Genomic DNA, 57671 nt, shown 5'->3' on the forward strand with positions numbered 1-57671 from the left:
GCCCTTGATAAAACCTACTGGAATCTTCAAGGGCTCAAAAGTCTACAAGCTCGTTATGAATACTTGCGTCAATTATCTTAATTGAACCGCCGTATACGGAACCGTACGTACAGTGGTGTGAGAGGTCGGGGGTTAATCACCCCCTCCTACTCGATTCCCTCTTTTTATAACAGGAAGTTTGTTTCTGCTCTTTTGTTTTATGTGAAGACCGAGATTTATTTGTTTATAAGGCAAGTCCCTATAGGAACACGAAGGTTTTATATTTTTTTGTTTGGTCACTTTTTGGGACTGTTCGCTATATATTTATAATACCTTTTTCATGGATTCCTTTTAGAACATAGACGTTGGAGGTTGAGATGGGAGAAACAGTTACGTTAAAAGATTTATTACTGATTTTAAAGAAACGATTTTGGATTATCTTTAGCCTTACATTGCTTTCTATTATATGTTGCGGAATAGTTACTTTTTTTATTTTAAAGCCGGTTTATCAAAGCTCTACACAGCTATTGGTGAATCAAACTAGAAACCAAGAAATTCAGTTTAATTACAGCGACATTCAAACCAATCTGCAATTAATCAATACATATAACGTCATTATAAAAAGCCCAGCTATCCTCGATTTAGTGAGAGAAGAATTGCAGCTCAAGATTTCAACTGAAGAGCTAAATGAAAAAATCACAGTAGAAAGTGAACAAAACTCTCAAGTAGTAACAATCTTTGTAAAAGACAATGATCCTGCATTGGCAGTTAATATAGCCAACAAAACAGCAGAGGTTTTCCAAAGGGAGATCTCAGCGATCATGAACGTAGATAATGTAACGATTTTAGCAAAAGCCTTTTTAAAAGATACACCAGTTCCAATACAGCCTCAGCCAAAACTATATTTTTCATTAGCAGTTATTGTTGGGATTATGTTAGGAGTCGCCGCTTCATTATTGATTGAGTTTTTTGATAATACGGCAAAAACGGAACAAGATGTGGAGAAACATTTGGATATCCCTATATTAGGTGTAGTTGCATCAATAGGGAAGTCCGAAGTGAAACAGCGGCAAAAGAGTGTGGAAAATCAAGTGAAACTAAGGACGGGACTTTAAATGAGCAAAAAGAATACTTTAATAACACAAAAAAGAAAATTAATAACGAGTCTTCCTGCTAAATCACTTATCTCCGAACAGTACCGTACCATTCGAACCAATATACAGTTCTCCACTCCGGATCTCAATGTTCATTCAATATTGGTTACTTCTTCACTTCCTGGAGAAGGGAAATCAACAACGGCAGCTAATATAGCGATTGTTTTTGCTCAACAAGGAAAAAAAGTTCTATTGATTGATACAGATTTAAGAAAGCCGACTGTCCATTATACATTTAATTTTATGAACGTAATAGGTCTAACCAATATCTTAATAAAAAGCTCTCCAATAAACGAAGCAGTCAAATCGACGGATATTGATAATTTAGATGTGTTGACGAGCGGACCAATTCCCCCGAACCCGTCAGAATTACTAGCTTCTGAAGCGATGAAACAATTAATGAAGGAACTATATTACGAATACGACATTTTAATCTTTGATACTCCTCCAATTTTGACTGTTACCGATGCTCAAATATTAGCGAATATATGCGATGCATCTATAATAGTCATATCAAGCGGCAAAACGGAAATTAATGATTTAAAGAAGGCTACGAATTTGCTTCAAAATGCTTCGGGGAAATTTTTGGGCGCGGTTTTGAATAATAAAAAAATGAAAAAGCATCATTCCTATTATGCATATTAATTAAGTTTAAGTACTTACGGGGAGGCTTCCTTGTCCGTTATCCATGGAGCACTCGGTCATGCTGTGGGAATGTATTCCTTAGACACGTTTGTTGTCGCTGGTATGATGTGAGGGCAGGTTAGATGCCTAATTATGAAATGAAGATATCATTGTAACTGGGAGGGAAAAAGAGAATTCGGAATGAATATAAACCAATAAAAAAATGCTGGTCTATTTAGATTGGAGGCGCATTTTTGAAGTCGATTATAGAAAACCACTATGTGCACAATATTTTACTATCTAAGGTAGAGCTTAAAACCAACAAGAAATATGTGGTGGCAAAAAGAACAATCGATATTATTGGTTCTTTAGCAGGTATGATTATTTTGTTCCCATTATTTTTGTTAATAGCAATCTGTATTAAATTAGAATCTTTGAAAGATCCGGTTATTTTCAGTCAATTACGAGTCGGAAAAAACGGAAAGTGCTTTAAAATATATAAATTCCGGTCCATGGTGGTAGATGCTGAGGATAGGTTAACAGAACTGTTGCATAAAAATGAAGTAAAAGGAGCGATGTTCAAAATAAAAGAAGATCCGCGAATTACAAAGGTAGGGAAGTTTATTAGAAGAACCAGCATTGATGAACTGCCTCAGCTCATTAATATCCTTCTGGGACACATGAGTTTTGTTGGACCAAGGCCGCCATTGCCTAGGGAAGTTGAAAAATATACAGAATATGAAAAGCAGAGGCTATTGATTATTCCGGGATGTACCGGCTTATGGCAAATCAGCGGAAGAAGTAATCTGGACTTTGACCAAATGCTGGAGCTTGATCTTAAATATATCAGTACTCGAACCCTTTGGCTTGATATAAAAATAATCATTAAAACTATTTTTGTGTTACTTAATACAAAGGGCGCTTATTAATTTATTCGTTTATGCAAGAAGGTGAAACCCATAACTAACGAAAACTTTCTTAAAGCAGATAGATTTTTACTCACTCCATTTTATTTCTTCTGGATTATAGCAATTCTCCCCAAAATTCTGCAACTATTCTTTTTAATAGCCATACTTCTTCTATTCATTCATAAAAAAATCAATCAAACAAACATTATTTCATCTTTGATATTAGCTTATATAATCATTTATGCCATTTCGTTTATGGTTAACGCCTTTAGTACTGTTCACGATTCGGATAGATTGCTTGCCAGTTTGAACACATTGCTGACATGGATCGTTGCTTTTCTTTATTTCCAAGTATTTCTGAATAATCCGTTATGCTTAGTAAAGATCAGGAAGATTGTCTTTTATAACATTCTAGTTTTATTTGGCTTATATGCCTTTATGCAGATGCTGCAATTGATTGGAATGAAAGAATTTATGTTTTTTGGCAATTTTTTATTTTTCAACTCATGGTTTAGCGGCGGTGAACAACATAGATTTCAAGCATTTTTAGAATATCCCAACTTAATTCCGCTCTTGTTTATGATTTTCCTCCCATTTACAATGAACAACTTTAAGAACAATCGAGTAAGAATAATGGGTTTTATAGGATTAATCCTTATTGTTGTATATGCTTCCTTATCCCGAAGCGGACTATTGGCCATCTTAGCGGGCATTTTTTTATTTTTATTAATTCGTTTTGCTGCGTCAAAAGCTAAATTATTTATCGGACTGTTAGCTTTAACCTCCATATGTTTGATTACCATCAACTATTTAGACAGCTATTTAATTGATATGTTTGGCCAATATGCATCTGCCAGGGAAGGAAGTAATGCGACAAGAGGAAATATTTATAGCACGAGCATTAAAAAAGCCTTCGCAGAATCACCTTTAATTGGAATGGGCATTAAAGATTTATCTCCATATGATTTAATACCATTTGGATCCCATTCTACATACGTAGGTTTTTTTTATAAGACTGGCATAATAGGTTTTATAATCGGCACAGCGCTAGTTCTATGCTTGAATTATAAAATCTATAAACAAAGTAAATCTATTCAAAGTGATCGTCTTACTCTTTTTTCGTGTATGTTCCTTGCTATGACGTTCATGCTTATTTTTGAAGATTTAGACGGAAGCAATTGGTTGTTGGTGTTTTATTTCAGTGTAGCGGGCGTTGTATTGAATAAACGGAATTGGAGCCATTCAAATGAAAATATGCTTTCCGACATCTAGCGGCGGCCATTTAACGCATTTACTTTTATTAAGAAGCTGGTATGAAAAGCATGATCGATTTTGGGTAACATTTGAAAAGGAAGATGCGATTTCAAGTTTAGCATCCGAACGGACTTATTGGTGCTATTACCCGACAAATAGAAATATCGTCAATCTTATCCGCAACTCCTTTTTGGCGATTAAACTTTTATTAAAAGAAAAGCCTGATGTTATTGTTTCTACAGGAGCAGCGGTCGCTATTCCTTTTTTTATACTTGGCAAATTAATGAGGAAAAAAACTGTCTATATCGAAGTGTATGATCGAATAAACAGACCGACGATAACCGGAAAAGTCGTTTATTATTTCACTGATTTATTTGTCATTCAGTGGGAAGAACAAAGAAAATATTATAAGAAATCAAAACTGCTGGGAGAGATCATTTAAGTGATGATTTTTGTAACGGTCGGTACACATGAGCAGCCTTTTGATCGCTTATTGGGAGCAATCAATCATTATGCGGCAGAAAAGCAATTGGCTAAGGAGCAAATTGTTGTACAAAAAGGTTTTTCAAAACTAGATTTAGAAAACGTAACTTCAGAAGCAATGTATTCTGCCAGTCAAATGAACTCTTTTTATAACGAGGCAGAGGTAATAATCAGTCATGGCGGTCCGGGCAGTATGTTTCCTGCCTGGCTATTAGGAAAACAAGTCATTGCAGTGCCAAGACAGAATCGGTATAAAGAACATGTCGATGACCATCAAGTCGAATTTTGTAAGTTTGTCGAAAAAAGCGGGAAGGTCATATGTGTCGATGACATAAGTGATTTGCCGCTTGCTATTGAGACTGTAATGGCTAATTCAACGAAAATCGACCATCAATCTAAAACATCCGCTTTTGTACAAAGGTTTGAAAAAGAATTGTTATTAATAAGTCATCAATAACTTGGGGAGGTTTGTCGAAACTGTTAGTCAGCATAGTTTGTATCACATATAACCACGAGAACTATATCGCACAGGCAATCGAAAGTTTTCTGATGCAAAAGACGAATTTTGGCTTTGAAATAATAATTGGTGAGGACTGTAGCACAGATGGAACTCGAAAAATCATTGAAGAATATCAATTAGTATCCGATAAGATTAAACTCATTACTTCTGAAAAAAATGTCGGGATGATGAATAACTTATTTCGAACATTGAATCAAGCACAAGGGAAATATATTGCTATATGTGAAGGAGATGATTATTGGATTGATCCATATAAGCTGCAGAAACAGCTAGATTATATGGAAGCGAATGAAAATTGTGCTCTTTATGCTCATACAGCATCCATCATTAGGGAGAGTAAAAATTCAGGTAAGTATGTAAGACCTGCCACACAAGATCAAATCTTTTCAATAGAAGATGTTTTACGGAACAGCGGGGGATTTTTAGCAACCCCTTCTTTTTTGTTTCCGAAAAGACTGTTAGACGATTTACCGGAATTCTTTTTGAACTCGTCGGTTGGGGATTATCCGCTAACGATGATTTTGGCTCATAAAGGTTATATTTATTTTAAAGATGAACCGATGGCAGTTTATAGGACCGGGACACAAGGTTCTTGGACAGAGAACTTATGGCGAGGAAGTAATTATAGGCAAAAAATCATTGAGAATATCAAAAGGGATATATCAATATTAAATGGATTTGATTACTATTCCGATTATCAATATACAACACTTATTCAAGAGGCCATCGATTATAAAAAAGCTTACCAGTCTTTGATGAAAAAAGATTTTACTATTTTAAACAGTTATTTTGCTGATAAACCTCTATTCACAAAACTCATTTTATTAGCTTACGGTTTATTCCCTAAAATATATAAGAATGCAAGAGAACTGCCGTTCATTGAGAGATGGAAATTTCAATTCGTCTATAAACAAAAAAGGAATAGACTACGTAGGCAAAATTGATCGAGAGGGATGAAATGGATGAGGTAAAGGATCTAAAGCAGAAAACGATCAATGGGATGTTATGGAGCTTTATCGATTTGTTTTCTGGCAGAGGCATTCAATTTTTGACAACAGTCATTTTAGCACGGCTTTTGTTACCGGAAGATTTCGGTTTAATCGCGATCGCTTTATTGCTGGTCGCTGTTTCTAATGCTTTGATTGATGGAGGTTTTTCCCAAGCATTAATTCGTCAGAGATTTTAATCATTTCTACTCCAAAGGATATTGCATTATTTGAAGATTTATTGCAAGATGGCACTCATTTAGGATTAAACATTGATTATGCGATACAAGAAGAGCCAAAAGGTGTCGCTGATGCATTCGTAATAGGAGAAGAATTTATCGGAAATTCATCGGTTGCTCTTGTTTTAGGAGATAACATCTTTTACGGATCAGATTTTGGCAACCGGGTACAAAATGCAGCTAAATTACAATCAGGAGGAATAGTTTTTGCTTGTTATGTCAAAGACCCAAGCGCATACGGCGTTATTGAGATCGATGACGAGCGAAGACCAATTTCCATTGAAGAAAAACCGAAATATCCAAAATCAGACCTTGCAGTACCAGGACTATATTTCTTCGATAATAAAGTCATCAACATCGCAAAATCAGTTAAGCCATCGGGGCGCGGCGAAGTTGAAATCACATCAATTATTGAGCACTATCTACAAGCGGGAGAATTAAAAGTTGAATTATTAGGCAGAGGCTTAGCATGGCTAGATACCGGGACTCATGAATCGTTGCTTGATGCTTGTAATTTCGTAGAAGCTATTCAAAAACGACAAGGACTTTATGTCGCATGTATCGAAGAAATCGCCTATCGAAGAGGTTACATTTCAAGCGAACAATTATTAGACTTAGCACGGCCTTTTATGAAAACAGATTACGGAAAATACTTAATCGACGTTATTAAACAACCGCAATTGTCATTAGCATCAATTTAACATTTTAGAAAGCGGTGAGGAAAGTTGAGCAAAAAAGTCATCATATTCGGCACTAATCAAACTGGGCAATTAGCACACTATTACTTTACAAATGACTCGGAGTTTGAGGTAGTCGGTTTTACAGTAGACTCAGCTTATAAAACGAGCGAGCAGTTTTGCGGATTATCTGTACATGACTTTGAAGAAATAGAGAACTATCATTCACCAGACGAAGTATACATGTTTGCTGCGCTAAGCTATGCAAAAATGAATGAAATTAGAGCGGCTAAGATAAAGGAAATAAAAGATAAAGGATACAAATTAGCAAGCTACATCAGCTCAAAAGCGACTATTTTCGGTAACGTAAAAGTCGGAGAACATAATTTCATACTCGAAGACAACACGATCCAGCCATTTGTGGAAATCGGTGATAATAACACATTGTGGAGCGGCAATCATATCGGCCATCATTCCAAAATAGGAAACAACAACTTCATCACATCACATGTTGTAGTAAGCGGGAACGTCGTTATAGGAGACAATTGTTTTATCGGGGTAAACGCCACGTTAAGAGACGGAATTGAAATCGCAGATCAAACGTTAATTGGTGCAAATGCATTCATAAATAGAAGTACAAAGCGGGAGGAAATCTATAAAGGAATAAACGCCCAATTATCCAATAAGAAAAGTAATCAAACAGCAATCTCTACTTATAAAGTTACAGTGGCTGATTAGTAAGTATTGACAATGAACAGTGGGGAAGGAGGGAGGCTCTCTTTTTTTGTATAAAAACCAAACATTTGTTCTATGTTAATAAAAAACATCATTATGAATGTAATGTAAATTTCAAGAAAATACTTTAATAAAACAGTTTAGAATAGATGAATTTATATGTCTTTTTAGAAATAAAAACGAACAAATTAACAAATATTATAATTATCGTTCGTTATTTAAGAGGTAAAATGAACTTTCTCCACCGACGGAATACACATTGATTTCTTAATAACACGAACAATAGCAAGAATTGAAGAAAAACATAAATTTTGATTATTACCAGTAAGTTAATTTGATAATATTGAATGAATTTATCAGAATCGCCTAGGAATTAACAGTAATTATAAAGATATATTTGTGTATATCAGGATTATTAGGAATAATGCTATGAGACAAATAATCAAGGTTAATTAGCTAAAATTAAGATACACAAGCTGGCAAAAGCCATTCAGATATCTTTAAGATTTCAGCAGATAATTGAAACTAATCAATAGCTGAGATTACAAAATGATTAATTGAAAATTTATTGCTGTAGATTGAAATCCAAATTAAGTGTTAAGCACGCAGTAAATTTAAACTAAGTGATTTGTCAGGATTCTTATAATTTTTTCGATTCCGTCTCACTATCTATAGTATACTTTGAGATTGAGACTGGAAAATCCCTCCGATTAATTGCTTCCTATAATATATATTATGTAAACTAGGATTATTTTTCGTCAGTACTGGTGGTACTCCCTAAAGTGCCTATAATATCTATACTTAGGAACATTCTATTTCCAGCTTCTTTATAATTTTGGGTCGTTTTTAATAAAAAAGTCTTAATTCCCCGTAAAAGCTGAAGAATTAAGACTTTTTGTACTATCCATTTACAGTTTACTTTGGAGATCACTAGAAAGCTTAAAGATAATCACCCGTTCTCCAGTTTGTGTACTCAAATCGGTGTGAAAACTAACTATTTCATCTCCTGTTATGGAGCGGATAATTTCTTTTAATTCATCTAAACCAGATTCAACTAAAGTGTTTCGATGTTCTTTTACGGATAACAATCCATCTTTATCCTGACATACCGCATATTCTGCAGCAGTTAGTATACCTTGGAGATTAACGATAATCATATCCCGTAAAATATCCGATTTAACAGACACTGAGCCTCGTCCTAGGTAACTTTTTTCCCAATGTGTTAAGGCTTTACTAATTTCTGCTTCAAGTGTTCCTTTTGTTTTATCCATACCGATTCCTTTTCCTTTTTTTATGTTACATTCATAATTGGCCTTTTTTAGTCTGAAATTTTCATTATTGAAAATTCAACTTCTATTCGTTAAGACCAACTCACCCAGCTTCCTTCTGTGTCAATTGATGCTAGCCGGATCCAACCATTTTTCACTTTTTGATTAAATACTTGATTTTGGTCCAGCACCCGTTTGACATAACTCGTTGGTGCTTGGATGACCACTAACAAACGTAGTGGCTCATGATATGCCTCTACATCTGATTTCATCACAGATTGGAAAGGAAGTCCAGTTAATAAATCACTGGCATTCCCTTGCATGATTCCATGGCCTGCTGTTATTGTTTGAGTGGTTTTATTCCCACTGCCATAATAATGAGGAGCAACAGTAGATGCATAATATTGCAGGTTAATCCATTGTGTTACCGTTGCTGGGCCAGCAATAATGTTAGCTAGAATCGCACCATCCTTATCCTTTGTCCAGTTATAATTGTTAAGAAAAACTCGTCCATCCAAATTACAATCCTGAGTCAGATGACGTCCTCCAATGATAAATGCTGCATTACGAGCTAACCCCCATTCAGGACGCACCTCACTCCAATCTTCTGCAAGACGCTGTGCTTCAACTTTTGTATTTTTAATATGCTTTTTAAAATTTGGTAACTGCGGAATTCGTTCATCATTGACTTCTTCACTCACTTTTGGCAACACTTCTTGAACCTGGTTAAATGCTTCCTTCGCTTTCTCTGATAGTTCCGGAACATAAAGCCAACTCAATTCATTCAGTGTGGTAATATGTTCAGCAGCTACAAAAACGGTATCTTTCGGAATTACAAACCCTTCAGCTTCGAGGTGCTCCCTTACATTCGGAAGATTACATAAAGTCGCAAGCACCCGCGCATTGAATCCACTCGATTTCCCCCCACATGCACCACAATCGAGTGCAGAATTGTATGGATTGTTCGAGCTATGACTTCCGTGTCCACAGATGACCACTAGTGGTGCAAATTGATTTGTCAGTCCCATCATTTTAAGTGCCTGACGTGCATAGTGGACTTTTTCTTCTATAGTAAAACCGATTGGTAAATCTTCATCGGATAAACGTTCCTGATCAAGTGAAAGTTCTGTAGCTGGTTTTTGACTCCACGTTTCGAGCATTTTACTTAATGTTCTGCTTGCACTTCGAGGCATAAAGCTTCGAGCCAGAGTTTGTAAACTAAGCCATGGTCCACTAATTTCAGGAAGCACTAAGCTAGAAAATAAATTATGTTTCATCGATTTAAATGTAGAACCAATCGAATTGACGACCTGATTTCGTTGCTCAAAAGAATTAGATTCATGTGAAATCTCATTTATTTTGTATTGTGGTTTAAACATTACCGGTAAAGAATTATGCGTGTGGTTACTACCAAGTTCACAAGTTTCAATCGGCAGACCGAAAAATCCAGCTGTTCCAAAGGTTTCAAAATGTCCCGCTTTTTCGAGCTTGCGACGAAAAGGTTCTGAACGTACATCTATACAAAACACAAATTGAGCAAGGGTTGGATTTATATTTTGTACAGATACTTTTTGTTGTTGAGAGATAATGATTTTCTTCAGTTCATCTTCATATGTTTTTTCCCATGCTTCAAGCAATAGCCGTTTGCGTAAAATAGTGTCAAAACGATAGGCAAGATCCATACGCATTTTCATTTCTGTGGAAGATAGCTTTAACCAAGCATTGATAGGAAAATCCCCCCATTCTGCCCAAGCTGCAATAATAGGTTCCAAATTCATATTTTCATTTCTATTTTCATGCAATGGAAGATAAGATCTTACTAGAGCACATTCCATTGAAATACGCACAGCTAAATAGTCAAGAAGTAGGTTTGCTTCTTCTGTTGAACGTTGTGATCTCCAAAGCATCATTCCCGCCCAGCCAGGTAAGCAAAGGAGATGTGCTTCTAGATAGTCTTGAATCTTAGGGAAAGAAATCCCTAGTTCAATTAAAGCTTCCTTTAAGGCACCCTCAGCATCAATAGGTAAATTACTTAATGTTTTACGCTTTTTACGACTAAGTGTTGGGTCATGCTGTACAAGTTTTCTCCAAGCTTGATAAAAACCTTCTTCTCGAATTGGCATTGACCAAACCGCTTGAGACTTATCCAAAAACAATTTACACCACTTAATCATATGATTATTTAATTGTTGGGCTACATTTATAACTTCCTGTCGTTCCAAACGTTGACTATAGGTTTTTGTCGAGTGTGTTTTTGGCGTTAGTGTTGTATACTTGTTTAGTTGTTTTGCCACATTTTTCAACTCAAGTTGTTCTATATTGTGCGGATAGTCATGATCTTTAAAAATAGCAACCCGGCAGAATTGCTCTACGATTTCACGTGGTAACTCAAATGATTGTGAATTTAACCACTCTTGAATTCCCTGTTCTATAAAGTCCTGACGAATATCCCCTCGATCTAAAGCAGTCTGAAATATGGAATGATTAGGATAAATATCTACTTCACAAGTATTTTTAAGTTTTCGTGCCGTTTCTTCAAAGGATTTTTCCTCCAAGCCTACCCATGGATTAAGTGCAGCAAATGTATCAACTGGTCCAAGTGGTACAATGATATTACTAGCACATTTGACTAAATCATGAATATCCACCTCAAGGATATCTGTTTTCTTCTCTATAGGCAATGTTCTTTCGTGTAGCATTTTCATCGTAAATGACCTCCTCTAACAAATTGATTCGTTAAATATTTAGGATGACTTTCAACCAAATTATTTTGGGGCTCGCCTAATCTTACAAGCCATAAATAAAGACGAACATAGATTGATGAAGAACGATGACGGGCCAGCCATATGACTATAACACTTCCACCTAATAGGATGATTAGTATTAATGCGGCAGCTAGTCCCGGTGTTTGACCTTCTTTTGGGATTATCTCTTGTAACATATGATAAAATGCATCATGTACGAAGTGGTATATGATTGAAGCTCCCAAAAACAATACAATTCCTGCTATGCGACCAATACGTCCATTACCTAAAACAACTAATTGTGTCCAGGCAATTGAAACTGACCACCCTAAGATAAGAGCGCTAATCAATTGATAACCTTCTAGATTTGAAGACATCCACAGGCTAATTACTACTAGGAGACCGAGAATTCCACCCGTAATGGACCATATATTCGACGTTGACTTATTTTTCTTAGAAGCTTTCTCAACGGAATGATGTAATACAGATCCGGACTGTAAGAAAAGCGTTGATTTAAAAAGTCCATGTAAGATTGCATGAATGATGGCTGCTAAATAAGCACCTAATGCACATTGAATGAGCATGAACCCCATTTGAGCAATTGTTGATCCGACAAGCTGTCTTTTATAATCAACATGGACTAGCATAATTCCAGTACCAATCATTACGGATACACTAGCAAATAGAAGTAAAATAATTTGAGCAATATCCCCACTGAAAATTGGTGAAAAACGAGTTAAGATAATACCTCCTGCATTTACTAACCCCGCATGCATTACTGCAGAAATAGGAGTTGGAGCCACTACTGAATTTAATAGCCATCGTTGGAATGGCCATTGTGCCGCTGGAATGATGACAGCTAAAATGAGCAGAAGATTAATACATGTCTTCTCCCATGAATCTAACTGTGCTAGGCTACTTTCAGTTAAAACAGTTGATAACTGCCAATGTCCTGTCGATTGGGTTAACCAGATCAAAGCTCCCAACAGGAAAAGCCAACCAAGAGCAAAGAGGCGACCAGATTGCTTGGCAGCTTTTCTAGCAACCACCCACCCTTTGTTCAATCTTAATAGTAAGGTTAACCCCAATAGAGTTAATCCCCAGCAAGCAAGAAGAAGACGAAGATCATTACTCAACCAAACACATGCATCTGCAGAAGTCGTGATGGTCAGTAAAGCAAAATATTTTCGATAAGAATGATTACCCAGTAAGTAACGAACAGAATAACGCTGTACGATAAATCCAATTGTTAGAACAAATAGAGCAAGTAGCCATGATAAGGAATCAAATCGCCATGGACCAAAGATGATTATCTCATTGTTCGTAACAAGGGCAACTAGAGCAACAATCGGTGCAAGTAATGTGACACCAACGTGAAATTGAATGAATGACAGTGAAACTTTTGAATATAACAAAAGCAGACTACTAAATACAGATAGGAATAGTAATCCCAAAAATATTACTGGTAAAAAAGTTAACATGTTCCTTCCTCCCAATGTTGTTTAGTAGTAATCGCGATTTTAACTAGATAACTTTGAACCATTTCCTTCATTTCGCTCCATTCCTTTCTGTTTTAATCCAATAAAAAAACCGACAACTTTTAAGCATAATGGTTGTTTCCATTAAACTTAGAAAATTGTCGGTTTACTTTTAACTTGCCAATCTTGGCCTTTTAACTGTCTACCAATATATGTAATTTTTCTTCCTGAATAAGAAAGAGTAACATTATTATCTTTGTAATAGATTTACTTTTTCATTTAGCCAATCAATAGCTATTAACCTTATGCTAAAGTATTCTATTTTTAGAGAATTAAATGTAATGAATAATTGATTACGATTTTACTATTTATAAAAGATTCTGTCAAATTAATATTTGACTTCGAGCAATCAAACTACTAAAAAACTAGTTTGTCTTTGCTAAAAACGGATTCTGAATAATTTATTGGTAAGGTGCTTACATTATTGGTACAGCTTCAAAGGCCTCCCCCTTTGCTTTATAATAATTTAAATATCTCATATTCCGTCACATAGAACGAGTGTTCTTTTTATGATCAATAATATAATATAATTTACTATAATTATATTATGTCTACTATTTATTATAACCAGCCGCTTCTTACAATAACTCATAGATATATGTTAATGCGTAATAGGATGTTTCTCCTTGATTAGCCGCTTTAAAAAGCTATCCTTATAGGCTTTATTCTCTAAGCTTATAACGACCACATAACACGTGTTCTGGGTCTTAAAAAGCTAACTTACCCGCTTTTTAAATAAAATTCCGATAAGACTCATAATGTCTATGTAGAAATTCAATGAAAATAGAAGTCTTGTTATCCCTTTTCGCGGTATTAATTTCATTTAAATAAACAAAAAAACACCAGTAAAACTGATGTTTATCATATATCGTATTAAATAATACAGCAGGAACAGGCATTTCGAAATATATCCATTTTAATGAGTTTTATAAAGTTTCTAAAGAAATATGCCTATCTTCTAGCTTATTAGAAATCAATCTTTGCACCTTTCTCTAACCGTTGAATTTGCTGTTCTCCTGTCTCGGCTAATTCTTTAAACTGCTCAATAGTTTGGCGCATTTTTGGCAGTGCTTCCTGCTTATAGCTGCTGATCGAGTCTAAGGCGGATAAGACATCTGTGAAAGCTTCTTTTAACGTATCTACAGAAATTGTCGTTTCCATCGCTTGTTTTTGGATAGCTACACCTTGCTCTTTTAGCATTTTCGATGTGCCGGCTATAATCGCATTTGTCGTTTTGTTTAAAGCTTCAATCTTTTCTAAGACGATTTTCTGGTTATAAAGGGCACTCGCGACTGTTACCGCAATTTTTAAGGCTGAGATCGTTACTGTTTTAGCCCGGTCGACACCTCTGATTAATTCCTTATTGTTTCGGATAACTACTTCAAAAGCCATGATGCCTTGTTGATTGACGACAAGCATTTGCTGCAAATCCATTACTCTTTGCCGCAGGGGAAATAAAATTTCTTCTGTAATGAAACGGATTTTCTCAGGATCTTCATTATTTGCTTTCGCATGATTTATTTGAGACTCGATTGTTTCATCCATTAAAGTTCCTAGTTTTATTTCCTTTTCTAGCGTTTTCGTAAGTAAGCGAAGTGCTTGTTGTTCAATTTCAAGCGTTGTATTGTCGTTCTTTAAAGTGGCTTTCCCTTTATCAAGTGAAGCGACAATATCCGATATGACTTCATCCGCTTTCTCATATTTTTGAAAGTAGCTGCGTATCGGGTTGAATAATTTGCCGAGAAAGCCCTTCTTAGCAAAGTCTATCGCACTTGGATCCAAATCTTTTAATGTCAATTGAAGCTCGCCCAAATCTTTCGCTACTTGACCGCCTTCATCTCCTGTTTTAGATAAGTTGCCGACAGTAACTTGAAGCAAGCTATTTTTTTGCGAAGAAGTTTTTAATGTTTGCATACCAAATGACTCAATCGATTGTAAAATTTCTTTTCTTTCTCCTAGTGAATCAGCATTTAACGACATAATTTTTGCGACATTGTTATCTGCAGTTTCTTTAAGCTTAGCAATCTCCGCTGGAACTGGTTTTATTTCCTCTTCTATCGCAGCCTTTACTTCTTCTTCATTGACTACTTGCATCGAAAAAGTCATCGTATTCCTCCTCATTTACATTTGAACATTGAATAAGCTTTTAATCTTATAGATTACATCATCTGTGTCAGCGTTAATGTTTGCCGCTTCATTTATACTTGAAATGCTTTCTAAAGCCTCTATATTTGCGTTATAGCCGATTGTGTAAATTGGTATTTTATATGTTTCAATTAACCCTCTTATATCCTTTAAAGAGTGTCCTTTGTTTGTTTCGCCGTCACTTAGAACAAATATTAGCGGCCGTATATCCGGATTCTCTTCTAATTCATCCATAAGCATCTTCATAGCGACTGTAATGCCGTCATAAGTAGCTGTTCCTCCATTAGCTTGAAGACTTTCTACGGCGCCAACAAATAATGATTGCTGGTTTGTATCATATTTATCGATTGGCAAATTAATAGTCACATCGTCTGAATAAGTTACCAGTCCAATGCTGTTCTCTGTGCCTAGATATTTTTGCCCTTTAATTAATGATTCCTTCAGACGGGAAATTGGTTCACCATCCATGCTTCCTGATACATCTGCTACGAAAACAGCAGCAATCGGCTTGCCGCCGCTTTTCTTTTCTTTCCAAAGCTTTTGAGCCGCTGATAAAGTGCTTCCGTTAATCATTTCAATTTCAGATGTATAGTTTTCCAGATTGTTAAAGCCGTATTTTTTCCCGAGTGTTTGGTACTTTTCTTCGCTCACAAATTCGGCAAACCGCTTCAAAATATTGACTTTTTCAGCAGGTAAGTCTCCGAGCGCATATAAAGGACTGTCGTGGCGAAAGCCAAACGGCGTAAATACATAGCTGTCTTTTAAATCTGGTGAATTGACGTAGGTCTGGTATTCCAATACAAAGCCATCCAATCTGCCAGATTTAGCTGCTTCACGCATTTGGATTGTTGTCGAGGCCAGAAATGGCACATTGCTTTGGAAGCTTTCAAATCCTTTAATAGCTTGCTCGCTTAATAGATCGGAGCTGTCGAAGGTGTAAAGAGAGGTAATTAGGAAATTAAGCCCTGTTGAACTTGCAAATGGATCTGTATAGCCCATTGCCAACTCATTATTTGTCATCGCTTCAATGACTGTTTTTGCGTTAACGGAACCGTATTGCTCTACAAGCTCATTATGTTTTGCTCTCGTCAATACGATGCCTGGAACATTCCCGACAAGCCGCTCAGTAATCAGTTCAACATCGACTCCGCTGTCCCTGACCATTTCGCCCCAAAATTCATTTGAAGGTGTAAAAGCTTCTGGTATATACTTTCCTGATTTAATAAAATCTGTTGCCGTTCCTGAAGCGATATTGCGAATCTGCACGGAGGCTGTTTTTCCGTCTACCGTTATTTTGGCTTTATTAAATTCTTCAGCAACTTCATTAAGCCACCCTTCCGTATCTTTGCCTGCTTTTTCAATAGAAGAGAATATCTCTACATAAGAATCAGTTGTATGGTCAACTGATATTTCAAATTTTGATATATCCGGCAACTCTTCTGAAATGTCTACAGGATCAAGGTCAATTTGCCCCTTCATCGGTTCCGCAGTCCTTACCTTAACTTTTGAATACAACTTGGTCAGACGATCACCCGCTTCTTCCGCTGTAATTTCTATGTCTGATTTTCCGATGTTCTCCGTCAAAGAAATGCCTAAATATACAAGTACAAACACTGCTATGATGATGGAACATGAGACAAGCAAAAACTTATTTTTCTTCTTCATATTTCTCTCCTTTACTGTTTATATAGTTTAGTATTCAAAATTAAATTCTCAATTTCTTTCATGCAGGGCATATTGTCGATATCGTCTATTTCAAAACTGTTCAATTTCGTTATTTCTAACAGCAGCTTATCTAAATCTAACAAGATTTCTTCGTTCATATTTAAGGCGTTATTGATGAAATTCGTATATTCATTATATAGTTCCGCTTTTTCAGAAAGGATTTTTTCGCTAAATCTCGATGTATCTCTTTCTATAACCCTTTTATACTCGATTTCATCAAATACATGGACCTTGTTTAAAATATTGCTCAAGTTAAGATAAAATAGCTGCTCTACTTGAATAATGACAGAAGTGAATTTTTTGTAACTAATTTCACTTGAATCAAAACGTTGATTTAACACGTTCCATAAAGAGGCTTTTTTCGATTTTATTCTTTGTATTTGTTCAATTGAGAAGGCAATTTCATTTTGCAAACCTTGAATGTTCTTATAAGGAGTTAAAGCACGGATGTAATCTTCCGGTGTTTTTAAGTCTTTTGCAGGAATAGTGACTGGCGGTTGGAAGTAAAACTGGTAAATGCCGTAAAGGAGAGCAAGAACTGTGGCGGTCAAAACGGCTGCAGCTGTAGCTGTTTGAATGGCGCTTCCTCCTGACAATTTGATCCCTAATAAACCTGGGGACAAAACAATCACATTTATAATGACAATACTTAAGATTAGTATCAATAACTTAAGGTTTTTTGACAATACTCATCCCCCGCTTTTGAGTCTTATTGATATATATACTGTATAGTCTGTTTTAAAGATTCAATATTGCATCTATATAATTAATTCCATATTTAGACAAATAATCCTTTATTCTGCGAGTCAATCTCGAATATTACTCATTCTATTTAGTTAACCATAATAATTTTATGTATATATAAAATTATCAGTTGAATGCAAAATGAAGTCTTACAGCAAAAAGACGATTATGCCGCTTATAACGACACAATCGCCTCCTTTTTTGTTCCATCATTTCATAACAACTGCTTCACCATCTACGACAAGTTCATCCAATTGATTTTTGGCTATTGTTCGAAGACGGATTATTTTCTTTCGATCTTTCTTCTCTAAGACTTCCACTTCAACAGTTACAGTATCGCCAATTTTTACAGGTGCTTTAAAATCCACTTTTTGTGACAAATAGATTGTACCAGTCCCTGGAAGCTTCATTCCAAGAACTCCTGATATGAATCCAGCTGTAAGCATTCCATGTGCAATTCGTTCTTTAAAGATAGTTTGGTTAGCATGTTCAGAATTGATATGGACCGGATTAAAGTCACCTGTTATTCCTGCAAATTGATAGACATCGGATTCAGAAATTGTTTTCGTAAAACTAGCCTTGTCGCCTATCTTAATCTCTTCGTAGCTTGGCACTATTAAAAACCTCCTAATTCATTCTTTTGAATGGGGTTCTTCTGCGAGTTTAAGCCTTGCTTGGATTAAAAATTTCTTTCTGAGTCGCTTTCGTTTGTTCGATCAGTTCTTCAATTTTCTCCAGGTTTTTAGCCCGTTCTTGCTTTTGGATGTCCAAAGTCTTTTTTATATTCGCTTCTAATTGACTTTGTGATTCAATCCATACATCTAACAAAACGCGGCTCGGTTTCAATGAAATTAAATTGACACTTTCTGTAACATCTTGAATGCTGTTTAACCATTTGGAAAATTGCACATCTTCCTTTTTACCGGTTTGTTTTACACTGTTTTGCACCTTCTCATTCCAATCTTTTGAAACTTTGTTTGATTCTTCTTCTAATGTGTTCAAAGTCTTTACTGAGAAATCGAGTAGTTCCTTTTGATATGAGAATGCTTGAAGTGCTTTCTGTTGCACGTCATCTTGGAAGTTTTGAGCAGTTTTAAGGTTATTTAACCAAACGTCCCAAATCATCTCAAATTGGTTTGAAATTTGTTTTTCTTTTACTGCTGGCATTAATAACGCCTCCTTTTATTTAATTTTGAAATGTATAATGAATGCAATTTTTGCATTTCATCTGATGTCAGTCTTCTTCATTCTTACTTTGAGTAGACGCTCTGTAAGGAGTGAAAAAAGGATTATACAAATTAAAAAATTGATCCAACATTTTTTGATAATAGCTTAGTGAACCCGCCCAAGTTTCCAAATATCGTTCACCAGCCTCCGTGATTGAATAAATGCGTTTGGCAGGGCCACCTGATGAAACATTCCACTCAGAAGTAACTAACGCATCTTTTTCGAGTTGTCGCAGCAGACGATAAAAATTCCCTTGATCTACCGATTCAACCCCAAACTCCGTAATCTTTTCCATTAATTCATAACCATGGCTGCTCCATTCACGTAAATGCAACAACATGATTGGTATAAGGAAATTTTTAGGTGTCGCCAATTTTGTGGTTTTGTCTACTTTTGTTTCTTCTGGTTTCTGGTCCATCAATAACCACCTGCCTAATGTAAAAATATCTATATATGTAAATTACACCTAAATGTTATATTTGTCAAATTCAGGTAGTTATGTTAAATTTATTCATAACGAATTATTATTCAATTGCATGAGATTAAGTACATATTAAAAGTACTGATTTTATGTGGACATTTTTAAGGAGGTGAAATTCGTTGACTCAAAAAATACCATTTGAACCTTTTACAATGTGGAAGGATATGTATGAGCGCACTGAAAAAGCTTGGCACTCCGCTATCCAAGATACGCTGGGAAAAGAATCTTTCTCTGAAGGCTTAGGCCAAGTACAGTCTAACTATTTGCATTATCAAGAAATGTTCAACAACTTTACAGAAGTATATTTGAAGCAAGCAAATATCCCAAGTCGGGATGAAATTGCAAATGTTGCCTCGCTTGTTATCAATCTTGAAGATAAAGTCGATAGTATTGATAATCAACTCTATGAAAATAGTGAAGCACTGACAAAAGAAATCAATCAATTAAAACGTACTGTTGGAAGCTTGGAGAAGAAATTCGACAAGGTTTTAGAAGCTATTGCAGCACTGAATAAACAAGAGAAACAGTTAGAAGCACAACCCATTAAACAAGATAAACAGGTAGCACCACCGAATAAACAAGATAAACAGGTGAAGTAAATCATCGTGTTGATAACTGCAACAAGGGAGCCTGAGCTTAATACTTTTTTTAAAAACATTAACGAATCAGACGAATTAGGAGTGATTTCAATTATGGTACATTGGCAAACAAATGTTGTAGATAAAGTGGATTATGTAAAGCCTCTTGAAGGAAAAGTAGCAATTGTTACAGGAGGGTCACGTGGGATCGGTGCAGAGATTGCTAAAGTATTAGCAAGAAATGGTGCGCAAGTAGCGATTAACTACCAAAGCAGTTCAGAAAGAGCCAATGCCATTGTTAACGAAATAGAACAAGAAGGCGGCACGGCATTTGCATACAAGGCAGATGTAATGGCGGCAGGCAATATCCAAAAATTTATTGAGGAAGTTGTAAAACGTTATGGACAAATTGATATTCTCATCAATAATGCTGGAATCACTAGAGATAAAACCTTTCGAAAGATGTCCATTCAAGAATGGGAAGAAGTTATAAATGTCAATTTAAATAGTGTTTTTAAAACAACTTCTGAAGTAATTAATCATATGCTCGAAAATAAATATGGTCGGATTATCAATATTAGTTCGATTATTGGTCAATCTGGCGGGTTCGGTCAAACAAATTATTCAGCTTCCAAAGCTGGTTTACTTGGCTTTACAAAATCATTAGCGCTAGAGACTGCAAAGAATGGTATTACTGTTAATGCGATCTGCCCTGGTTTCATTGAGACAGAAATGGTTGCAGCGATGCCGGATAACGTGAAAGAAACGATTATTGCTAAAGTTCCAATGAAACGCTTAGGGCATTCTGAAGAGGTTGCTAAAGCGGTTCTATTCCTCATAGACTCAGACTATATTACCGGTCAAGAAATTAATGTAAACGGCGGATTGTATATGTAAAAAATGATAAGGGCTTCCCTAGAGAAGCTCTTTTTATAGGATAACTCTACTTAGGAGGGATTACATGATAAATCTTGGTGGGCAACAGTTAGAAGATTGGTATACACAAATACAAGGAGATTCTCAAAAAAGTTTTGATCGTTTCAAACGTATAACAGAAGTTATTACAAGGGAGCCTGAACCTCAAGTTGGTCAAACACCTAAAGAAGTTATTTGGACAAAAAACAAAACAAAACTATACCGTTACCAGCCTGCTATAAAGAAAACAAATAAAGTCCCGCTCCTAATGATTTATGCACTTATTAATAAACCATATATATTGGACCTTTATCCTGGCAACAGTTTAATTGAGCATTTAACTAATAAGGGGCATGATGTTTATTTGTTAGATTGGGGTACTGCTGGTCATGAAGACCGTCATATGAAACTGGAAGATTATATTTTGGATTATATTCCCCTTGCTGTGAAAAGGGTTCTTCGGACTTCGGGGGCAAAAGAGATTTCTCTTCTTGGTTATTGTATGGGTGGAACAATGACAGCTTGTTTCGCTGCACTACACCCCCACTTACCGATTCGAAATATAATTTTTATGACAAGTCCGTTTGATTTTAAAGATGCCGGACATTATACAAATTGGTTGGATAAGCGATACTTTAATTTAGATAGGCTAGTGGACACATTTGGTAATGTACCATTTGAACTGATTGATTATGGCAATAAACTGCTAAATCCAATCGGAAATTTTGTCGGACCATATATCAGCCTTGCTGATCGAGTGGAAAATAAGGAATTCGTTTTAAATTGGAAGCTCATGCAAAAATGGCTGAATGATGGTATTCCCTTCCCTGGTGAATCTTACAGACAATGGATTGGTGAATTTTATCAAGAAAACAAACTGATCAATGATGAGCTCTATATGAGAGGCTACAAAGTGGAACTTTCAAAAATTAAAGCAAACATATTAAATATTGTTGCAACACGTGACAATATTGTTCAACCGCAGCAAATAGAGCCGCTGAATGATAAAGTTTCCAGTAAAAACAAGATACTGCATTATGTAGATACCGGTCACGTGTCCGTTGTAACTGGCCGAAAAGCGATAAATGAAATCCATCCTTTTATTGAAAACTGGCTGAAAGAATCTTCTGTTTAACAGTTGACATTTGATATGTAAGCAATAGGAAAGATATCACAAAGCATAATCAGAATGACTGAACGTTACCATTGCCGAGTCGTTCTGGCTATGCTTTGTTGCTTCTTCTCTGTTGCTCTATAAGTGAATTAATATCTTGATGCTTTAATACAATTTACTAGTTAACCATAATAATTTTATGTTTATTAAAATCGTAACAAGTGATTACCCATCGACAAACGCTTCTAATGTTCTTGTGCTTATTAATATATAGAGGCCAAAAAGCATCTTACTGCAGCATTTGCTCTTGTTTAAGCCATGTTTCAATCAGTTAATCAGTTCCCTCTTATCTTGCCTTCTTCCCATTGATAAACAATAGATAATTTTATATATATTATCAAATACTGACTTTATTGATAACAGATCCCCTCTTTTATTTTCATTTATAGAGTAATTTTATCAATATATTTTTCTGAAATGATATTATAAACACCGATACCGAATACTACATAACACACCTAAAACCTTAGTATTACACGGTTTTTAGCGTATGAATTGTGAACGAATTTCAAAAATTAAAATTAAACTATTCTTTTTGCTTGAAATTTATTATAAGCATTATATAATAATTATTATAATTTAAAATTTATTAGTAAGTAGTTACTATTAAATTAATTTATGGAAAAGGGGAGTTTTTATGAGTGAAATTTTTTCAAATTCAGGCGGAGGCAAATGTCCTTTCCCTCACGGCAGTATCACTAAACAACAATCAGAGGCTACAACGAACAAAGATTGGTGGCCAAATCAATTAAACTTAAGTATTCTTCGTCAACATGATAAGAAATCGAATCCAATGGGAGAAGATTTCAATTATGCTGAAGAGTTCCAAAAACTAGATTACTATGCATTAAAAGAAGATATTCGTCAATTAATGACAGATAGCCAAGATTGGTGGCCAGCTGATTATGGTCATTACGGTGGATTAATGATCCGAATGGCATGGCACTCAGCAGGTACATACCGTATAGGTGATGGTCGCGGGGGCGGCGGTACAGGTTCACAACGCTTTGCTCCATTAAATAGCTGGGCTGATAATGCTAACTTAGATAAAGCACGTCGCCTGCTTTGGCCAATTAAACAAAAGTATGGAAATAAAATTTCTTGGGCCGATTTAATGCTTCTAGCAGGTAATGTTGCCATTGAATCAATGGGCGGTAAAACATTTGGTTTCGGCGGTGGCCGTGAAGATATATGGCACCCTGAAGAAGATATTTATTGGGGTGTTGAAAAAGAAATGCTTGGTGACAACCGTTATTCAGGAGATCGCGAGTTAGATAATCCTCTTGCTGCTGTGCAAATGGGACTTATCTATGTTAACCCGGAAGGTCCAAACGGTAAGCCAGATCCTGTTGCAAGTGGTCGTGATATTCGCGAAACGTTCGCACGTATGGGTATGAATGATGAAGAAACCGTTGCACTTGTTGCCGGCGGACATACATTTGGTAAAGCTCACGGTGCCGGAGATGCTGCGCTTGTAGGGCCAGACACTGAAGCTGCACCTTTAGAAGCACAAGGACTAGGCTGGATCAGTTCTTACGGCAGCGGAAAAGGCAGTGACACAATTACAAGTGGTATTGAAGGTGCTTGGACTTCTAACCCTACTCAATGGGATAATGGATTCTTTGAACAATTATTCGAATATGAATGGGAATTAACAAAGAGCCCTGCTGGAGCATATCAATGGACAGCAGTTGGCCAAACAGAAGAACATATGGCACCGGATGCAGAAGATGCTTCTAAACGTGTGAAAACAATGATGACTACAGCTGATATGGCATTGCGCATGGATCCTATTTATGAGAAAATTTCTCGCAGATTCTATGAAAATCCAGAAGAGTTTGCAGATGCTTTTGCACGCGCTTGGTTCAAACTTCTTCACCGTGACATGGGTCCGGTTGACCGTTATTTAGGACCTGAAGTTCCACAAGAAGAATTAATCTGGCAAGATCCAGTATCAAAAGTAGATTATGAATTAACAGAAGCGGAAATTTCTGATTTGAAAGAAAAGCTTTTAAATTCCGGTCTAACAATTGGTGAATTAGTGACAACTGCATGGGCTTCTGCAAGCACTTTCCGTGGTACAGATAATCGCGGCGGAGCAAACGGTGCACGTATTCGTCTTGCTCCTCAAAAAGACTGGGAAGTTAACCAACCGGAACAACTTGCAAAAGTGTTAAATACATTAGAAGAATTACAAGCTTCATTAGATAAAAAAGTAAGTATTGCGGATTTAATTGTTCTTGGCGGTAGTGCAGCAATCGAAAAAGCAGCGAAAAACGCTGGTTTTGATGTGACAGTTCCTTTCGCTTCAGGGCGTGGAGACGCTACAGAAGATCAAACAGACGCAGAAAGCTTTAAAGTTCTAGAACCGGTTGCTGATGGTTTCCGTAACTATCAAAAACAAGAATTTAGTGTAACGGCTGAAGAACTTCTAATTGATAAAGCAAATCTATTAAACTTAACAGCACCAGAAATGACAGTATTAGTCGGTGGTATGCGTGTATTGGGAACTAACTATGGCGGTACAAACCATGGCGTTTTCACTGAAAATGTAGGTACATTATCAAATGATTTCTTCACTAACCTTGTAGATATGAACATTGCGTGGAAAGCTGCAGATGGAAATGTATTTGAAGGTCGCAATCGTAAAACAGGTGAAGTTGTTCATACAGCAACACGTGTTGACCTAATCTTCGGTTCTAATTCAGAACTACGAGCACTTTCAGAAGTTTACGCTCAAGACGATAATAAAGAAAAATTCGTTAAAGATTTCATCAATGCATGGGTAAAAGTAATGAACGCTGATCGTTTTGATCTTAAAGTTAAAGAAACAGTATTAAATAAATAATATATAAGAAAACCGCTGCCTATTTTGACAGCGGTTTTCATTATTGCTTTCATTAAACCTCTTCCCTCTTACATTCTACAGAAATAACCTTCACTGACTCCCTCTCAACCAATCTTGCCGGAATCGTTATTCTTTTCGGCAAAATCGATGGTGTTTCAATGAGCTCAATTAATGAATCTGTTGCTTCAAAGCCTAGCTGATTAATGCCGATATCTACGGAAGTCAAAGGCGGACGCGAATGTTCTGAAACGAAATAATTATTAAATGAAATGATTGATATATCATCAGGTACACTCATATCCAAAGATTCAAGATGACTGATGATTTGAAAAGCAATTAAGTCATCTTGCGTGATAATTGCTGTCGGAGCATTATCTAGTGCTATTAGCTTCTCAATGATTGCCCTGCCTTCTTCCTTCACCGACTGCTCGTTGACCACAAATCTTTCATCATATGGAATGCCGGCCTTCTCTATCGCTTTCTTATAGCCTTTTAAACGATCGGCTGTTACGACAAATTGCTGATTTCCCCCGATAAACGCAATACTTCTGTGTCCCGCTTTTATTAAATAATTCGTTATATCAATAGACGTTTGAATGTTGTCATTATCAACGTATGTAATTTGCTGTTCCTTTTCATACGGTCTACCGACTACAGTAAATGGGATATTTACTTTATTTAAGTATGTTAATAGCTTGTCATTTTTACGGGAATATAAGAGCAAAATACCATCGACCCGCTTTCCTTGTACCATTCTTACTACTTCTTCATAAATGCTTTCTTCGCTAGCGCTCGTAGATAAATAAATTCCGTACTTATGCTTATTGGCGCTCATTGATATGCCCAGTAAAACATCAGAAAAGAATGGATTTTGAAAAGAATGAAAAGCTGCGTTCGGCAAAATAACCCCAATAGCCCTTGTGTTTTTTCCCGCTAAACTTTGTGCCTGAAAGTTAGGATAATAGCCTAACCGGTTCATTACTTCTCTTACACGTCTTTTTGTCTCTTCACTTATATTAGGGCTGTCCTTAATTACTCTGGAGACAGTTGATGCAGCAACTTTCGCCTCCTTGGCTACGTCTTTAATCGTTACGTCCATATTCTCCTCCTGTAAGTTTGCCGGCGGTCTTATCTAAAATTTATAAACAGTTGCTTCATACGGCTTCAGTGTATGAATTTCCCTGTCCTCTTCATTTGTAATGAGGATTTCAGCTTTCTCTAGACTGTTTATAAAAGATTCATTCCTCAAATTTATCAATTTTTCAGAAAAATTACAAAGAATAACCAATGTATCTGTTTCACTTATTCGCTTATATGCAAAAACATCTTCATGTTCCTTCATTAATAATTGAAAACTTCCTGTCGTAATGACATCCAATTGCTTTCTTAATCGAATCAATTTCTGATAATAATAGTAGATAGAATTAGCGTCTTCTAATGCGGCTTGTGCATTAATCACAGAATAACGAGGATTTACCGGAATCCATGGCAGAGTATCGGAGAAACCTGCATAACGTTTATCGTTCCATTGAAAAGGAGTACGGGCGTTATCTCTCCCTTTTGTATATATAGCCTCCATAATACGCTCGTGTGACCAGCCTTGTTCTTTTTTCTCATTATACATATTCAACAGTTCAACATCTCTGTAATCTTCCAATCTCTCAAACTGCACATTCGTCATGCCGATTTCTTCGCCTTGGTAAATATAAGGTGTGCCTTGCATCATGTGCAGACAAGTAGCCAGCATTTTCGCTGACTTCTCCCGGAATTGTTGGTCATTTCCGAAACGCGAAACGATTCTCGGCTGATCATGATTGTTCCAATATAGGCTATTCCAGCCTTTATTGAATAAAGCTGTTTGCCATTTTTCAAAATTAGATTTTAAATCAACTAAGTTCAAAGGCTTTAATTGCCATTTCTCACCGTTCTCACAATCTAAATTCATATGTTCAAACGTAAAAATCATCTGCAATTCGTCATTGTCAGGATTTGTGTATACAGCGGCATCTTCAGGAGAAGTGCCCGGCATTTCCCCGACCGTCATCATATCGTACTTCGAAAAAACTTCTTTGTTCATTTCATGCAAGAACTCATGAATTCTTGGCCCATTCATAAAATGAGCACTGCCGTCCGCATACTTTTGACCTGCCGCAAGTGCGCCGTTTGGATAAGAAGTGTTTTTCGAAATAAAATTGATGACATCCAATCGGAAGCCATCAACACCTTTATCTAACCAAAATCTCATCATTTTATAAACTTCATCTCGGACGAGCGGATTTTCCCAGTTTAGATCGGGCTGTTTTTTATCAAACAAGTGTAAATAGTATTGTTCTGTAGCTTCATCATATTCCCATGCCGAACCACTGAAGACTGAACCCCAATTCGTAGGCGGTTCATCTGCAATGCCTTCCTTCCAAATATAGTAATCCCGATATTGGTTATCTTTGCTTTTCCTTGACTCAATAAACCAATGATGCTCATCGGAAGTGTGATTAACGACCACATCCATCATCAGTTTTATATCCCGATTATGGGCAGCTTCGAGCAATTGCTCAAAGTCTGCCATTGAACCGTATAAAGGATCAATTTGTTCATAATCGCTTATGTCATAGCCATTATCCGCTTGGGGGGAAGCATAGATAGGAGAAAGCCAAAGAACATCGACACCTAATTCTTTCAAGTAGTCCAATTTACTGATGATTCCTTGCAAATCGCCAATACCATCATTATTTGTATCCAAAAAGCTTTTCGGATAAATTTGATACACTACTGCATTCTTCCACCAATTTGCTTTCAATATTGTTCACCTGCTATTCAAAGATTAAATTAAATACACTCTCACTTCATAAGGCTGCAACATATGCTCGTCATTTACTTCTTTGTAGTTATGCAAAATAAGCTCGCCGTTTTCAATCGGCACTGTATGTTTTAGTGCTTCTTTACCGAAATTACATAAAATAAGCGCTTTTGTTTGTTCCATTGTGCGCGTATAAGCGACAATATTCGGATGATTATTGTTTAAATACTCGTATTTTCCATAGACAAACACTTTTTCTTGTTTACGCAATGCAATCATTTTTTTGTAGAACGATAGTACGGAATCTTCATTTGTTTCTTGCTCTGCAACGTTGATTTCTTTATAATTCGGATTAACCCCAAGCCAAGTGCGATCCCCACTTGTAAAACCGCCGAATGGAGCATCATTCCACTGCATCGGGCTTCGTCCATTATCCCGGCATGTCCTTTTCAAGATCTCGATCAGTTCATCATGCGGAACGCCTTTTTCTCGTTCAATTGCGTAAAATTTTAACATTCCGACATCATTATAATCTTCAATATTCATATAATACGCATTTGTCATGCCGATTTCCTGGCCTTGGTAAATAAATGGCGTACCTTTCATAAAGAAGTATAGAGCACCAAGCATTTTTGCGCTTTCTTCGCGATAAAGAGTGTCATCTCCCAATGTAGAAACACTTCTTGTCAGATCGTGATTTTCAAAGAATAGAGCATTCCAGCCGTCGTTTTCTAATGTGTATTGCCAGTCGGATAAAATTTTCATAAGCTGCTGAACGTCAACATATCCGTTTTCATACTTATTCCATAGCCTTAAATGTTCGAATTGGAAGATCATATTAAAGTAACCGTCTTCTTCTCCGACCCATTTATGTATATCTTTTAAGGAAACGCCATTCGCCTCTCCTACTGTCATTAAGTCTTTTCCTTTTATCGTCGAATCGACAAACTCACGGAGATGCTCATCTATTCCTTCGTAATTGGACATATATGGGAAGCATTCAACATATGGTTTATTTCCTTCACTCGGCATATCCGGAAAACCAGGTTTTTTCTTAATATGACTAATGGCATCTATTCTAAAGCCGTCAATTCCTTTATCAATCCAGCGATTCACCATATCATATAAGGCTTGGCGAACGTCAGCATTTTCCCAGTTCAAATCAGGCTGTTTCGTGGAAAACAAGTGCATATAATATTGCTTTGTTTGATTGTCCCATTCCCAAGCGGAGCCGCTGAAAATTGATTCCCAATTATTCGGTTCGGCGCCGTTTTTGCCATCAGCCCATATATACCAATCACGCTTCGGATTATTTAAGGATGATTTTGATTCGATAAACCAAGGATGTTCGTCACTCGTATGATTGAGCACAAGATCCATGATGATTTTAATTCCGCGCTTATGTGCTTCATCCAGCAGTTGATCAAAATCATCCATTGTTCCGAAGTCTTCCATAATATCTTCATAATCGCTAATATCGTAACCATTGTCATCATTAGGAGATTTATAGACCGGGCAAAGCCAGATAACATCAATACCTAGTCCGGCTAAATAATCAAGTTTCTGAATAACACCTTGAAGATCGCCTATACCATCACCATTACTGTCATAAAAGCTTCGCGGGTATATTTGATATACAACCGCTTCTTTCCACCAATTACTTCCCGTCATTTCTCATATACCTGCTTTCTCTCATTTATGTTGAAATATTATTGTTTAACAGCACCTTCTGAAACACCTTTAATGATATGTTTCTGTGCCAAAAAGTAGCCGATAATAACCGGAATAATCGCTAATGTTAATCCTGCAAGTGCTAAATGCCATTGTTTTGTATATTCGCCGAAGAAATAGAACATTTTCAGCGGAATTGTTTCCATTCCTTGCTGATTTATAACAAGAGAAGGCAATAAATAGTCATTCCAAATCCAAATTGTATTCAAAATCCCTACTGTTACAGTGATTGGCTTTAACATCGGGAAAATGATATGCCAGAAAATTTGAAAGTTAGATGCTCCGTCAATCCTAGCTGCTTCATCAACTGTTTTGGGGATACCGGATAGAGCACCGTAAAATAAGAAAATCGATAAACTGCTACCGAAACCTAAATACATAAAAATAATCCCGATGCGATTTAGTAAATCTAATTTACCGAATATTGAAATAAGCGGAATCATAACAGATTGGAAAGGAATCAGCATCGCAGCAATAAAAATAAAGAATAGTATACTGCTGATCTTGCTCTTGTTTCGAGATAAAGCGTAAGCTGCCATTGAAGAGAAAATAATAATGATCCCAACGCTTACTACTGTAATAACTACAGAGTTTAATAAGGTTTGCAAAAAGCTCAATCTTTCAAAGGCATCATAGTAGTTTTCGAGGCTAAATGCAGCCGGAAAACTTAATGTATCCGTAAAGATTTCTTTCTTTGTTTTAAATGAGTTAACAATCATTAAATAGAAAGGAGCTAGCCATATAAGAGCCAAAATGATGCCTAATATTTCTACAAATAGTAAATACCTTCTTCTCATTACATTTCTACCTCCCTTTTCTTATTGTAATAAACTTGAATTAGTGAGATTGCCGCAACAATAATGAAGAAAATGACCGCTTTCGCAGATGCATAAGCCATTTGATTTTCGGAAAAAGCGCTTCTGAAAATATTCATTGCAACCATTTGCGTCGAATCATATGGACCGCCTGCTGTTAAAGATAAGTTTTGGTCATATAGTTTAAAAGAATTAGATAAAGTCAAGAACATACTTACTGTAAAGGCCGGAGCCACTAACGGAAAAATGATGTAGCGGAAACGCTGAGCAACAGTAGCTCCATCAATAGCGGCAGCTTCTAACAGCTCTGTTGGCAATCCTTCCAGATGGGCAATATAAATGATCATAATGTAACCCGCCATTTGCCAGCTCATTAAAATAACTAATCCCCAGAAGCCGGTTTCTGTTGTCGATAGCCAGCCTTGCAGTTGTTCCATGCCAATCAAATCCCCGATACTTGAAAATACTTTCAAGAAAATGAATTGCCAGATGAAACCTAAAATCAGCCCGCCGATTAAGTTCGGCATAAAGAAGATTGTCCGCAAGAAACTGCTGCTTTTAATTCTTGAAGTTACAATTAAAGCAAGACCTAAACCAATCAAATTAATCATAATGATGGATACAACCGAAAATTTAACAGTAAATATCATTGAGTTTCTGAAATCCTCATCTTGGAATAACTCAATGTAATGCTGGAAACCGACAAAATTGTTAACCTGTATACCGTTCCAGTCTGTAAATGAATAATAAACCCCATAAAATAAAGGTATTAAAACGACAATTGATAGAGCGAGTAGAACAGGCGCTAAGAACAGCCAATAGGATAAACTTTTTGTTCGCATCTGAATGAATGCCTCCTTGTTAAGCGTGAATACGATTACTATATAAAGCGCATGACACAGAAGAATTAGATCTTCTGCGTCATGTCAGTAATCATTCTATTTATCTGTTTTTCTCCCAGGCTGCTTGAGTTTCAGAAACAACCTCATCCCATTTCGCTTCGCCGCTTAAATATTTTTGAATGCTGACACCAAGTTCATTTTGTCCCCAACCTGTAGGGTATCCCATGAATGTCCAGCCAATTGTTTTGCCAGCTGTTGCATATTCGTAAACAGCTTTAGAAAGCGGGTCGGAAATTTTGCTTACATCATAACCTTCATAAGCCGGAATAAACTTAAATTCAGTAAGGACCGCTTCTTTACCTTCTTCAGAAGTATACATCCAGTCCAAGAAATCTTTTGCAGCTTCAATTACTTTCTCATCTTTGTTGCTGTTTACACCCCAATACATTGGTACACCGACAGGGATGCTGTCTTCTTTATAACCTTCAACCGGAATTGGCAGAATGCCTACATTGCTATCAGCAAATTCTTGATCGATACCTGCGATAGAACCATACACCCAGTTACCTTGCTGAATAATCGCTACATTGCCAAGAGAGAATAACTCTTCCACTTGTTGTGAATAATCTAAGCTTACAGTTGGCTGTACAGAATATTTATTTTGAAGATCCAACACATTTTTGAAAGCGTCTCCATAAGTGAAATCAACTTTACCGGATTCAAATGCTGTTACAACATTGCCGTCAAATTCAGGAGCAATGAACGTATTAGATAAATGCAATCCTGTTACCCATGTTTCTTTACCAGGCAATGCAAATACAGCCTTAAGTCCTAAATCTTCTTTTTTGCTGTCCAATGTTTCTACAGCTTTTACTAAATTATCATAACTTGTAATCTCTTCAGGTTTAATGCCTGCTTTTTCGAAGACTTCTTTGTTATATAGGAAGCCGTATCCTTCTTGGTTGTACGGCAATCCAAGCACTTTGCTGTCTGTTGTCACTCCGTCAAGTGTCCCATCTAAAGCAACTGCAGCCGCTTCAGTATCAGACAGATCAGCTAATGAGTCTTGCCAATCCTTTACGTCTTGAGGACCGCCGACATTGTAGATAGCCGGTTCATTGCCTGAAGCAAACTTAGATTTTAAAGCAGCACCATAATCTTCACCGCCGCCGACAGAAGTAATGTTGATTTCAATACCATCATTTAATTCTTCGTATTGTTCAGCTAAAGCTTCAAATTGGTCTTTAAACTCTACTTTGAATTGAAAAACATCAACAACTGTCTTATCTTTGCTTTCTGACCCGCTTGACTCTTCTCCGCCAGATGAACAAGCAGCTAACAATACACTAGTTGTTAAAGCTGTTGCCATAAGACCTGAGAATAACTTTTTCTTTCCCATTAAAAACCCCTCTTTTCGATTAAATAAATAGCGCAATGAAATCGTTTGCATAAAACTTCAAAGTTAAGAATCTATTAGGTTATGTATATAAATTCTTTTAATAAAAAAATCTCTTGGAGATCTTTTTGAAATTTACGAAAACGTTTGCATTACTTACATAAAATATATCACATGGTAATTTAATCCTCAACTATAAAATTAATCTTCTATTACCAATCTATTCTCTTTTTCTTGATCGAACAAATGAACAGTATCATCTTCAAATTTTAAATAAACCGTTGATCCAACTTCCAATGAATCGTCTGTAACCGCTTTAATAACAATTGAATGGTTTTTATTTTTTGTATGAACATACATTTCGGCACCAATAACCTCTACTAAATCAACTGTTACTTCAAATGGTGTTTTCTCTTTGGAAATTGTAATACTTTCCGGACGAATTCCTAAGATCACATTTCTATTATTGTTTGCTTTAACCAGTTTTTGTTCTTTTTCGCTAAATGTATACGTAGCTTTGCCCTCTGTTATAATAAATTGATTTCCGGAAATTTTACCTTCAAGGAAGTTCATGCCTGGAGAACCTATAAAGCTGGCAACAAATTTATTATTCGGTTTACGATAAACTTCTTTAGGCGTACCGATTTGTTGTATCACACCATCTTTCATAATGACGATACGAGTTGCCATTGTCATCGCTTCTGTTTGATCGTGAGTAACGTAAATTGTTGTCGTATCCATCTTTCTGTGAAGCTTCGTTATTTCTGCTCTCATTTGCACACGCAATTTCGCATCTAAGTTTGAAAGCGGTTCATCCATTAAGCAAATGCCGGATTGTTTTACGATAGCTCGGCCTAATGCAACACGTTGTCTTTGTCCGCCTGATAATTCTTTCGGCTTTCTTTTTAGCAAATCCGTTAATCCAAGGATTTCGGCTGCTTCTTGAACTTTTTGTACGATTTCTTTCTTAGGAACCTTTTTGATCTTTAGTCCGAATGCCATATTATCGAACACTGTCATGTGCGGATATAATGCATAATTTTGAAAAACCATCGAAATGTCGCGATTTTTCGGTTCGACGTCATTTACCTTTTTGCCATTTATGATTAGTTCACCATCTGAAATGTTTTCTAAGCCTGCTATCATTCGCAGCATCGTCGATTTGCCGCAACCTGAAGGACCAACTAATACGAGGAATTCTTTTTCTTCAATATCAAAGCTGATATCTTTAACTGTATAGTGGTCGCTGTTGTCATATTTTTTATGAATATTTTTCAATTCAATCTTTGCCATCCCTTTGCCTCCTGCAATATTTTCCTAAATGCAAATATTCATTTAAGTATTTCAATTCTAACGATTATTTTCATATTTTGCAATATATTTCCTCGCATTCTATAGATTATCATAATTACGCTCCTTTATTTCCAGTTAATGTATTAAAATGAGCTATATTTAGTGAAAATAATAGCATTTTTACAATACGCACCTAGAACGAAATGAGACAGGTACTTATCCAACTTCATGAAGATAATTTCGTCTGAGAGCGTTTCTACAACACACTAAATATTGGATATTTAATTTAAATCTTGCTACTCAATTATACTTTTCTATGATAATATAGTAAGTAAAGATAATTAGGTATTATCTTTACTTTACATAATACTATTATAGTTATACTAACAGGAGATTATGGGATGAATGATTTATCGGTATTAAATCAACTAACTAATGAGAATTACTTATTGGACTTGCAGAACAATTTAGAGCAGCGTCGCCTGCTTGATGAAAATAGAAATTTAACACTGGCCGATTGCAGCGAGCAAGACTTTTTGGAAATCTTCTTTATGGAAAAAATCTTTACCCCTGATAAAAAGCTTTCTGCTCATACGATTAAAGCATACCGCTCGGATGCAAAAACATTATTGCTGTTTATGATCGACCACTCCCTTTCCTTCCGTGATATCGGTTTTCCGGAAGTGAAGGCTTATAATAAATATATTAAAGAAAAATATGCGGCTAAATCGGCTATTCGTAAATTGGAGTTCTTTCGTCGTTTATTGGACTTTGGCTATGAATCACAATTTTATAAAGCTCACCTTTCAACCTGGATTCAAAAGCCGTCTGCAAAAAAAGGACACTATATAATAGAAGAAACTCGAACAGAAACGAGTCAAACTAGAGTTCAGGTGCGAGAATTGAATCAAAGAGATGCCGAATATTTAATATCTTGTTTTCCAAAAGTGGTTAAATCAGAAACAAATCGCGAGCAGCTTGAAATTCGCAATTTATTGATTGGCTACCTCCTCTACACGACCGGCCTGCGAGCTAATGAATTGTTAAGCTTGAATTGGGGAAGTTTCCGCTATAATCGACAAGGCTATCTGTATGTTGATGTAATCGGGAAAGGAAACAAACCGCGGACGATTCCGATTAAAGAGGAAACAGAGCAGTTGTTGTTTAAGTATCGAAGAAGTTTAGGAGAGCCTGTTGAAATCGATACATACGATGTCAGCCCGCTTTTCTTCTCCTTATATAATCGAAAAGACTTGCTTCAGCACAAAAAGCGGCTAACTTATCCGAGTTTGTATAAAATCGTTAAAGAAGCTGTGCAACTAGCTGGTAAACAACAGCAAGTATCACCGCACTGGTTCCGTCATACATTTGTGACAATGATGCTTGAAAATGATGTACCGCTTGCGATCGTCAAAGATATGGCTGGACATTCTGATATTTCTACAACCAATATTTATTTGGAAAGAATCAATCAAGATAATACACATGTTCATTTGCAGAAAGTGAGTATGTTTCGGTAAGACAGACCATCACCAGTCCTCTTTGGTGAAGTACAGATCCTTTGCTAAGATGCCAATCGGAGATGATTACAATCATAATTGTTTCTCCAATCAAAAATTTTACACTTAAGAAGTTGAAAAGCTGTCCGTCTATATTCGGACAGCTTTTTATCAACACAACAGGATTATTCTCGTACAGTTTCGTTAGCTGCTATCTGCCAAAATCCACAACTTCCCCTTTTTAATTGTAATAATTCTTCTCATTATCATCTCCACCTTTCATTTATTTTTCATCAAGTTTCACTTACCAGAAGAAGCCGCTTTTAACCACTTTCAGATAATTCTCATCTCTAAGCTTTTCAATTTTTTCATGCTGTAATCCCTCTTTAGTCATAAAATCATTAGAGACTTTATTTAATTTAAGTGTCACAGTAAAAAACAATAAATTTAATGTCATGGTATATCACCTCCTTTCAATGAAATATAAATAAACCGCAAGAAAGAATCCTGCGGCTTTGAATTAGTGCTGTCATACAAGAAGGCATACTAACCCCTTTTTTAAGCATAACAAAGCCGCAGAAAACAACATTCTCCTGCGGCCGAAATGTTTATAATTAATAAAAGTGTTTTTCATTAACAAACTATACGATCCACAAAGGTCGAATGTATTTTTATGAAGTTATATTTTTTGATTAAAGTTCTTGCCAGTGCTTTCATTTTCTTCGACCTCCTTTGATTAATTTTTCTTACATTGATTATTGTATATTCATTTCCGTTATTTGTAAATAGTGTTTTTGGAAATTAAAAAATAATTTTACTTATCTATCATAAAATAATTAGCGTTTACACTAATATATCTTCAAATAATCTTCATTATCGATTCCAAAATACGACAATTGTGTTGAAATATCCCTAATTACTATTATACTTAGTTAATAAGTTACAAATTTTTCATATTTATAGGAGGTTAAAGTGATTAAAAAGAAATGGTTTTGGATTGTATCTGTAGTTATTGTAGGTATTGTTATAGGAATTGCAGTTTTCTTCTTCAGAAGCACTGGATCCGGAATGGCAGGAACAGAGCCTACTGAAATGGTAATCACTGTTCAGAAAGCAAAAAATCAAGAACTGACAGAAAGTATTTTAGCAACGGGGAAAATCGTGCCGGAAAGGGAACAAAAGGTTTTTTGGGAAGCGGAAAAAGGGGAAATCGTTGAATATAAAGCAACAGAGAATCAAGTCGTAAAAGCCGGCGACCCTCTATTTGTTTATGATGCTACTAAAATTAACAATGAATACAACAAAGCAATTCGGGAAAGAGATTTACTCCAAAAAAGAAGCAAAACAGAACAAGCGCAAATTTCTGAGTTTGGTAAACGCATTACTCAAGCTCAAAAGAAGGCAAGTGACGGAGAAGCAGAAGATGTTAACCAATTGACAAGCGAGAAAATCCAAATGGAAATTCAATATGAAGGCACGAAAGCTGAAATCACTTCAATTCAAGAACAAATCAATGAATTAAGCAAACAATTAAAAGATATGACTGTTGTCAGTAAGATTGACGGATTAGTCGTAAAAGTAAATCAAAATATTGAGAAAAATGAATCAGGTGCAAATGAACCTGTTGTACATATTATCTCGAATTCTCCATTTAAAGTAATCGGGTCAATGAGTGAATTTGATACCGTAAAAATTAAAGAAAGCCAAGATGTTATTATCCGTCCGAAAGTATTTAAAGATCGTGAATGGAATGGTGTAGTTGAATCAATCTCCCAATTTCCCGACTCTGAGGGCGGCAGCGAAGAAATGTATAGCGGTGGTGGTGGCGGTAGCGTAACCATGTATCCATTCAAAGTAGCGATTACTGATGATACTTCTGAATTGCGTCAAGGCTTCCATGTATCTTTAGAAATTAAAGTGAGCGGTCAGGATGATGTTTTAGCTGTTCCTCATATGGCGCTTACACAAGATGAAGAAGGTATGAATATTGTTTATGTTTTGGTTGATGGTCTTTTGCAAAAACGAACAGTTGAAACCGGTATAATGAATGACGAGTTCATTGAAATTAAAGAAGGTGTTGCACTTGATGAACTAGTTGTTATTATGCCGGACGAAGGAATGTTTGATGGTATGGAGGTGACCTCCTATGATGAAATTGAGTGATATTAAAAAAGTTTACAATAATGGGTCATTGGAAGTCCCTGTACTAAATGGCATTGATTTAACGATAGAAGAAGGAGAATTTGTGGCAATAATGGGACCCTCAGGTTCTGGAAAATCAACATTAATGAATATTATTGGCTTTTTAGATACCCCTTCTTCCGGCACATTTGAATTAAATAAAGTCGAAATCACTTCTGTTAAAGAAAGCCAATTAGCAAGACTAAGGAATGAACACATCGGATTTGTTTTTCAGCAATTTTTCTTATTGCCAAGATCGAATGCGCTTAAAAATGTCGAGTCACCATTAATTTATGCAGGAATTAAAAAAGCTGAAAGAAAAGAACGTTCTAAAGAAATGTTAAGTAGGGTTGGTTTAGGCGACCGTATGACTCACTTCCCTAACCAGCTATCAGGCGGTCAAAAACAACGTGTTGCTATTGCACGGGCGCTAGTTAATAACCCTGCTATTCTATTAGCGGATGAACCTACCGGCGCCTTAGACTCTAAGACTAGTCAACAAATAATGGAACTATTCGTTCAACTAAACTTAGAAGGAAAAACGGTCATTATCGTTACCCATGAAGATGAAATTGCCGCATATGCCAAAAGAGTCATTACACTTAAAGATGGACTGATAACAGCTGATGAGAGGTTGACGTTATGAGTATGTGGGAAAGTTTTAAAATTGCTCTTTCATCTATTTGGGGTCATAAGATACGGGCTATCTTAACAATGTTAGGTATTATCATTGGAGTTGCCGCTGTCATCATCATCGTTGCAATCGGACAAGGCGCAAAAAGCCAAATGACAGAGGAATTATTCAGCACTGATCAAAATGCTATTGATATTTATTACGAACCGCTCCCTACTGAAGACGGCTCAGAAATGTATTGGGAAGAACCGGAACTTACAGCTGAAGATATCATTACTCTTTCCGAAGTACCTGGAGTAGAAGCAGTCATTGCAATTAATCGCGGTTGGGGGCCAATGGTCTATAATGACGTTCAAGGTGAAATGGAGATTATGGGAGTTGGACCTGAATACTTCTCTGCAAAAAATCTTCAAATTGTAGAAGGACGTGCCTTCTATGCTGCTGATACTGAAGGCATGAACCGAGTGGTGATGATTGATGAAGTAGCGAGAGATTATTTTTTTGCGGATGCTGAAAATGTTATCGGAGAGATTGTTGATGTAAATAACAACCCATATAAAGTCGTTGGTGTCTTTACTTCACTTGTACCAGAGCAATATCGATATAGCGAGTTTGGCGAAATGCTTATGCCCAGAGGAGTAATTTCGATGATGTTCGGCAATAGAGAGATCGAACAGCTATCTGTAATTGCCGGTGACCCGGAACAAATTGCAGAAACCGGAAGATTAGCGGCCGACGCATTAACGCAGGCAAAACAACTTGAAGATGGTATGTATTCAACTTATGATATGTCTCAATATGAACAAGAATTGGATACGGTCATAACTTTAATGACTTTATTTATCGGAAGCATTGCAGGAATCTCTCTTTTAGTCGGCGGAATCGGTGTTATGAATATTATGCTTGTTTCCGTAACGGAAAGAACGAGAGAAATCGGACTTCGCAAAGCACTTGGAGCGACAAGAGGAAAAATTCTTCTGCAATTTTTGATTGAGTCTGTCACATTGACGACGCTTGGCGGATTAATCGGTCTTGGTTTAGCGGCAATCGGCACGCAAATCGTATCGCAATTAAGCCCGATTACAGCAACAATCAGCCCATTAGTTGTTTTAGTAGGTCTTGGCTTTTCCGCATTTATTGGCATTATATTTGGCATTTTACCAGCAAATAACGCATCGAAGTTAAGTCCGATTGATGCATTAAGATATGAATAATAAGAAAAACCTTTAGAAATTTATCTTTCTTAAGAAGTAAAAAGACAACACTTAGTTGAACGAAGAACCGCAAGCGAATAACACTTGCGGTTCTTCTATCGTCTAATCAATCTAAAAAGTGAATTTCGATACTTTCATTTGTAATTCTTCCACTAAGTTCGAAAGTGAAATAGATGCGCTCGTTATTTCTATAAATGAATGTAAGGCCTCTATCAACTAAAACCGAGCAATTTTATATATAATTTTCTAGCTTTTCTTAATTTTAATTAGGTTCCCATCTCAAATGATATTGGTCAGCTAATTTTAATGAGCGATCTAATGCATCTAAATATGGTATAGAAGAGCTGAGAGCTTTTAAATATGCCGTATTCTTGTCATCTTCTCTTAACATTTGCACAAAGTATCCACCTTCGCACGGCTCTACATGCACCGCTAAATGATCTGCACCATACTCAAGTACAGCATGTTCTACAATTGCAGAAGCATCATTATATTCAATGTCATACACTCTTTCTTCAGCCATCTTCAACCCCTCCTCAAATATTCTCTACTATTTCTTTACCTCGCACAGAAAATAGAAAACCATAATTTTTCCAAATAATAATACGTACTAAAAGCATTGAGACCTTGCGTAATGAAAAATAGACTAATAACAATAACTATACTGATACTATTAATGAGCGGAATAAATCCTATAATTGCGGATACTCCTCCTATTAATAAAAGCCCTATCCAACCATATATATGTAACTTTCTTGCTTTAAAGCTTGCAATCACTCTGATATATCCTGAAAACAAAAGCCATAAACCAAACATAAAGTTCAATGTATGATCGCTAACATCATTATCCAAGAATAATATAGCGCCCAATAAAAATGTAACGGATCCCTCTGCTAATATCCATTTGACATCTCTTTCCTCGTGAGAATCATTTAAATAATTGACCAATAAAATAAGACCTAATGCAATCATCACTATCCCAACTAATAAAATAGAAATTCTTGATGGGTTAATCATAAACAACACACCTAACAGCAGCATGATAATACCTGAAAATAAAATGAAAATATGCCAAAATCTCATACTGTTCCCTCCCTGTAAGGCTTTAAAGTCGTATATTCTTTAAATACCCATTTTAAATTTACTAAAATCGAATTTATAAAATTAAAATCAGCCCCCATCAAGGATGATTGAGGCTGATAGCTTCTTACATATTAATGGTATTCCTGTCTAAATAAATCTTGTTTCGATATTTCAGCTTATATACATATTGGAGGCTTATATTTTTTTCACTATTACCTAAGAAGAAATGACCATTTTCAAAAAAAACATGCTTCTCGACTTGCATTTCTTCTTGATTCAAATTGGTCACCCATACTTTTTTAGCACTATGAAGTTCATTCTGTAAAATATCTTGAATAAGCTGTTCTATGGATTTCCCTTCTTCTTCCATACATTCAGTTACAGTCTCAGAATGACAAACTTCACTTGTGACTGCAATTTCTTCCATTACCTTAACTCCATTTGGATTGGTACTATTTCCAATTGGAATATATCTATCTGTATGTATTGGCTGCTCTTCTCTTCTTTTAGATACAAATCTGTATAATAGCATTGCAAATCCGCTTGTCCAGCCAATTAGAGAAACAATCTTTCTTAATCTGGCTGCTCTTTTCTTTTTTTTCTGTTTGTTTTTTGATTGCTTCATACTGTGATTGGTTACCGCCTTTCATTTAGAGACTCCACTAACTTTGGTATTTCCATAGACTCCCTGTATGATGATTATTAGCTTCATTTTATTATGTGTATCCTGTTCAATCAAGCTAGTATTCTTTTGAAACCAGAAAAATAAGCCAAGCTATAATTAACTCGGCTTATTTTAGTACTTACTGTTTTTCTGTTAGCCCGGCTTTAACTAATGCTTTATTGCCAATTAAGAAGAAGGATAGAATAAACATGACAATTCCGGTCCCAATCAGCAGCAACTCAATGGCTATTACATCTGCAACCGGCCCAAATATCAGCATACCTAAAGGCATCATTGAAGTTGAAATCATTGTCAAGACGCCAAATACTCTTCCTAAATAATTCTCTTCCACTTTTTCCTGCAGCAAAACCATTGAAGGTGTATTAAAGAACGGCATTGCGATACCGATGATACCCATGAATAAAGAATAAATCCAAAAGACTGGTATAATACCAAGAGCAAATGTACATATTCCAAAAATAACGCTTGCCAAGCTCATCGTATAAATTTTGTTTTTAAAACCTTTCATAGTAGCGACCAAAACTCCTCCAAGCATCATTCCGATTGAAAAGGCCACTTCAATCGCCGTCAGTCTCCAAACATCAGCACCAAAGCTTCGAGTTACTTGTAACGGAGTTAAAAATGAAACAGGAGCAGCCATAATAAAGAAAAGTGCGAAAAACAAAAAGAATATTTTTAAAAATTCATGATTCTTGATATACTTCAAGCCAATTTTCAAGTCCTCATAATAGCTAATATTCTGTTTTTCTGTCGCTTTTGCATGAATCTTAATAGATAAGAATTTTAATAATATAAAAATGGCAATAGCGGCAGTAATTACATCAATAAAGAAAATCATTTCAATAGTTGTTGCGGAAAGAAGTGCAGCACTGACCATTGGAGAAATCAACATGACCATCGCTTGCATGCTTCCGTTAATCCCATTCACCTTCGTTAAATATTCTTCGGGTACCATCTGCGGAATAATCGCCCCGACTGCTGGTGTCTGAATTCCTGTACCGACTGCCCGAACTGCGCAAATAACAAATAGCAGCCAAAAAGCATCATAACCAGATATAAAGACAATTGCCAATAAAAGCGTTACTAATGCGATCATCGCATCTGCAATGATAATCAACTTTTTTCGATTGTATCGGTCCGCCCACACTCCTGAAAAAGGCGAAAGCAGAAATGTCGGTAAAAAGCCGCATAAAATATAGATGGTCATCATTACACCAGATTGCGTATTCAGTGTAATATACCACATAACAGCATATTGTACTAAAGAAGAACCGAACATCGAAATGAATTGACTGCCTAAAAACAATGAAACATTCTTTTTCCAATTCCCATATTCACCATCTAGAGTTGGGTTCATTCGTAAACACATCCATTCTCATTTAATTGGAATATCTTCCGGTTTTATTTTACCATTATTCACCGATTAATCCGCATATGAAAAAAGCAGTCTGAAAACAACTTAGTTTCAGACTGCTTTTACTATTTTCTCACAAAAAACATTCTCGAAATCCCGACGCCAATCGATCCGATAATGAGGAATAAAATAGCGCGTATAGTCATGCTCACCATTCCTAAATCCAAGAAGAACAGCTTGCCTACAGTAATAAATAAAACAACTAATCCAATATAAATAACTTCATTTCTATTAAAAATAGTTTGTGTATTTTGCAGACGACCATACCAAATTGCTGCTGAAGCATAAAGCATCCATAAAAATGAGATTGTAAGACTGTTAACATCTGAATCATCAGTTACTGCCCCGCCAACTTTCGTTAAAACAACAAACAACAATAACATAAAGATATAGAAGAAAACTTGATAACCTGCTTTCGATTTGTTAATCAGAGTATTTGCCGTTGTAAATAATACAATTGCAAATGTTGCAATTAAAAGCAGATGTGTAAAAAATGCCATTGATAAAATGTCATAGATAGGTGTAATTAACGTCAACAAAACACCGAAGCTATATACAAAACCGCCGATGATGATTTTTAAGTAATTTTTCAACATAAACCCTACGTATACAGCAAGACCGCCCTGAAGCAAGTATAAAACTGTTTCAATATCTTGCTCAAATTGCTTTGAAATAACAATCGCCATACTGAACATCGCTAATCCGAAACTGATAGAAGATAAAAGCGATCGCTTGTCTTTTCTCAGTTCTACATAAGTGAGTACGGAATAAACAATCGATGCTGCTAACAGTGCTACAGTTGAACCATTATCTAGATTAATACAACTAAATATCAATAAAACCCCGTTATAAGCAAGCATTCCTAAACGTTGATTATAAATGAAACTACGATTACGTATAAGCTGATAATACAGAACTATTTGCAACAGCGCATATATGATGCAAATCTCATTCTGCAAACTAATAACCGAAAATGAAACAATAGTAAAGAAACTGAATAAAACAATTTGTGAGACGATATAAGTAGCGATATATAAAATCCGATAAAGCTTTCCTGCTGCATAAAATAATAAACTGATTGTCAGCAGTGTTTCATAGCCTAGAAAAACATAATAATTCGGAGTTGTGCTATTTACTAAAAACGGTACAAAAAATCCGCCTAACGCAACAAAAATAGCCAAATATTCCGACTTATGAATATGAGCGATAAAGATTCCGGCAACAATCCACAAAACATTCAATATAAAGGCGGCAGGAGCCGGTATATATTCATATAAGTAATGTGCGGCAAATGTTGTAATAACGATAGCTGCAATACTTCCTCCTAAAAGGACTAAACCAAGCGGAGCTCGGCTTGCTTTAATCTGCCTTGAACCAATCCAATATAAACCTCCCGCTAATAATGCACCAAAAACTAATCTTAATGGAGGAGTTAATATGCCGGCATCGACTCCAGCCTTAAACAACCACACAACTCCAAGCAACATAATCCCTATGAAAATGCGCGGCAGCCAAATTTGGCACAATTTTAACAAATCAAAGCTCTTATCTTTATGCACTTTTTCTATTGAAATAGGTGGAGCTTCCACCGATTCTTCTGGTCTTTTTATTATTTCTTCCTGTTGCTGTTTTATAGCAAGTTGCTCATTAATTTTAGCCTGGTCCTCAGCCTCCTGCCTAACTAAAATTGCATGTTGCTTTTTCAAGTCTGATAATGTTTCATTCATCGTAACAATTGCTCGTTCAATATTTAGGATCTTCCTTTTTAATTCATTACTGTTCATTACCGCATTCCTCCCAATCCCAATTATTACATAAAGTTCCATATTATTAAACTGTGAATTTAATCAATACAATTCGAAAAAGTTCATATCTTTTCCCTGTAAACACTTGATATAAATACAGTTTAGTCGTAATATAGATAAATGTTTTTATTATATAAAAATAACATTTTATCGGAGGAATTATGCATTGAAAAAATTTTTAATATGGCTGTTATCAATCATATCGGTTATTTTAATAGCAGCAGGCTCTGTTTTTTTGTATTTTCATGATACGGTTTCGCAGTATGAAAATAGATTTTATCCTAATATAGTAATTGAAGGCAGGAATTTAAGCGGACTTACGAAAGAAGAAGCATTAAATCAGCTCGATAATATAATTAATCAGTATAATCAGATTAACGTTACAATTACCGCCGGTGATCAAGTATTCCAAAAGCAATTGCAAGATTTAGGAGTTCAATATGATTTAGATAAACAAGTTGAGGAAGCCTTTCAATTTGGGAAAAATGAGAACATACTAGAACAATATAATCTTATTAAAAATGAGCAAGGGCAATCCTATACCCTTTCTTACTCAATTGATGATATGTTATTAGATAATTGGATTTCAGAAATTGGGCAAAGCTTGGAAAGAAAGCCTTTAAATGCGACTATGAAAATCAATAATGGCCAGGTTAGTATTACAAATGACGTTAGCGGTTTACAAATTGATCAAGAGCAGTTAAAAACATCATTATCGGACGCATTAAACAGCAATCAAAAACAAGACATTGCCGCTATTGCCAATTTGGAAGAAATCCGTCCTGATATTACATACGATGCTTTAAGCAATGTCCGCTATGTAATTGGTTCTTATACAACCAACTATTCCAGTAATCAAGCTAACCGAAATACTAATATAAAAATTGCAACCGAAACAATTGACTCCTACCTGCTTATGCCCGGTGAATCTTTTAGTTTTAACGATTATATCGGCGATACTACAGCAGATAAGGGTTATCGGCCTGCGGGCACTTATTTAAACGGACAAGTTGTCGATTCACTTGGCGGTGGCGTTTGTCAAGTAAGCACTACATTATACAATGCCATTATAAAAGCCGGCATCATTCCGGATACGCGCTACAATCACAGTATGACAGTCGGCTATGTTCCAATCGGACAAGATGCAGCGATTGCCTATCCATATAAAGATTTAGCATTTACCAATCCATACGATGCTCCCATTTATATTGAAGGCACAGTAACTCCAACGTCTGTCACGTTTACGATATACTCAACAGCCGATTCTAAAGATTCCAACATTGAATACAAGTTATCCAGTAAAACGCTAAACAGTACTAATAAAAACATTATTAGCGAAACATATTTAGAAACATACATAAATGGAAGTCTTACAGAAAGCAAAATAATAAATAGAGATACATATAAAGTTAATTAACTTCTAATCTCCATGGGTCTTAAGACTTATGGAGGTTTTTTAATTTCAAACTGCTAAGTACCAATTAGGCTTTTACTGAATAACATGTCATAAATGATGAAAGGAGGTCTTCCTATTTTCATCTCATCAAAATTCCCTTTCCTTGTATGTTCAAAGCTGCCTGAACACTTAGTGCCCATCAAAAAAAACTTGAAGATGAAAAGTAAAATAAACAATAAACCTTTATCTGTTATAGAAAAGAAAATAATTCGTGAAATTAAAGAAAGAACCAGCATTCTTAATGAAAACAACATTACAAGAACGAAAGCTTACTTAGATTTCTATGTGCAATTTCCTGAAATTCATTGGGCCTTTTTAGCACATATGGTTTCACGCAATGCCGGCTGGAATATGACTGATTTAAAAGGCAGCCTGCTCTCATGGCTTCTGGAAGAAAAACAGAGGCAGTCGTTTTTTGATTTTTTGGAGCGCGGGAACTGGCTTATCTTTCAAGATGCATATCCGCAGCTTTTATTATACGAACATACGAAAAAATCCGGCATCTCCTGCTTTCACCTCTTGGCTCACTTCAATATCTCCCGTTTCATGGAAGTCATCTGGGAATCTTTCTTGAACACTTCAAATTCGAATGTATTAACGAACGCTTTAATCATTAATGAACAAAACTATATTCAATCACGTTTACTGGAGAAATCTTCTTATAAAAAACAAACCATTTTCACGCTAGAATTTCAGCTGCAAGACCTTCTTTCCATGAATCAGCTGATTTTCCCATATAGAGAACACGGAAAAGCAATACTGCTTGGAGATACATTGCATTTTTTTGAAAGCTTACCTAATCGGATTTCATTTGGCAAAAAGCTATATAAAATCCTTTATGGAGAATCATTCGAACACATAAAAAGTTGGGCGATGAAAACAACTCATACAGGTTCACGAAAAGACTTTTGGCCACAGCTTTTTAATGATCGGAATGAAACATTGCCGTTTGCCAAGTTTAAACCTGTAATTGATAAATGCGGATTGCCTGCTGGTGCTCCTCGTCTTTTTAGTCCAACCCTCGTTAAAACTTGGCCGACTGTGAAGCATGAACCGGCTGAAATACAGGACTGGTATCGTAATTGGCGTATTGTATACGGACTGACCAATGATGATGTCAAAATAGATGCTGAGATAAAAAGAGCTTATTGCGAGACGCTCCATAAGTTGGAACTTGCAATACTGGCGAAACAAACTTTTCTTAAGTAAAGTGAATTGATTGCTCGAAATTGAAACTTAGTGTTTAGTCTCTCAAAAATCATAAATATAGAACTGAATTAGTATAAAAATTAATCATCATATCCATTTTTTAAACATTGAGGAAAGTATGGGCACATATTTTAGGAATCGTATAAAGAAGACATTAATAGGAGGAAAATGTTGTTGCAGAGGTTTATGTAAGAGGCTCTTAGTTTGAATTAATTAAGCCGAATTAGAGCCTCTTAAAGCCAATCATAATATAGATTTTTCCATTGGATATAACCGAACGACATTAATTTCCATCAATATAACCTTAAATTCAGTAAATTAATGCAAACAATCAAATACTAAAATGTAGTTCTTTTAGATTCCTTTTTAAAATCTTACCAATCGCTGACTTAGGTAATCCTTCGACACATTTGAAAATTCTTGGTATTTTATAGTGAACTAAGTGTTCTTTACAATGTTCAATTATTTCTTGCTCATTAAAATCATTTTTACAAACTATATAAGCAACAATTTCTTCTCCATATAATTCATTTGGTATACCAATTACTGCGCATTCCAATATATTAGGATGCTGATATAAAATTTCCTCTACTTCTCTAGGGTAAATATTATACCCTCCTCGAATAATCAAATCTTTCTTTCTATCAACAATAAAAATATATCCGTCTTTATCTTTGTATGCTAGGTCACCTGTGGATAACCAGTTTTCTTTAATAATCTCTTTTGTTGCCTGGGGATTATTATAATATCCTTTCATTACTATAGGACCTCTAAATTGAAGCTCTCCAATCACTCCTATATCTGCTTCATTATTATTTTCATCTATTATTTTTAATTCTACCCCTGGTATAGGTAATCCAACTGAACCTATTTTTTTCATACCATTATAGGGATTCATCGTAACTTGAGCAGTACCTTCTGTAAGACCATAACCTTCTAATATGTCAATATGCATTAATTGTTTTATTTTTTTAATAATTTCCGTTGCAATACTTGCTCCTCCAGATCCACATACTCTTAAAGAAGAGAAATCTAAAACTTCAATTAAAGGAGATTGAACTAACATAGCAAACATAGTAGGAACTCCAAAGAACATAGTGATACGTTCTTTTTCAATTGTTTCTAATACTTCTTTAGCAACAAATCTTTCTTTAATGATTACTGTTGCTCCATTCACAAAAGGAGATAACATGCATTGAAGATTACCGTATACATGATATAAAGGCAAAGTACATAAAACTTTATCATTTGAAGAAACATTTAAAATAGATGCCTCAGTTAATGATAACCAATTCAGGTTCGCATGGGTAATCATTACGCCTTTAGGATTTCCGGTAGTACCAGAAGTAAAGATAATATGTGCAACATCATTCATATCACTTTTATAAATTTGATTTAAATCGTTCGCTTCATTATCGTTAGCATCGTTTGCATTCAAGAGAAACTTAATTTTCTTATTATTAGTTTGCTCAACTACTTTACTACATATAATATTGTTTAAGGCTTCCACTTCTTTGTTTATATTTAAAATAGTTGTTATTGATCTGTTGTCTGTCAATATTCCTATCGCATTTGAATTTCGCAATATATACACAACTTCATTTTCTTTAAATAAAGGATTTATTGGAACAGCAGTAGCTCCTATAGCTAAAATGGCAAAATATGAAATTATATAATCTGAGGAATTGTGCATCATTAAACCAATGTTCATTTTTTCTTTAAAACCTTGCCGTCTTAATTCTTTAGCCAAAGATAGAACATTAAACTTTAGTTCTTTATAAGTATAGGAATCTTCTTCAAATAATATCGCTGTCTTATGGGGCATTCTTTCGGCAGTTGAAATTAACCAATTACAAACATTCATAAAAGACCACCTCTCTACATTTTTGAGGGCAAATATAAAATTATTTCTGGGAAAATTATGAATAGTAATGTTGCAAATAATAAAATGAAAATAAACGGAAACGAACCTACTAATACTTTTTGAACTGGCACTCCAGAATTTGAGCTAGTAATAAATAAATTCATGCCGACTGGAGGTGTTACTAGACCAATTTCGAGTATAAGAACAACGATTACACCAAACCAAATAGGATCATATCCAATTTGCATGATTACTGGAAGAACTAAAGGCAAAGTTAACAACATTGAGCTGAGCATATCAAGAAACATTCCTAAAATTAAATACAAGAGAATAATTAGTAAAATAATACTAAACCCTGATAAACCAGTCGTTTCAATAATACTAACAAGTTTATTACCTAGTCTTGTAATAGTAATAAAATATGAAAAAATATATGCGCCCATAACAATAAAAAATATCATAGCTGTTTGTTTTACAGTTTCAATTAATGATTCCATAATATCTTTAAACTTTAATCGTTTCATTGCTAAACCTATTATTAAAGCACCAAATGAGCCAAATGCAGCCGCTTCTGTTGATGTCCCTATACCAGCATAGATAATAAATATAACTAAAAAAATTAGTATCATTATTGGCCAAACACTTTTTAATGATGAGAATCGTTCGGACCATGATACTTTTTCAAGAGTGCTCTTATTTTTTAATGCTACCCATACTACATAGATCGATAAAAGAATCACTATAACAATACCAGGGATAATTCCTGCAATTAGTAGTTTTCCTATTGATGTATCTGTTTGTATTCCGTATATCACCAATGGGATACTTGGTGGTATAAGTACAGCTAATGTGCCTGTTGTAGTTGCAACTAACCCTGCTGAAAAAGAATCAGAATACTTCACTTTCATTAATTGAGGGATACATATCCTAGACATGATTGTTGTTGCAGCATAACTAGAACCAGTCATTGTCCCAAAACCAGCACTTGAAAAAACAGTTGCAACACCAATTCCTCCTGGATAATGACCAATCCAATTTCTTAAGGAATTAAAGAGATCATCTGCAATTTTACTTTTAGAAATAAAATGTGCCATTAATATGAATAAAGGAATTGCGCTATAAGTAAAACTGTTCACACTCCTATAAGGAGTACTTGCTAAAAGAGATAGTACAGCATCGATACCGTTAAGGTACCATAGACCTAATGAGCCAACAATTAATAGAACAAACCCGATAGGCACTCCTATAAACAAAAGTAAAAATAGAAGAATTATAAATACAAATACCGACAATATTAATTCCCCTCCTCCCTTATTGTTAAATAACAGTTAAACTTTTGGTTTGGCTTTTCTAAATACACTAATCAAAATTTCTATCGTTTCTAATAAAATCCGTAAGATAAATACGAATATTCCAACAGAAATAATCAAGAGCGCCGGAAAAAGTGGATAGTTTAGACTGCTTGTTGAAGTCAAACCACGGTCATAGTACTCGACCCCTTCTTGAATACTTACAACACAAACTATTATTAGAAATACAATACAAATCATGTTTGTTAGGATTTTTATTATTTGCTGTATAGAACTAGGGAATTTATCAAACAAAAAAGTGATCTTAATATGTTCATCATGCAAATATGTGAAACTCAAAGAGAAATAAACCATAATTACAAGTAAATATTCACCTGTAAATTCAATTACACCAATTATTGGCTTATCAAATATGAATCTACTTGAAACATTTACAATAACTAATATCATTAAAATAAATAGTGAGGAGCAAGATAGATAAACTAACAGTTTATCTATCTTATCCACCATATTTTTCATCAAGGCCATTAATAATCACTCTTTCTACATTATTGATTTTCAGAGTAAAATAGGCTTCCTGCTCTAAAATAACTTAAGTTTATTTCTGATATTGTTTTAATGTTTCAAGATACAGTAAATACGCTTCTTCAAATTCTTTCCCTTGTTTTGCTATCCATTTTTCTCTGAATTCAGCAAATGCATCTTCCCATTTTTTCTTTTCTTCTGCAGTTAAATCAAAAACCTCAACATCATTTTCTTTCCATTTTTCAAGAACTGCTGCGGAATCTTCTTCTATTACATTCATACCAGATACTGATATTTCTCGCGTAGCTTTATGAAATGCATCTTGTATTTCCTTTGGAAGACTCTCCCAAACGTCTAGATTCATCATAAAACCTACAGGACCCGCACCTGCACCAGTCTTATTAGTAGATGAATGAACCAATTCTCCTAAACCATATGCTTCTGCTGTCGAGGGAACTGCATGAACTGCTTCAATAACCCCTCTATCAAAGGCTTCGAACATCTCTGCAGTTGTTAAAGTAACAGGAGTTGCACCTAAATGTTTTAAAAGTTCATTCATCATTCCACCATTCCCCATTACTTGCATTCCTTTTAAATCACTTGGTACTCTGATCTCTTTATTTCTAGATATAAATTCAAATGGATAAGAAACTTGAACAAATACTGGATAAACCCCGTTGCTTAAAAAATCAGTTTCAAGGATAGGACTCTTTGTGACTACATCATGGTAAGCTAAAGAATCTTCTGTGCCTGTTGTTCCTAACCCTGGAAGCCCAGCCAAAGAGCTGCTAATAGGAAACTCATCTTTAAAATTTAAAGCTGCAAAATACGCTACATCAGTAACGCCATCTTTAGTCAAATTAATATAGTCCATCATATTTCCTAATTGTTGTGAAGGATAGTAGTCCCATTGAACTTTTCCATCAGTTAACTCTGTAACTCTATCCATAAAAGGTTCTATTGTATTTTTTGCATAAGGTGATTCAGTTGGACTTGGCGTCGCAAATTTTAATGTTATTATTTCATTGGAATTTTCTGTTTCAGCAGAACTCACACCTTCATTAGTTGTTTTAGAATTACAAGCCATTAAAGTGCCGACTAAAAAAATTAATAAAAATAACTTGGGAATTATTTTTATTTCCATTCTTAAAACCTCCAAATATATAATTTTTCAATACTCTTAAATACTTTATCTGAGTACATATCAAATGAAATTTTTCATTATTACTCTTTTTAAGCGCTTACATAAAGGCCGTTTATTAGTATTGCTGAGGAACCCTCAGTACTATGTTTAGAAAGCAAAGCAAAGCAATTGAAGTGGTGGGAGAAAAATAAGATTAGCTATTTTTCCAACATAGAGAACTTATTTTTGACCATAAACCATACTTTAAGAAATTCATCATTTCATTATCCACATCTTTTTCGTCCCACAAAATCCCTGCTATCGATTAATTAATATTCTTAACATGAATTTCTTTATTTGTTTTGGGCATTGTCTTTTAAGGTGCCGTTATCACTTGGGTCCCCTATCGTTTCAAAAGTACTAATTGACCTATTTTCTAAACCAATCTTTCATTATTGATTTATTCTTATATGTAGTACTCTCCTTATACTGGTTTAGCTCTTTTTGCAAACGCTTAACTTTGTATAGTATTGGAACATTCAACTCAACCCTCCTTATTTATAGTTTAAGTCAGTCATTAAAACTGTTAATTTGAAAATAGAATTTTTGAAGACGAGAGAAAAGTATGGTGAAGGAATGATAAAACTGTAACTATGAAACATGAATCAATTTTCATGTATTTATTTTAATAGCGTTTACTAAATATTGTCAATTAAAATTCATAAATTACAATAGAAAATAATAAGTAAAACAAGATAAAGGCAATTTACTTGTTATAAGTGACGGTAAGTTGCTTTTATTCCTAAGTGTTGTCATTCTAAGATCTAGATTAACTTTTGTTCATATTATTTTCACAATATATACAATGCATAGAAACATATTTTTACAATTTATATAGGAAATATGTATTTTGTCACTTGTATTATTTGTAATTTAGTATTAATATTTGTAATATGCTGGAAACTTTTAACATAAACGATTATTGATCGGTTTGGGGGTTTTAATGGTTGAAAAAGCTTTATGTATGGCTAATTGCCATAGCTGCAACTGTTTCTCTTGCTCTAGGGTCTGTATACTGGTATGTTCACTCGACAGTCCAGGAATACGAAAACACTTTTTATCCAAATGTTACCGTTGAAGGGGTGAATATTAGTAAACTTTCAAAAGAGGAAGCACAGAAACGACTGAGTCAAGTTGTAGAAGACTATAATCAAATCAATATTGACATCGCTGCTGAAGGGCAAGTGTTCAAAAAGCAACTGCAAAATTTGAATGTCACATATGACCTTGAAGAACAGCTTGAAGCTGCCTATCAATTCGGCAAAGAGGAATCATTATTAAAAAAATACAAATTGATTAAAGATCAAGAAGGGCAAACCTACTCAGTTTCATACAAGGTTGATGATGCAGCACTGGGCACGTGGATTACTGAAATCGATAAAGCAGTCTATAAAGATCCTCAAAACGCATCCCTTAAAATAAAGAACGGGCAAATGAACGTTACAAATGACGTAAAAGGCTCAAAACTAAATCAAGAACAATTAAAAACAGCCATTATTGATTTATTTTCTACTAATCAAAAACAAGATATATCTATTAAGGCACCAATCGAAGCAGTTCCAGCCAAAATTACTGCAGAAACGCTAAATAAAGTTAATCATAAAATCGGCTCCTTCACAACTTATTTCTCGGGCGGTCAATCCAATCGCAATTACAATATTAAGCTTGCGACAGAAACAATTGATTCCTATCTGTTAATGCCGGGTGAGTCCTTCAGTTTCAACAATTATGTAGGCGATACAACTGCTGATAAAGGCTACAGACCTGCGGGTTCTTTTCTGGACGGAGAAGTTGTCAACAGTTATGGCGGCGGAGTTTGCCAGGTAAGTACAACATTATACAATTCCATCATCAAAGCAGGCATTGTACCTGATGTTCGCTTTAACCATAGCATGAGAGTCTATTACGTACCGATCGGGCAAGATGCTGCGATTGCCTATCCGTATAAAGATTTAGCTTTCACAAATCCATATGATACACCTGTTTATATCGAAGGTTCGTACAATTCCGGTTCTGTAACGTTTACTGTATATTCTACAGCTGATTCAAAAGAAGCCGCAACAGATTTTCAGTTAAAAAGCTCTATTGTAAGCAGTGGTGCTAAAACAAGAAGTGTTACGTATTTAGAAAAATTAAATAACGGCAAAGTGGTAGACCGTAAAGTGATTTCTAATGACACATATAAATAGCTAAGAGCCAATTTTGGCTCTTTTTTTGTGTTTCTCCTTATAGATGCGATAAACTAATAATAAACATATAAGGTGGTGAGATTATGCTGAGAACAATCGCATTAAATCAAAATAATAAATTGCTGCTCAATCCCCCGCTCCAAACTTTAAAAGACATGAAATGGTATTGGTGCGACTTCAACACCCCAACAGATGAAGAAGCTGAATTATTACTTACTCATTTTCACTTCCATCCGCTGGCGGTAGAAGATTGTATGGTTGAACTTCAACGTCCTAAATTGGATTATTACGAAAACCTGCACTTTCTCATTATTCACGCAATTGACGATCGATTAGAAACACATGAAATCGATTTATTCATTGCCGAACAATTTATTGTTACCTTTCATTTGCAGCCGCACAAAGAGATTGAGGACATATGGAATAACCTCCAATCGTTTAACGATTTTCAAAAAATATCTCCTTTAGAAATCGGCTACAAAGTAATCGATAAAATAGTTGATTCTTTTTTTCCAATCGTGGAGCGGGTCGAGGATCAGTTATTAGCAATTGAAAATAGTGATGAAGTGCAACAAGGAACCGATACACTTATTACGCAAACATATAAAGTCCGCAAAGATTTGCTTAAACTTCGGCAAACCATTATCCCGATGCGCGATTTAATTTATCGAATTGTTGAGTCTAAGCGATTTCTCAATCAAGAGCAACAGCGAGCCTACTTTCATGATATTTATGACCATCTTTTAAAGCTCAGCGAAATGATTGAGTCAAACCGTCAATTAACAGCAGACATTCGTGATAATTACATATCTTTAAACTCTTATCGTATGAATAACATAATGAAAACTCTTACTGTCATCACGACCATTTTTATGCCGCTTACTTTTCTCGCCGGCATTTACGGCATGAATTTTGTGTATATGCCCGAACTGAAAGCACGTAATGGCTATTTCATCATTTTGGCTGTCATGTTAATCATTAGTCTTCTTATGTATTATTGGTTTAAAAAGAAAGGCTGGTTTGACAGCGATTAAAACTGATGAAAAAGCTTCTGTCTTGTTTGATAGAAGCTTTTTGCCTATTGTTATTCAACCTTATTATTCTTCCAGTCAGATGAGTATTGTTCGAACAATTCATTAATCGCCTTGCCTATTTTTGCATACTGCTCGTTCTTCAGGTTTGCTAACGAAACCCGAATTGACCAGGAAGGCCCTTCAAATCCGCTGCCGTTCAGCAAAACAATACTGTACTTTTCAGCCAAATCGAATAAAAATTCGATTGCGCTCCGTTCTTCTTTCAAATAGGTAACAAATTCTTCCCCATACTTCATTTTCGCCCATATCAATAAATCAAACTCATTATAGTAGCTTGTACTATGCTTATTAGGAATCATTGTAAGTTCAACTAAGTGGTCATACAATATTTTTTTTCGTTCTCTGCAAATTTCCTTTGTTTGCTGTTTGTATGAATTCTCTTTATCAAGCAATGCAAAAATCGAAAAAATCGCCATTTGAACTTGCTGTGGCGTCGACAGCCCTGCTGTATGATTTAATGCAACATGACGGCTGTCTGCTACGAGCCGATCGATAAACGAAAGTCCTTCAGGAGTTGTTGTTAAAGACTCATAGCGTTCCTTCAGTCTGTCTTTAGCTTCTTGCGGAAGATTAGCGATTAATTTGTTATACACATTATCTTGTGCAAGTGCGATAACGCCGAGACGCCATCCGGTTACACCAAAATACTTTGAAAACGAGTACACACCCAACGTGTTATAAGGTAATGAAATCAATAACGATTTAAAATCATCGGCAAAAGTTCCGTATACATCATCAGTAACAATCATTAGATTGGGGTTCTTTTCTTCTACAATCTTTTTGAAGTACGCCAAAGTATCTTCATCCATCGCAACTGACGGCGGATTACTCGGATTAACGACACATACCGCCTTCACGCTTGGATCAGACAGTTTATCGAGCTCTTCTTTTGGATATTGCCACGTATGACGACCATTTCCGCTGATGGCCGATGCATGGATTGGCACCACTTCAAATTCATAGCGCGGCAAACGCGGTATATCAAGGTATGGTGTAAAGATCGGTACCATTAGCGCTAATTTTTCACCTTTTTTCATTAATCGATTAGCCATTAACGAATCAAAAATATAGCACATTGCTGCTGTACCGCCTTCGACCGCGAATAAATCATAGCTATTATCTTTCGGATTGCCACCCATTTCTTGCAGCACGTATTCTCTGACAACCTTCTCGATTTTAACGAGCATCCGGTCCGGAACTGGATAATTATCACCTATAATGCCATCGACTAATTCAAAAAGCCAACTATCAGGTTCAAAACCATGCTGTTCGACTCCGTAATCAATAATTCGGCTTAATAAATCAATCCCGCCTGCCTCTTTATTTTCAGCATAAAAGATTTTAAAACGTTCATATATGCCAGGTTGCTCAGGCATTCCCGCCAAATCTCCATCATTCCACATTCTTTTCGTTTCCAAAACAGCAAAATGGCCGAGTGTAAAAAACGCCTGTCTCGGAGTAGAAGCCGTCCAATTCGGATTACCTCGACCTGCATTGAGTAATACTCTGACACCTTTACGTTCTGATTTCGTCGCCAGTTTGATCAGTTCATCTTTAATTTCAAATGGACTTAAAGTATGATATTTCTCAATTAGCTCTTTTCTTGTTAATTGATCCTTATTCATTGATGACATCCTTTCGAAGCTAAAAACACTTCATTCACCTCGTTGTTTTACATGCTGATTTCATAAGGATTATTATTTTACAAAATTGAATATTCCATCCACAAAGCACAGAAAGGCAACAAAAAGAGGATTGATAGAAACAAGATCAATCCTCAAATCTGATTAATTTCAAACAATATACGCTTCTGCTTCAATTAAACGTGCCGCAATCTCCCGCTTTCGCAAAAAACCGTCAGTATCGTTAAACTTACAGAACCTATCTTGAATTAAATTCCGCAGTTTCTCATTTTGCTCACTTGACGGCATCCCATTCAGAAGACGACGCGTATGCATCTCGACTTCCAAAATAGCGGTGTAAATAAAACTTTCAGCCAGTTTCACTTTCAATACTTCATTTGTCAGGCCGTTTCTGCGCACTGCTTTTTCCGCTCGAAGAATTACAGATTCAGCAGCGAATAATTGAATTGCAATATCAGACAGTTTAATCAAGCTTTCCTGTTCTTGTCCAATATTTTTGCCATACATTTCAAAGACGGCACCGGCTAAAAGCAAAAAGGCATTCCGTATCGAACGAACCATTGTCTTCTCTTTTTTTAAGGGGCTGTCAAAGTTCACTGGTACTTCGTTCATTTCCTTTGCTGACTTCTGTAGATGCTCATTAAGCTTAATTTCTCCGCCGATTGCTTTTTTTACTAATAAGTTTGGTACAAGAAATCGGTTTATTTCGTTTGTCCCTTCAAAGATCCGATTTATTCTTGAATCACGGTAAAACCGTTCGATGCGATATTCTTGCATGTACCCGTAGCCTCCGTGTAGCTGAACGCCTTCATCAACTACATAATCGAGTGTTTCAGAACCAAAAACTTTACATATAGAACACT

49 protein-coding genes and 1 pseudogene (1 of these 50 running past the window's edge) are annotated in these 57671 nt (G+C 35.6%); 22 read left to right on the forward strand and 28 right to left on the reverse strand.

Features of this window, described 5'->3' with window-relative positions:
• Positions 1-356: 356 nt before the first annotated feature.
• The 10 genes and pseudogenes from IEO70_RS07890 (at position 357) to IEO70_RS07935 (ending at position 7562) form a co-directional block, all read left to right on the forward strand.
• Entirely contained in the window at positions 357-1094 is a 738-nt protein-coding gene (locus IEO70_RS07890) for a YveK family protein (RefSeq protein ID WP_190997831.1), read from the forward strand.
• Complete coding sequence (locus tag IEO70_RS07895; RefSeq protein ID WP_190997832.1) at positions 1095-1778, forward strand: CpsD/CapB family tyrosine-protein kinase; 684 nt, start codon at positions 1095-1097, stop codon at positions 1776-1778.
• 233 nt (positions 1779-2011) lie between these two features.
• On the forward strand, positions 2012-2686 hold the full coding sequence (locus IEO70_RS07900) for a sugar transferase (protein ID WP_235973543.1): 675 nt from the start codon (positions 2012-2014) through the stop codon (positions 2684-2686).
• Between the two features lie 21 nt (positions 2687-2707).
• Positions 2708-3937, forward strand: a complete 1230-nt coding sequence (locus tag IEO70_RS20350) for an O-antigen ligase family protein (RefSeq protein ID WP_190997833.1) — start codon at positions 2708-2710, stop codon at positions 3935-3937.
• Positions 3912-4361 (forward strand): PssD/Cps14F family polysaccharide biosynthesis glycosyltransferase, encoded by a 450-nt coding sequence (gene pssD / locus IEO70_RS07910; RefSeq protein ID WP_190997834.1) that lies wholly within the window; start codon positions 3912-3914, stop codon positions 4359-4361. The genes IEO70_RS20350 and pssD overlap by 26 nt, the downstream gene beginning before the upstream one ends.
• 3 nt (positions 4362-4364) lie before the next feature.
• On the forward strand, positions 4365-4859 hold the full coding sequence (locus IEO70_RS07915; RefSeq protein ID WP_235973548.1) for a glycosyltransferase: 495 nt from the start codon (positions 4365-4367) through the stop codon (positions 4857-4859).
• Between the two features lie 11 nt (positions 4860-4870).
• Positions 4871-5866 (forward strand): glycosyltransferase family 2 protein, encoded by a 996-nt coding sequence (locus tag IEO70_RS07920; RefSeq protein ID WP_190997836.1) that lies wholly within the window; start codon positions 4871-4873, stop codon positions 5864-5866.
• 56 nt (positions 5867-5922) lie between these two features.
• A complete protein-coding gene (locus tag IEO70_RS07925) occupies positions 5923-6108 on the forward strand; it encodes an oligosaccharide flippase family protein (protein ID WP_235973549.1) in 186 nt (61 codons plus the stop codon).
• Positions 6099-6848: pseudogene (locus IEO70_RS07930) on the forward strand (sugar nucleotidyltransferase); the annotation flags it as partial. The gene IEO70_RS07925 and the pseudogene IEO70_RS07930, both read left to right, overlap by 10 nt.
• 24 nt (positions 6849-6872) lie before the next feature.
• Positions 6873-7562 (forward strand): acetyltransferase, encoded by a 690-nt coding sequence (locus tag IEO70_RS07935; protein ID WP_190997838.1) that lies wholly within the window; start codon positions 6873-6875, stop codon positions 7560-7562.
• A gap of 905 nt (positions 7563-8467) precedes the next feature.
• Here the strand turns inward: IEO70_RS07935 and IEO70_RS07940 are convergent.
• The 9 genes from IEO70_RS07940 to phaQ all read right to left on the reverse strand — a co-directional run bounded on the left by IEO70_RS07940 (position 8468) and on the right by phaQ (position 19368).
• Positions 8468-8830 (reverse strand): DUF2294 domain-containing protein, encoded by a 363-nt coding sequence (locus tag IEO70_RS07940; RefSeq protein WP_190997839.1) that lies wholly within the window; start codon positions 8828-8830, stop codon positions 8468-8470.
• An 89-nt stretch (positions 8831-8919) separates the two neighbouring features.
• Entirely contained in the window at positions 8920-11532 is a 2613-nt protein-coding gene (locus IEO70_RS07945; RefSeq protein WP_190997840.1) for a DUF2309 domain-containing protein, read from the reverse strand.
• Positions 11529-13052, reverse strand: coding sequence for an NADH dehydrogenase subunit 5 (locus IEO70_RS07950; RefSeq protein WP_190997841.1), 1524 nt, complete (start codon positions 13050-13052; stop codon positions 11529-11531). Before IEO70_RS07950 ends, IEO70_RS07945 begins: the two co-directional genes overlap by 4 nt.
• Positions 13053-14075: 1023 nt before the next feature.
• Positions 14076-15215, reverse strand: coding sequence for a toxic anion resistance protein (locus IEO70_RS07955; RefSeq protein WP_190997842.1), 1140 nt, complete (start codon positions 15213-15215; stop codon positions 14076-14078).
• A 15-nt stretch (positions 15216-15230) separates the two neighbouring features.
• Positions 15231-16919 carry a vWA domain-containing protein gene (locus IEO70_RS07960; protein ID WP_190997843.1) on the reverse strand — a complete coding sequence of 563 codons (1689 nt, stop codon included), beginning with the start codon at positions 16917-16919 and terminating at the stop codon, positions 15231-15233.
• Positions 16920-16930: 11 nt separating this feature from the next.
• On the reverse strand, positions 16931-17665 hold the full coding sequence (locus tag IEO70_RS07965; RefSeq protein WP_190997844.1) for a hypothetical protein: 735 nt from the start codon (positions 17663-17665) through the stop codon (positions 16931-16933).
• Positions 17666-17932: 267 nt separating this feature from the next.
• The gene (locus IEO70_RS07970; RefSeq protein ID WP_190997845.1) at positions 17933-18337 is read right to left on the reverse strand and encodes a MaoC family dehydratase; all 405 of its coding nucleotides are present in this window, start codon (positions 18335-18337) and stop codon (positions 17933-17935) included.
• A 49-nt stretch (positions 18338-18386) separates the two neighbouring features.
• Positions 18387-18890 carry a hypothetical protein gene (locus tag IEO70_RS07975; protein ID WP_190997846.1) on the reverse strand — a complete coding sequence of 168 codons (504 nt, stop codon included), beginning with the start codon at positions 18888-18890 and terminating at the stop codon, positions 18387-18389.
• Positions 18891-18957: 67 nt separating this feature from the next.
• Entirely contained in the window at positions 18958-19368 is a 411-nt protein-coding gene (gene phaQ, locus IEO70_RS07980; RefSeq protein WP_190997847.1) for a poly-beta-hydroxybutyrate-responsive repressor, read from the reverse strand.
• Positions 19369-19550: 182 nt separating this feature from the next.
• On the opposite strand from phaQ, the gene IEO70_RS07985 reads away from it, so the two are divergent.
• From IEO70_RS07985 to katG, 4 genes are all read left to right on the forward strand, one after another.
• Positions 19551-20030 carry a polyhydroxyalkanoate biosynthesis repressor PhaR gene (locus tag IEO70_RS07985; protein WP_190997848.1) on the forward strand — a complete coding sequence of 160 codons (480 nt, stop codon included), beginning with the start codon at positions 19551-19553 and terminating at the stop codon, positions 20028-20030.
• A 93-nt stretch (positions 20031-20123) separates the two neighbouring features.
• Positions 20124-20906 carry a 3-oxoacyl-[acyl-carrier-protein] reductase gene (gene fabG / locus IEO70_RS07990; protein ID WP_190997849.1) on the forward strand — a complete coding sequence of 261 codons (783 nt, stop codon included), beginning with the start codon at positions 20124-20126 and terminating at the stop codon, positions 20904-20906.
• 64 nt (positions 20907-20970) lie between these two features.
• Positions 20971-22059 carry a class III poly(R)-hydroxyalkanoic acid synthase subunit PhaC gene (gene phaC / locus IEO70_RS07995; RefSeq protein ID WP_190997850.1) on the forward strand — a complete coding sequence of 363 codons (1089 nt, stop codon included), beginning with the start codon at positions 20971-20973 and terminating at the stop codon, positions 22057-22059.
• A gap of 676 nt (positions 22060-22735) precedes the next feature.
• Positions 22736-24946, forward strand: a complete 2211-nt coding sequence (gene katG / locus IEO70_RS08000; RefSeq protein ID WP_190997851.1) for a catalase/peroxidase HPI — start codon at positions 22736-22738, stop codon at positions 24944-24946.
• A gap of 52 nt (positions 24947-24998) precedes the next feature.
• Here the strand turns inward: katG and IEO70_RS08005 are convergent, their stop codons facing one another.
• The 7 genes from IEO70_RS08005 to IEO70_RS08035 form a co-directional block, all read right to left on the reverse strand.
• Positions 24999-26045 (reverse strand): LacI family DNA-binding transcriptional regulator, encoded by a 1047-nt coding sequence (locus IEO70_RS08005; protein ID WP_190997852.1) that lies wholly within the window; start codon positions 26043-26045, stop codon positions 24999-25001.
• 33 nt (positions 26046-26078) lie between these two features.
• A complete protein-coding gene (locus IEO70_RS08010) occupies positions 26079-27746 on the reverse strand; it encodes a glycoside hydrolase family 13 protein (protein ID WP_190997891.1) in 1668 nt (555 codons plus the stop codon).
• A gap of 21 nt (positions 27747-27767) precedes the next feature.
• Positions 27768-29414 carry a glycoside hydrolase family 13 protein gene (locus IEO70_RS08015; protein ID WP_190997853.1) on the reverse strand — a complete coding sequence of 549 codons (1647 nt, stop codon included), beginning with the start codon at positions 29412-29414 and terminating at the stop codon, positions 27768-27770.
• 38 nt (positions 29415-29452) lie between these two features.
• Complete coding sequence (locus IEO70_RS08020) at positions 29453-30271, reverse strand: carbohydrate ABC transporter permease (protein ID WP_190997854.1); 819 nt, start codon at positions 30269-30271, stop codon at positions 29453-29455.
• Positions 30271-31131, reverse strand: a complete 861-nt coding sequence (locus tag IEO70_RS08025) for a carbohydrate ABC transporter permease (protein WP_190997855.1) — start codon at positions 31129-31131, stop codon at positions 30271-30273. Before IEO70_RS08025 ends, IEO70_RS08020 begins: the two co-directional genes overlap by 1 nt.
• Before the next feature lie 100 nt (positions 31132-31231).
• Positions 31232-32530, reverse strand: a complete 1299-nt coding sequence (locus tag IEO70_RS08030) for an ABC transporter substrate-binding protein (protein WP_190997856.1) — start codon at positions 32528-32530, stop codon at positions 31232-31234.
• A 198-nt stretch (positions 32531-32728) separates the two neighbouring features.
• The gene (locus IEO70_RS08035; RefSeq protein WP_190997857.1) at positions 32729-33820 is read right to left on the reverse strand and encodes an ABC transporter ATP-binding protein; all 1092 of its coding nucleotides are present in this window, start codon (positions 33818-33820) and stop codon (positions 32729-32731) included.
• A gap of 401 nt (positions 33821-34221) precedes the next feature.
• Between IEO70_RS08035 and IEO70_RS08040 the strand changes: the two genes are divergently transcribed.
• On the forward strand, positions 34222-35340 hold the full coding sequence (locus tag IEO70_RS08040) for a tyrosine-type recombinase/integrase (RefSeq protein WP_190997858.1): 1119 nt from the start codon (positions 34222-34224) through the stop codon (positions 35338-35340).
• Between the two features lie 283 nt (positions 35341-35623).
• Here the strand turns inward: IEO70_RS08040 and IEO70_RS08045 are convergent, their stop codons facing one another.
• The gene (locus IEO70_RS08045) at positions 35624-35776 is read right to left on the reverse strand and encodes a YrzI family small protein (protein WP_190997859.1); all 153 of its coding nucleotides are present in this window, start codon (positions 35774-35776) and stop codon (positions 35624-35626) included.
• Positions 35777-36291: 515 nt separating this feature from the next.
• Between IEO70_RS08045 and IEO70_RS08050 the strand changes: the two genes are divergently transcribed.
• From IEO70_RS08050 to IEO70_RS08060, 3 genes are read left to right on the forward strand one after another with little or no spacing between them, the layout of a single operon-like run.
• A complete protein-coding gene (locus tag IEO70_RS08050) occupies positions 36292-37482 on the forward strand; it encodes an efflux RND transporter periplasmic adaptor subunit (RefSeq protein ID WP_190997860.1) in 1191 nt (396 codons plus the stop codon).
• Positions 37466-38146, forward strand: coding sequence for an ABC transporter ATP-binding protein (locus tag IEO70_RS08055; RefSeq protein WP_190997861.1), 681 nt, complete (start codon positions 37466-37468; stop codon positions 38144-38146). The genes IEO70_RS08050 and IEO70_RS08055 overlap by 17 nt, the downstream gene beginning before the upstream one ends.
• Positions 38143-39348, forward strand: coding sequence for an ABC transporter permease (locus IEO70_RS08060; protein WP_190997862.1), 1206 nt, complete (start codon positions 38143-38145; stop codon positions 39346-39348). Before IEO70_RS08055 ends, IEO70_RS08060 begins: the two co-directional genes overlap by 4 nt.
• A gap of 262 nt (positions 39349-39610) precedes the next feature.
• Here the strand turns inward: IEO70_RS08060 and IEO70_RS08065 are convergent, their stop codons facing one another.
• From IEO70_RS08065 to IEO70_RS08085, 5 genes are all read right to left on the reverse strand, one after another.
• Positions 39611-39871, reverse strand: a complete 261-nt coding sequence (locus tag IEO70_RS08065; protein ID WP_190997863.1) for a hypothetical protein — start codon at positions 39869-39871, stop codon at positions 39611-39613.
• A gap of 35 nt (positions 39872-39906) precedes the next feature.
• Positions 39907-40431 carry a DUF308 domain-containing protein gene (locus IEO70_RS08070; RefSeq protein ID WP_190997864.1) on the reverse strand — a complete coding sequence of 175 codons (525 nt, stop codon included), beginning with the start codon at positions 40429-40431 and terminating at the stop codon, positions 39907-39909.
• 124 nt (positions 40432-40555) lie between these two features.
• Positions 40556-41056, reverse strand: a complete 501-nt coding sequence (locus IEO70_RS08075) for a hypothetical protein (RefSeq protein WP_190997865.1) — start codon at positions 41054-41056, stop codon at positions 40556-40558.
• A gap of 178 nt (positions 41057-41234) precedes the next feature.
• On the reverse strand, positions 41235-42473 hold the full coding sequence (locus IEO70_RS08080) for an MFS transporter (RefSeq protein ID WP_190997866.1): 1239 nt from the start codon (positions 42471-42473) through the stop codon (positions 41235-41237).
• 122 nt (positions 42474-42595) lie between these two features.
• On the reverse strand, positions 42596-44314 hold the full coding sequence (locus IEO70_RS08085) for a DUF2339 domain-containing protein (protein WP_190997867.1): 1719 nt from the start codon (positions 44312-44314) through the stop codon (positions 42596-42598).
• A 187-nt stretch (positions 44315-44501) separates the two neighbouring features.
• On the opposite strand from IEO70_RS08085, the gene IEO70_RS08090 reads away from it, so the two are divergent.
• On the forward strand, positions 44502-45752 hold the full coding sequence (locus tag IEO70_RS08090; RefSeq protein ID WP_190997868.1) for a VanW family protein: 1251 nt from the start codon (positions 44502-44504) through the stop codon (positions 45750-45752).
• Positions 45753-45947: 195 nt separating this feature from the next.
• The gene (locus IEO70_RS08095) at positions 45948-47000 is read left to right on the forward strand and encodes a DUF2515 family protein (protein ID WP_235973544.1); all 1053 of its coding nucleotides are present in this window, start codon (positions 45948-45950) and stop codon (positions 46998-47000) included.
• A 331-nt stretch (positions 47001-47331) separates the two neighbouring features.
• Here the strand turns inward: IEO70_RS08095 and IEO70_RS08100 are convergent, their stop codons facing one another.
• From IEO70_RS08100 to dctP, 4 genes are all read right to left on the reverse strand, one after another.
• Entirely contained in the window at positions 47332-48864 is a 1533-nt protein-coding gene (locus IEO70_RS08100; RefSeq protein ID WP_190997869.1) for a class I adenylate-forming enzyme family protein, read from the reverse strand.
• Positions 48865-48878: 14 nt separating this feature from the next.
• Positions 48879-50156: a TRAP transporter large permease gene (locus IEO70_RS08105; RefSeq protein WP_190997870.1), complete on the reverse strand. Its 1278-nt coding sequence runs from the start codon at positions 50154-50156 to the stop codon at positions 48879-48881.
• Positions 50157-50192: 36 nt separating this feature from the next.
• Positions 50193-50702 (reverse strand): TRAP transporter small permease, encoded by a 510-nt coding sequence (locus tag IEO70_RS08110; RefSeq protein ID WP_190997871.1) that lies wholly within the window; start codon positions 50700-50702, stop codon positions 50193-50195.
• A 70-nt stretch (positions 50703-50772) separates the two neighbouring features.
• Positions 50773-51843 carry a TRAP transporter substrate-binding protein DctP gene (gene dctP, locus IEO70_RS08115; protein WP_190997872.1) on the reverse strand — a complete coding sequence of 357 codons (1071 nt, stop codon included), beginning with the start codon at positions 51841-51843 and terminating at the stop codon, positions 50773-50775.
• A 986-nt stretch (positions 51844-52829) separates the two neighbouring features.
• Between dctP and IEO70_RS08120 the strand changes: the two genes are divergently transcribed.
• Positions 52830-54071, forward strand: a complete 1242-nt coding sequence (locus IEO70_RS08120) for a VanW family protein (protein WP_190997873.1) — start codon at positions 52830-52832, stop codon at positions 54069-54071.
• 83 nt (positions 54072-54154) lie between these two features.
• A complete protein-coding gene (corA, locus tag IEO70_RS08125) occupies positions 54155-55105 on the forward strand; it encodes a magnesium/cobalt transporter CorA (RefSeq protein ID WP_190997874.1) in 951 nt (316 codons plus the stop codon).
• A gap of 50 nt (positions 55106-55155) precedes the next feature.
• Here the strand turns inward: corA and aspD are convergent, their stop codons facing one another.
• Positions 55156-56790 (reverse strand): aspartate 4-decarboxylase, encoded by a 1635-nt coding sequence (gene aspD, locus IEO70_RS08130; protein ID WP_190997875.1) that lies wholly within the window; start codon positions 56788-56790, stop codon positions 55156-55158.
• A 168-nt stretch (positions 56791-56958) separates the two neighbouring features.
• Positions 56959-57671, reverse strand: partial view of an acyl-CoA dehydrogenase family protein gene (locus IEO70_RS08135; RefSeq protein ID WP_190997876.1) — the final stretch only. 1060 nt of this gene lie beyond the right edge of the window; the window shows 713 of its 1773 coding nt (coding positions 1061-1773); its start codon lies beyond the right edge, outside the window; it ends in the stop codon at positions 56959-56961.

The sequence above is a fragment of the Peribacillus faecalis genome (assembly GCF_014712675.1).
GTDB classification, from domain to species: Bacteria; Bacillota; Bacilli; order Bacillales; family DSM-1321; genus Bacillus_AD; species Bacillus_AD faecalis.

Coding starts and splice junctions, on each gene's coding strand:
- IEO70_RS08035 (WP_190997857.1), bottom strand. CDS start 33,820: ATGGCAAAGATTGAATTGAAAAATATTCATAAAAAATATGACAACAGC.
- IEO70_RS08075 (WP_190997865.1), bottom strand. CDS start 41,056: ATGAAGCAATCAAAAAACAAACAGAAAAAAAAGAAAAGAGCAGCCAGA.
- IEO70_RS08030 (WP_190997856.1), bottom strand. CDS start 32,530: ATGGGAAAGAAAAAGTTATTCTCAGGTCTTATGGCAACAGCTTTAACA.
- IEO70_RS07955 (WP_190997842.1), bottom strand. CDS start 15,215: ATGACTTTTTCGATGCAAGTAGTCAATGAAGAAGAAGTAAAGGCTGCG.
- IEO70_RS07950 (WP_190997841.1), bottom strand. CDS start 13,052: ATGTTAACTTTTTTACCAGTAATATTTTTGGGATTACTATTCCTATCT.
- aspD (WP_190997875.1), bottom strand. CDS start 56,790: ATGAATAAGGATCAATTAACAAGAAAAGAGCTAATTGAGAAATATCAT.
- IEO70_RS08055 (WP_190997861.1), top strand. CDS start 37,466: ATGATGAAATTGAGTGATATTAAAAAAGTTTACAATAATGGGTCATTG.
- fabG (WP_190997849.1), top strand. CDS start 20,124: ATGGTACATTGGCAAACAAATGTTGTAGATAAAGTGGATTATGTAAAG.
- IEO70_RS08015 (WP_190997853.1), bottom strand. CDS start 29,414: ATGACGGGAAGTAATTGGTGGAAAGAAGCGGTTGTATATCAAATATAC.
- IEO70_RS08110 (WP_190997871.1), bottom strand. CDS start 50,702: ATGGCCTTGATGAAAAATATGGTGGATAAGATAGATAAACTGTTAGTT.
- IEO70_RS07895 (WP_190997832.1), top strand. CDS start 1,095: ATGAGCAAAAAGAATACTTTAATAACACAAAAAAGAAAATTAATAACG.
- pssD (WP_190997834.1), top strand. CDS start 3,912: ATGAAAATATGCTTTCCGACATCTAGCGGCGGCCATTTAACGCATTTA.
- IEO70_RS08045 (WP_190997859.1), bottom strand. CDS start 35,776: ATGACATTAAATTTATTGTTTTTTACTGTGACACTTAAATTAAATAAA.
- IEO70_RS07890 (WP_190997831.1), top strand. CDS start 357: ATGGGAGAAACAGTTACGTTAAAAGATTTATTACTGATTTTAAAGAAA.
- IEO70_RS08095 (WP_235973544.1), top strand. CDS start 45,948: ATGAAAAGTAAAATAAACAATAAACCTTTATCTGTTATAGAAAAGAAA.
- IEO70_RS08065 (WP_190997863.1), bottom strand. CDS start 39,871: ATGGCTGAAGAAAGAGTGTATGACATTGAATATAATGATGCTTCTGCA.
- dctP (WP_190997872.1), bottom strand. CDS start 51,843: ATGGAAATAAAAATAATTCCCAAGTTATTTTTATTAATTTTTTTAGTC.
- IEO70_RS08005 (WP_190997852.1), bottom strand. CDS start 26,045: ATGGACGTAACGATTAAAGACGTAGCCAAGGAGGCGAAAGTTGCTGCA.
- IEO70_RS07945 (WP_190997840.1), bottom strand. CDS start 11,532: ATGAAAATGCTACACGAAAGAACATTGCCTATAGAGAAGAAAACAGAT.
- IEO70_RS08020 (WP_190997854.1), bottom strand. CDS start 30,271: ATGAGAAGAAGGTATTTACTATTTGTAGAAATATTAGGCATCATTTTG.
- corA (WP_190997874.1), top strand. CDS start 54,155: ATGCTGAGAACAATCGCATTAAATCAAAATAATAAATTGCTGCTCAAT.
- phaC (WP_190997850.1), top strand. CDS start 20,971: ATGATAAATCTTGGTGGGCAACAGTTAGAAGATTGGTATACACAAATA.
- IEO70_RS08025 (WP_190997855.1), bottom strand. CDS start 31,131: ATGCGAACAAAAAGTTTATCCTATTGGCTGTTCTTAGCGCCTGTTCTA.
- IEO70_RS07915 (WP_235973548.1), top strand. CDS start 4,365: ATGATTTTTGTAACGGTCGGTACACATGAGCAGCCTTTTGATCGCTTA.
- IEO70_RS07940 (WP_190997839.1), bottom strand. CDS start 8,830: ATGGATAAAACAAAAGGAACACTTGAAGCAGAAATTAGTAAAGCCTTA.
- IEO70_RS07925 (WP_235973549.1), top strand. CDS start 5,923: ATGTTATGGAGCTTTATCGATTTGTTTTCTGGCAGAGGCATTCAATTT.
- katG (WP_190997851.1), top strand. CDS start 22,736: ATGAGTGAAATTTTTTCAAATTCAGGCGGAGGCAAATGTCCTTTCCCT.
- phaQ (WP_190997847.1), bottom strand. CDS start 19,368: ATGGACCAGAAACCAGAAGAAACAAAAGTAGACAAAACCACAAAATTG.
- IEO70_RS08040 (WP_190997858.1), top strand. CDS start 34,222: ATGAATGATTTATCGGTATTAAATCAACTAACTAATGAGAATTACTTA.
- IEO70_RS08070 (WP_190997864.1), bottom strand. CDS start 40,431: ATGAGATTTTGGCATATTTTCATTTTATTTTCAGGTATTATCATGCTG.
- IEO70_RS08100 (WP_190997869.1), bottom strand. CDS start 48,864: ATGAATGTTTGTAATTGGTTAATTTCAACTGCCGAAAGAATGCCCCAT.
- IEO70_RS07960 (WP_190997843.1), bottom strand. CDS start 16,919: ATGAAGAAGAAAAATAAGTTTTTGCTTGTCTCATGTTCCATCATCATA.
- IEO70_RS08060 (WP_190997862.1), top strand. CDS start 38,143: ATGAGTATGTGGGAAAGTTTTAAAATTGCTCTTTCATCTATTTGGGGT.
- IEO70_RS08085 (WP_190997867.1), bottom strand. CDS start 44,314: ATGAACAGTAATGAATTAAAAAGGAAGATCCTAAATATTGAACGAGCA.
- IEO70_RS07975 (WP_190997846.1), bottom strand. CDS start 18,890: ATGCCAGCAGTAAAAGAAAAACAAATTTCAAACCAATTTGAGATGATT.
- IEO70_RS08080 (WP_190997866.1), bottom strand. CDS start 42,473: ATGAACCCAACTCTAGATGGTGAATATGGGAATTGGAAAAAGAATGTT.